Genomic DNA, 56,385 nt, shown 5'->3' with positions numbered 1-56,385 from the left:
GGTTCCGCGGGCGGTGTCGTAGTCGGTGGGGCTGTTGGTGTCGATGCCGATGACGACGAACCCGAAGGAGGCGAGCCAGGGCCCCATCCAGGCGCCTTCGGCGGACCATTTGGCGGTGTAGCCGGGCACGGCGGCGATGGCGCCCCAGGTGCCCTTGCTGGTGTCCGTCGGGTAGTAGATCCTGCCGCCGTTGAAGCCGTTGCCGGACGGGACGGTGACCTCCGCGGTGGCGAACGTGCCCCGCTGGGCCGCGACGCTGCTCACCGTGGGAGCCGGGCCGCGTTCGTACGGGTTGTCCGCGACCACCGCGCGGGGCGACGGCGGTTGGGCCGACGCCGGCTGGATGGAGACGAGTGTGGCGAGCAGTCCGGTGACGGCCGCGGCCAGGACGGCCCTCAGCCCGACCGCCCTGCTTCTGCGCCGGGGTATCTGCATGGTCCTGTTCCTCCTTGCCCTGCCCTCCGCGGGGAGGACGGGCGGTACGCAGCGAGTGGGGGGTGCGCGAACAGGTGCTCTGGGAGCGTTCCCAGGTCGGTGAGCGTAGAGAGGACCTGATGTGCCGTCAAGAATCCTGTGCGAATCCGTTGTTGGGACCTGTTGAGATCTATGCGTGTGCGCTCGCGGCGGCGACGATGCCGGGGATCACACGCAGCGCGGGGCGCCAGCCCGGCCGCAATGCCGCCTCCGCGCCGGTGGTCACCGTGACCAGGCCGAGCTCGGGTACGACGACGACGTGCTGCCCCGCGTAACCGCCCGCGAAGAAGGCCGTGTGCCCGGCCATCTCGGTCACCCACCACAGGTATCCGTAACCCGCGGATTCCGGCGGCCCGCCGGCGGTGTGGGGGCGGGTCGCCTCGGCCGCGTACGCCGCGTCGAACAGCCGCCGCCCGTCCGCGGCGATGCCTCCGGTCGACCACAGACGGCCCAGGGCGACGAGGTCCGGCGCGGACAGCCGCAAGTGGCCGAAGCCGTACGGCAGTCCGTCCGGATCGCGGGGCCAGTGCGCCCGTGTGATGCCCAGCGGCCCGAAGAGGCGGCGCCCGGCGTACTCCTCCAGGTCCTCGACCAGTGCCCGGGCCAGGCAGGCCGCGAGGACGTGACTCGCGCCGTTGTCGTAGCGGAAGCAGGTGCCGGGCGGGGACAGCCGGGGAGCGGTCAGGAGCGTCCGTGTCCAGCCTGCGGAGAGCCGCATGACCGCGTCGATGTCCCAGTCGCCGGAGGGGTCCGTGCCGCCGGTCATGGTCAGCAGGTGGCGCACGGTCGTCCGCCGCGCTCCCTCGGGGACCATCGGAGCGAGCAGCTCCCCTACCGTCGCATCGAGTTCGAGTCGGCCGTCGCTGACCGCGCAGCCGACGAGTGTGGACAGGACGCTCTTGGTGACGGAGAAGACGTCTCCGGGCTCGTCCACCGCCCGCCGGCCGTACGCGTACGCGGCGACCGTGCGGCCGCCGTGTTCCACCACGAGGTGTTCGGTGTGCGCCAGCTCCGGCTCCCGCCGGATCCGTGCGTCCGCCTCGGCCACCGCGTCTTCGATCGTCAACGGCCCCTCCCCCGACATCGGCTTGGCTCAGCCGAATGGGGTCGGTGCGAGCGGATCCGACGTCTCACGGGGTGCGGAACCCGCGGAACGTCACCTGCCTGCGCGTGGTGAAGCCGAGCCGCTCGTAGAGGGCGAGCGCGCTGGTGTTCGCCTCGGCCACATGCAGGAAGGGCCGCTCGCCGCGCGCCACGATGCGGTCGATGTGAGCGCGCAACAGGCGGCCCGCGTGGCCCTGTCCGCGTGCTTCGGGGGCGGTGCAGACGGCGCTGATCTCGGTCCATCCGGGCGGCCTGAGCCGCTCCCCCACCATCGCCACCAGCCTGCCGCCGTCCCGGACGCCGAGATAGGTGCCGAGTTCATGGGTGCGGGGCGCGAAGGGCCCCGGCCGGGTCCGCTCCACGAGGTCGAGCATCTCGGGCACGCTCTCCGCACCGAGTTCGACGACGCCGGAGCCGGGCTCGGCCGACGAGGGGTCGGGGGCGCTGGCGCCGGTCCAGATCATCTGGCGGCCTTCGAGGACGAAGACCGGATCCCAGTCCGGGGGCGGCATGGCCGGGCAGCTGAACAGGTCGGCGAACCCGCCCGGTCCCAGCAGCTTGGCCAGATCCGCCCAGTCCTGCCCGTCCGGCTCGCGGGACACCGCGCAGAAGGTCGCGACTCCGGGGGTGTAGGTGAGAGCGCCGCCGAGGCGGCGGGCGAGATGCGCGTGGTGCCCGCGCAGGGATTCGCCCACCGGGTCGTCTAGTGCGACGGCGTCGCCGAGCCCCGTCATCGTGCTGTGCCTTCCCGCCGTGTGCCGGAGCCGGTCGGCCGGGAGGCCGACACGGCTCTTCGGATGCCGACCGCCATGCTAGTCAGCCCCGCACGGCGGGATTCCGGCGCTACCTGAGGTACGCGGCGAGCGGGAGGTTCTGCCGGCGTACGTCACCGGCGACGAGTCCGGCGATCCGCTGGGCGCCGTACGTCTCGAAGTGGGTGTGGTCGTTGCAGAAGAAGGCGCCGACGGGGCCCGACCCGTAGTCGCCGTTGTGCGGGCAGAAGCGCAGGCTGTTGTAGAGCGAGACGCTGAGCGCGTGCAGGTCGACGACCGGTGCCCTGGTGGCGGAGCCGACGGCGAAGGTCTCGTTCACGAAGCCGCGGTTCTTCGTCGCCGTGCTTCCGGAGCAGGTGATCGCGGCGACCGGCGTGAGCAGCACCGGGTGCGCTCCCCGGGCCAGGGCGGCCTGCACCATCGTGGTCATCAGCTGCCGGTAGCGGACCGGGCCGACGTGGCGGGGGCAGGTCGAGGAGGAGTCGTTGATGCCGAACTGGATGAACAGGTAGTCGCCCGCCTTCATCCCGGTGCTCGCGTTCAGCATCGACTGCCAGCGCGAGGAGTACGCGTTGGAGGTCAGGCGGCACTCGCCGTCCGAGCCCTTGGTGCCGCTGACGTTCCCCTCGTACATCCAGGTCTGGATGCTGCGGCCGCCCACGGCCTGGTTCCGGACGGTGACGTCGGCGTTGAACAGGGCGTCGAACTGGCTTCCCCAGCCGACCGGACAGCGGGCGGAGCCCGGGTTGGCCATGGTCGAGTCGCCGGCCAGCCACACGGTGACGGGCTGGGCGGCCGCCCGGGCGGCAGGGGCGGCGGAGCCGGAGCCGGAGCAGCGCGCCGCGGCGTCGCCGGCCGCCGAGGCGGTGCTGAGCCCGAGGCTCGACAGGGCGAGCAGCAGCACGGCGGTGATCAGGACCCGTGCGTTCCGTACGTTCTTCATCGGTTACCTCCCGGGGGCGGGCGCCCCCATGCGTCGGTCAGCGCAGGTGGGCGGCCAGGGGCAGGTTCTGCTCCCGCACGGCCTGGAGCAGCAGCGCGCCCATCTGGGCAGCGCCGTACTGCGAGAAGTGGGTGTTGTCCGTGACGCCGTCGACGGAGGAGCGGAGGAAGAGCTGCGCGGAGGCGGACGGTCCGAGGGACTCGACCAGCGCCTTGCTCCGGGCGGTCAGGTCGACGACCGGGACGCGCTGTGCCGCGCCGACCGCGCGCATCTCCGCGGGGAGGTTCGCGCCGACGCCGTTGATGTGCAGTGCCGTGCCGGTGAGCCGGTTGCCGTCGAAGAGCCGGCGGACCGGTGGCGTCACCAGGACCGGGACACCGCCCTTGGCGCGGATCCGGGAGATCATGGTGGTGAGGTTGTTCCGGTAGGCGGACGCGCTGGTCTGCTTGTCGTTGTGGCCGAACTGGATGTAGACCGGGTCGTTCGCCTTGACCTTGGCCAGCAGTGCGGGCAGGAGCGCCGCGTTGCTGAGGAAGCTTCCGGAACTCTCCCCCGAGTCGCCGTAGTTGGCGATGACCGCGCCGGAGCGGATCGAGGAGGTGATCATCTGCCCCCAGCCGGTGTAGGGAGCGGCCGGCTGGTCGCAGACGGTCGAGTCACCGGCCAGGTAGGCCACCAGCGGTTGGGCGGCCGGCTTCACCGAGACGGCCGAGACCTGCGGACCGGAGCCCGTGAAGCGGAGGTCCAGGCCGGGGGTTCCGGTGCCGCCCTGGCCCGTCGGCTGCCCTTCGGGCTGACGGACGTTGACGGTGAAGGTGTGGGTGGCGACCGCTCCGGCCGCCGTTCTCGTGGCCGGGAGCATCAGCCGCCGGGCCTCGGCCCACATCTCGGTCTGTCCGGCCAAGGCGCCGCCGATGGAGACCGTCACGTCGTAGTTGCCCGGCGCGACCGCGTAGTGGCAGGTGATCGCCGAGGTGCCGGTACAGCCGGCCGGCAGCGCCCGCGGTGCGGCGGCGGCGTTGTGGACCGCCCCGGTGCCGGCCAGGGCCGCCAGGGTCAGCAGGCCCGCCGTCGCCAGCCGGGCGCCGGGTCCGCCGGCGCGTCGGGGCGGCAGGGTCGTCATGGTCATGGGTCCGTCCTTCGTCAGGGAGAGGTACGGGGTCGGGGAGGCGGCACGCGGGAGCCGCGCGTCGAGTGGGCCGAGGCGCCGCTCAGGCCTGGGTGAAGCCGTTCATGATGGCGGTGGGGCGCTTGCTGGCGGAGTCCCAGGCACCCATGTTGTAGCCGGTGAACGGGGACATGCACTCCGGCTCCCAGTAGAAGATGCCCTGCCCGCCGGCGGACTTGAGCGCCTTGGTGTAGGCGACCAGCGCGGCCTGGGTGGAGGCGGCCCGGTCGACCCGGCCTCCGAACTCGCTCTGCAGGAACGGCTTTCCGTAGGCGGCGGAGATCTTCCGCATGTTCTCCACGATGCCCGGCGCGACGTCGGCGCTGCCGTAGGAGGAGAACACGGACATGTCCCACTTGCCGCCGGCCGCGGCGAAGCGGCTGAAGAACGTCGTCATCACGTCGTACTTCTGCGGCTGGGCCAGGTGGATGCACACCGCCGAGTTCGGTGACACCGCCTTGACCTGGGTGTAGGCCGCGTTGAGCAGCCCGGTCATCTGCGCCGGGCTGGAGACGCTGCCGACGGGGCGGCAGATTCCGCTGTTGATCTCGTTGCCGATCTGCACCCAGGCCGGGAGCACGTCGTTGTTCTTCATGACGGTCATCGACTGGTTCACGTACGTGTTCATCGCGGCGAGCATCTGGCTGTAGCTCATGTTCCGCCAGGCGGCGGGCGGGTTCTGCACACCGACGGAGTTCCAGGTGTCGCCGAACATGTAGTCCAGCATGATCGACATGCCGGCGGCCTTGACCCGCTTGGCGAAGGCGGCGACCTCGTTGATGGAGCAGTGGCCGTTGGCCGGGTCGCCGGACGGGTTGACGAACGTACGGAGCCGGACGGCCGTGATGCCGTACCCCTTCAGGATGGTGAGCAGATCCTGTGTCTGGCCACTGGCGTTCTTCCAGGAGTAGCCGCGTGCCTCCATCTGCGGCACCCAGCTGATGTCGACGCCCTTGACGAAACCGGCGGCGGCGTGGGCCGGCGTCTCGAGTTCGGCGAGTGCGGCGGAGGTGGCGAGGACACCGGCGGTCGCGGTGGTGGCCTTGAGCAGTGTCCGGCGGCTGATCGGAGCGGGAGCAGGGGTCGGTGACATGGTCGCTCCTCCCTGTCCGCCGGCCGCGCGTGAGACGTCGCGGCCGGCGGGCAGCGGGTTGTGGGGGGTGGAGTTTCCGGGACTGGGTTCGATCCGCCCGCATCTGCTGGGAACGTTCACAACCTGTCAGGTGGACACGGGACGCTCCGTCCTCGAAGGAAAAAGAGTGCAGGTGCGGGATCCACGAACTGCCGTGTGCGGCACCAGGGCTGGAAGGCGGGCGACCTGTTCGACTGCCTTCGACCACAGGTGACGGTGAGGCGGCTCACGCAGTGTTCTCGGGCCTCCACCCGGCTGTCAATCCATAGGTCACGAAAACCTCACGGATCCGAACAGGGCCGCACAGCGGACTGGACAGAATCCTTGACGAGGCATCAGAGCATTCCTACGCTCCCTCCTCATGGGAGCGTTCCCATACCCCCCACGCCCCGGAGGCCACTGTGACCGACCCTCACCGGCGTCCCCGCACCGCGCCACGACCGTGGCGATCACCGCACCGGCCGGGCGGCCGGCTCGTCGGCGGCCTCTCCGCCGCCGCGCTGGCCCTGTCCGCGCTCGTCGCACTGCCCCAGACCGCCCAGGCCGCGACCGCACGGCAGGTCGAGAAGCTCGACCGCGGCCTGTCCAGCGTGCACACCGGCAGCGGCAACCTGGTGTCCTGGCGATGGCTGGCGACCGACCCCGACGACGTGTCCTTCAACGTCTACCGCGGCGGCACCAGAGTCACCTCCTCGCCCGTCACCGCCTCGACGAACTACTTCGACGCGGGCGCCGCGGCCTCGGCCGACTACACGGTGCGCGCGGTCGTCAACGGCACCGAGCAGGCCGCTTCGGCGCCCGCGGTGCAGTTCCGCACGGGCTACAAGGACGTGCCGATCTCCCCTCCCGCGGGCGGCACCGCCCCGGGCAACTCGGCCTACACCTACGAGGCCAACGACGCCTCCGTGGGCGATCTCGACGGCGACGGCGCCCTCGATCTGGTGCTGAAATGGCAGCCGACCAACGCCAAGGACAACTCCCAGTCCGGCTACACCGGCAACACCATCGTCGACGGCATCAAACTCGACGGCACCCGGCTGTGGCGTATCGACCTGGGCCGCAACATCCGCTCCGGCGCGCACTACACGCAGTTCCAGGTGTACGACTACGACGGTGACGGCAAGGCCGAGGTCGCCATGAAGACCGCCGACGGCACCCGCGACGGCACCGGCGCGGTCATCGGCAGCTCCTCCGCAGACCACCGCAACTCCAGCGGCTACGTCCTGTCCGGGCCCGAGTACCTGACGATGTTCAACGGCCAGACCGGCAAGGCGATGCAGAGCGTCGACTACGTCCCGGGCCGCGGCACCGTCTCCTCCTGGGGCGACAACTACGGCAACCGCGTCGACCGCTTCCTCGCCGGCACCGCCTACCTCGACGGCGCCCGCCCCTCGCTGATCATGGCGCGCGGCTACTACACCCGATCGGTGATAGCCGCCTGGGACTGGCGCAACGGCGCCTTCACCCGGCGCTGGACCTTCGACACGTCCTCCTCCAGCAACAGCGGCAAGGGCTACGACGGCCAGGGCAACCACAGCCTGTCCATCGCCGACGTCGACGCCGACGGCAAGGACGAGATCGTCTACGGCGCGATGACCGTCGACGACAACGGCAGCGGCCTTTGGACCACCAGGCTCGGGCACGGCGACGCCGGTCACGTCGGCGACCTGAACCCGTCCCGTCCGGGACTTGAGTACTTCAAGGTCTCGGAGGACTCCAGCAAGCCCGGCTCCTGGATGGCCGACGCCCGCACCGGGGCGAGGCTCTGGCAGACCGCGTCCGGCTCCGACAACGGCCGGGGTGTCGCCGCCGACATCTACGCCGGCAGTCCGGGCGCCGAGGCCTGGTCCGCCACCGACACCACCCTGCGCTCCGCCACCGGCACCTCGCTCGGCCGGGAGCCCTCCAGCATCAACTTCCTGTCCTGGTGGGACGGCGACCCCGTCCGCGAGCTCCTCGACGGCACCCGCATCGACAAGTACGGCACGTCCGGCGACACCCGGCTGCTGACCGGCTCGGGTGTGGCCTCCAACAACGGCACCAAGTCCACCCCGGCCCTGTCGGGCGACATCCTCGGCGACTGGCGCGAGGAGGTCGTCTGGCGCACCGGCGACAACAGGGCCCTGAGGATCTACTCGACCCCGCACCAGACCAACACCAAGATCACCACCCTGCTCCACGACACCCAGTACCGCACGGCGCTGGCGTGGCAGAACACCGCCTACAACCAGCCCCCGCATCCGTCCTTCTTCATCGGCAACGCCATGCCGACGGCACCCCGGCCGACGGTCTACACACCCTGACCCGCTCCGACCGGCCCTGACACGCGGACACGTGCCCCTACCGCGATCGCGGTAGGGGCACGTGTCCGCGCTCGGCCGGCGACGAGAGCCCGGCGGACTGCGAGCGTTGCCGTGCGCCGGGATTCCGGCCCGTGTTCTTCCGGAAAGGCTAGTCGTCGTCCCCTCTCACCGGACGGGCCGTCCGCTGGTGCCACCGGCACGCCGGCCCGGGTGGGTCCGTTCGCCCCCTGGGCCCGGCTGACGACCATCGGGGTGGGGCGCATGCCGGGCCGGCGCCCGGCCGAGCCGCGCTGCGTAGAGTGAGGGAGTGCAGGTGGCAGCGGTGAGTCGGCGGTTGATGGCCCGACACGAGCGGATCCGGGACGCGCTTCCGGCGGTGGTGCTCATCCTGATGGGCACGGCGGCGACCGCCGCGGGTGAGGGCGGTTCCGGCTGGCACGCACCCCGGCCGGGCGGGGTGGCCTGGATGGCGCTGGCGTGTGCGCCGCTGGTCTTCCGCAGCCGATGGCCGCTACCGGTCGTGGTCGCCTCGCTGGCCGTCGATCTGGCGCACCTGTCCGTCGCGCCGGGGTTCTCCCTGACTCCGGCGGCGAGCCTGGTGGCGCTCTACACCCTCGCCTCCCGGAGCAGCCGGCGCACCGCCTGGATCACCGGCCTGATCGCGTCGGTCCTGATCACGGCCGTCTACGCGGTCGCCGATTCCGAACCACCTCTCGCGGGCGCGAGTCTGCTCCACTTCGACCTCGCGATCGCCGCCACCGCGCTGGGCGACGTCGTCCGCACCCGCCGCCTGCACCTCGCCGAGGTCGAGGCGCGAGCCGAACGGGCCGAGCGCAGCAGGGAGGAGGAGGCGCGGCGGCGGGTCACCGAGGAGCGGGTGCGCATCGCCCGAGAACTGCACGACGTGGTGGCCCACCACATCACCCTGGTCAACGCGCAGGCCGGCGTGGCCCACCACCTCATGCGCCACGATCCCGACCGTGCGTACGAGGCGCTGGCCCACATCAAGGACAACAGCCGCGCCGCCCTCGACGAACTGCGCGCCACCGTGGGCCTGTTGCGCCAGCCCGACGACGGGCCCGACTCCCGCGCGCCCATCCCCGGTCTGGCCGATCTGGACGCCCTGGTGAGTGGGGTGCGAGCGGGCGGACTGGTCGTGGAGGTGGTGTGCACCGGCACACCCCGGCCCGCGGCGCCCACCACGGAACTGACGGCTTACCGCATCGTCCAGGAAGCGCTCACCAACACCCACAAGCACGCGTCGGCGACACGGGCGGGGGTGGAGCTGCACTACGGACCGGAGCGGCTGCGGGTCACCGTGACGGACGACGGCCGACCCGGCGCCCTGCCGGGCCCCGGCTCCGGTCACGGCCTGATCGGCATGCACGAGCGCGCGACCGCCATCGGCGGCTCGGTCACCACCGGCCCGCTACCCGACGGCGGCTTCCGGGTCGTCGCCGAACTCCCCCTCACCCTCGCCCCCACGTCCGCCTGACCCGCACGAGGTAAGAATCACCATGACGATCCGTGTCCTGCTCGCCGACGACCAGGCCCTGCTGCGGGGTACCTTCCGGCTGCTCATCGAGGCGCAGCCGGACATGGAGGTCGTTGCCGAGGCGTCCGACGGCCGGGAGGCGGTGCGGCTGGCCCGGTCCGCGCGGGCCGATGTGGTGGTGATGGACATCCGCATGCCCGGAGTCGACGGCATCGAGGCCACACGGCTCATCGGCGGGGACGAGGACCTGGCCGGGGTGAAGGTGCTGGTCCTCACCACCTTCGAGGTGGACGAGTTCGTGGTCGAGGCGTTGCGGGCCGGTGCCAGCGGCTTCCTCGGCAAGGGGGTCGAACCGGCCGAACTCCTGCACGCCATCCGGCTGGTCGCGGCCGGTGAGGCGCTGCTCTCACCGGCCGCGACCAAGGGCCTGATCAGCCGGTTCCTCTCCCAGCCCTCCCCCGGCCGCCTGGCCGATCCCGAGCGGCTGGCCATGCTGACGCCCCGGGAGCGTCAGGTCATGCAGTTGGTGGCCACGGGCCTGTCCAACGACGAGATCGCCGAGCGGCTCTTCGTCACCCCGGTGACCGTCAAGACCCACGCCAACCGGGCCATGGCCAAGCTGGGCGCCCGGGACCGGGCCCAACTCGTGGTCATGGCCTACGAGAGCGGGCTGGTCCGCGCGGGGGAGACCCGGAGCTGACGCTCGCCGGTGTCGCTCACGCTCCGGTGAGTACGGTGCGCGGCGCCTCGGCGGGCTCCCGTCGGAACGCCCAGTCCAGCCGGGGTTCCAGGACGAAGCGGAACAGCCGTCACACTTGTGGGGCGCACAGGGCGGTCATGAGTCCCTTTATTTCGCAATCCGGCAAGTGTCGGTGCCCGGGGGTCAGCTGTCGCGCAGTGCCGCCTCGATCTCGCCCAGCGAGCGGGTGAGCCGCCCGTAGTCGGCCCGGGGCACCGGGGCCACGAAGTACCGCTCCACGACCCGCGCGTGGACGACGGCGGCCCGCAGGAGCACCGCACGGCCGTGCTCGGTCGCCTCGACCAGGACGCTTCTGCGGTCGCCGGGGGCGGGCACCCGCCGCACTAGACCGGCCGTCTCCATCCGGTCGATCAGCCGGGTGACACCGCCACTGGTGAGGGTCAGGTCGTCGGCGAGCCGGCGCTGGGAGATCTCCTCGTCCGGATGTCGGCAGAGCCGGATGAGGACCTCGAACATCGTGTGACCGACCTGACACTCCTCGCGCAGCGCCGCGTCGATCCGCTGTTCCAGGCGGGTGGCGGCTTTGAGCAGCAGCCCGAAGTCGTGCACGAGGGGGCTGTCGGCGGCACGGGCGGCCGCGTCGTCGTCTCGCTTGGCAGGGCTCATACCGCCGACTTTACTGCTTCTTCACCTACTGCCGTCTCAATTACTGAGCAATCAATTGCTGAGCCGTCAACGAAATCCTATGGTGTGACCCACCACCCCGCTACCACGGAGGAGAGGGAGATCAGTGGACCTTCAGCACTGGCTCGGCCGGGCCGACGACGCGATACAGCAGTGGGCTGACAGCTTCGGCCCCTACGAGCAGCACCCGTCCCTCCTCGTCGACGACGATCGTTTCGCCGCGGCCTTCGAGGAGCTCACCGGAAGACTGAAGGAGAACTATCCCTTCTTCCACCCGCGCTACGCGGGGCAGATGCTCAAGCCCCCGCACCCGGCGGCGATCGTCGGCCACCTCACCACCATGCTGATCAACCCCAACAACCACGCGCTGGACGGCGGCCCCGCCACCGCCCGCATGGAGCGCGAGGCCGTGGCGCAACTGGCCGCGATGTTCGGCTACGACACCCACCTCGGCCACCTCACCACCAGCGGCACCATCGCCAACCTCGAAGCCCTCTTCGTCGCCCGCGAACTCCACCCCGGCCGCGGTGTCGCCTACAGCGCCGACGCCCACTACACCCACGGCCGCATGTGCCACGTCCTGGGCATGAAGGGCCATCCCGTCCCGACCGACGACCGCGGACGCATCAGCCTCGACGCGCTGGAGGACGTCCTGCGGACGGGAGAGGTGGGCACGGTCGTCCTCACCGCCGGCACCACCGGCCTCGGTGCCGTCGACCCGATCCACCACGCCCTCGCCCTCAGGGACCGCTACGGTGTCCGGCTCCATGTCGACGCGGCCTACGGCGGCTTCTTCACGCTGCTCGCCGGCGCCGACGGACCGGAAGGCCAGCCCGCACAACCCTGGCGGGCGATCGCCCGGTGCGACTCGGTCGTCGTCGATCCGCACAAGCACGGACTCCAGCCCTACGGCTGCGGTGCCGTCCTCTTCCGCGACCCCGAGGTGGGCCGCTTCTACCTGCACGACTCGCCCTACACCTATTTCACCTCCAGCGAGCTCCACCTCGGCGAGATCAGCCTGGAGTGCTCGCGCGCCGGCGCCTCGGCCGCCGCCCTGTGGCTCACCTTCCAGGTCCTCCCGCCCACCCCCGCCGGACTCGGCCGCGTCCTGGGGGCCGGCCGCCGGGCCGCCCTGCGCTGGGCCGAGTTGATCTCCGCCTCCGACGCCCTGGAGCTGTACCAGCAGCCGGAGCTGGACATCGTGAGCTACTTCCCGGTGACGGAACCCGCTTCCCTCACCGCCATCGACGCGGCGTCCGCCCGAGTGCTGGCCGACGGCATGGCGGACGCCGACCCCGTGTTCCTGAGCACCCTCAAGGCCGACCGCGACGCGTTCACCGCACGCCATCCGAAGGTCACCGCCGACGCCGAGGGCGCCCGCATCCTGCGCAGCGTCCTGATGAAGCCGGAGTCCGAGGACCACGTGCGGCACCTCCACGACCGGGTCACGCGTCTCGCCGGGTCGTGAGCACCGCCTCCCGTTCACGTCAGGTCATGGTCACCTCGCAGCGCGTACGCCTCCGCGAGGATGAGGTAGCCGGCGGCGGTCCAGGTGTAGGCGCGGTCGCGCAGGCCCCTTCCCGTGAGGGCGTCGAAGTTCTCGGCGAAGCCGTGGGTTTCACACAGGGCGCGGAAGCGGGCGCTGATGTCGTCCGCCAGGCGGTGGTGGCCGGCGCGGCGCAGGCCGTCCTCGATCAGGACGGTCGCGGGGGCCCAGATGGGGCCGCGCCAGTAACCGTCGTCGAGGTAGTGGGGTGAGGTGGGCAGCTCGGTGGCGAGACCGTAGGGGGTCAGATGGGCCTTGATGTGGTCGGCCAGAGCGGCGCTGACCTCGCCCGGCAGGTGCTCGCCGAGCACGATGGGCATCAGGTCGAGGAGCGAGGCACTGTCCCAGGTGTCGCCCGTGCCGACGCCCCGGGCCACGAACCGGTCCCCGCTCCAGAGCTGGTCCAGCATCGCCGCCTGCGTCTCCTCGGCGGCCCGCTTCCACCGGCCCGCCTCGTCCGTCCGGTCCAGCTCCAGGGCGAGGTCGGCGAGTTCGCGGAGCTGGAGGACGAGGAAGGCGCAGAGGTCGGCGGTCTCCACCACCCGCTCGGGGTCGAAGGTGGTGGCGTTGTCCCAGCCGCTGTCGTTGCCGTGCTGGTAGTGCGGGAAGGCGGCGCCGGGAGCGCGCCGGACGGTGAGCCAGAAGTTCGTCCAGCGCTCCAGACGGTGGTACACCTCGGCCAGCTCGTCCGGGCCGGGCGGCGTCGGCAGACGGCGGCGCAGGTGCCCGAAGGCCCAGCCGTGAATGGGCGGTTTGACGAAGTTGTACAGGACCTCGGAGTGGGTCACCGAGTCCGGCAGGGCACCGCCGGCGTCCTGATGGTCGAAGGGCAGGGCGAACTGGTCCCGGGCCAGTTCGGGACAACCGGGCGCCAGGGCCAGTGCGTTGAAGCAGTGGTCCCAGCTCCACACCTTGTCCATCCAGTGCTTGGACATCAGCACCGCGGGCCGGGTGACCAGGCCCGTCGGGCGGACGGTGGCCGACCACAGGACGTAGGCGGCCAGTTCGGCCGCCGGGGTGGCGGACGAGCGCCAGGGAGCGACGGCGTCAGCGAACGCGGCGAACGAGCCTCGCGCGGATGCCGCGATCTTGTCGAAGGCCGCCTCGGACGTGTACGGCGGGCGGGCGGTGTCGAGTTCCTCGATCGCGATATCCCAGGTTCCGCCCGTCTCCGCGGCCATCTTGAGACCGCGCTCGGCGCTGCCCAGCGCCTGGGCACCGGTCACGTCGGCGGTGCCGGACAGGACGGTGACGCGATAGCGGCGTCCGGTCTCGTACGACGTGAACACATGGGCACCGGCGGCGGGGTCGTGGAAGAAGTAGGTTCCGCTGAACGGCGTCAGGACCTCGGCGGCCGCCCGGACGGCGATCCCCATCCCGCTCCCGCGCAGGCGCACGGTGTCCGGGGACTCGTAGGCGAGGTCGACTCGGCCGCCCGCGCCGGTCCAGCTGAGCAGGCCCGGTCTCGCCTCCACGCGGGTCTCCACCCGGTCGCCCGTCACGGGATCCAGGGGCGTCAGGCGCAGGACGGCGTGCAGGCCGTTCTGGTGGGAGACGAGATGGAGGTCCTCGGCGTACGTCTTCTCCGCCACCACGGGCGAGATGCCGAACCAGGAGCCGTAGGTGCTGAACGGGATGTCGTGGACGGAGAAGGCCGGGCCGGAGCGGTCGGCGGTCATGAAGGGGCACTCGTTTCTCGCGCAGGGGGAAGGGGTCAGTCCTTGACCGCGCCGGCCGTCACACCGGCGGCGACGTAGCGCTGGGCCAGGACGAGGATGACCGCGGCGGGCAGCGAGGCCACGACGGCGGTGGCCATGATGGCGTTCCACTCCTGGTTGTTGTTGCCGATGTAGTGGTAGATGCCGAGGGTGATGGGCTCGTGGGCCCCGCCGTTGACGAGGGTGCCGGCGAAGACGAAGTCGGACCACGACCACAGGAACGCGAAGAGCGACACCGTGACGACGGCGTTGCGGCTCATCGGCAGGACGACCGACGAGAAGGTGCGCACCGGACCGGCACCGTCGGTGCGTGCCGCCTGGAGCAGTTCCCCGGGGATGCCGGACATGAACGCGGTGAAGATGAGCACCGCGAACGGCACCGCCAGGGTGGAGTCGGCGACGATCAGGCCGGGCACGGACTGGAGCAGGCCGAGCTGGAGGTAGATGGCGTAGAAGCCCATCGCCATGATGATGCCGGGAATCATCTGCGCCGCGAGCAGGAGGAAGCTGAGCACTCCCCCGCCGCGCGGGCGCAGTTTGGCCAGGGCGTAACCGGCCGGGGCGGACAGGGCCACGGTGAGGGCCACGGTGCCCAGGCCGATGACCAGGCTGGTACCGAGGTAGGGCAACTGGTCGTCGAGGACGGTGCGGTAGCCGGCCAGGGTGCCGTGCACGGGGAACAGGCCGGGTGGGGACTTGCGCATGTCCTGGTCGCGGGTGAGGGAGACGTTCAGCATCCAGTAGACCGGGAAGAGCATGATCGCGGTCAGCAGGACGCCGACCATCGTCTTTCCCCAGGAGCGTCGGCTTCTCATGCGTACGCCTGCTTTCGCTGGACCCTCATGTAGACCCCGCCGAACACCAGGGCGGCCACGACCAGCAGGTTGCCGACGGCCGCTCCGGGGCCGAAGGCGGGCAGCAGGTTGCCGAAGCCGAGCCGGTAGGACCAGGTGGCGAAGGTGGTGGACGCGTCCGCCGGACCGCCCTTGGTCATGATCCAGATGATGTCGAAGACCTTGAGTGTGTAGACCAGGCCGAGGAGCAGGGTGATCGCGGAGACGGGGCGCAGCAGCGGGAAGGTGATGCTCCAGAAGCGCCGCCAGGCTCCCGCTCCGTCGAGGGCGGCCGCCTCGTACAGTCCGGCGGGGATGGATTGCAGGCCGCTGTAGAGCACGACCAGGTTGAACGGGACGCCGATCCAGATGTTGGCGATGATCACCGAGGTGAGCGACCAGGAGGGCGAGGTCAGCCAGTTGACGGGGCCGAGGCCGAGCGCGTGCAGGGCGGCGTTGACGATGCCGGAGTCGCTGTTGAGCATCCACGACCAGGTCGAGGCCGACACGATCAGCGGCAGCAGCCAGGGGACGAGGAACAGGGCGCGCAGGGTCGCCGAGAGCCGGAAGTGCTGGTTGAAGAAGACCGCGAGGGCCAGCCCGATGGCGTACTGGAAGGCCAGGCACACGGCGGTGAACACCACGGTGTGCAGCAGGGCCGGGGCGAAGGTCGGGTCGTCGAAGACCTTCTGGTAGTTCGCGAGGCCGGTGAACGGCGCATCGCCCTGCACGAAGGAGCGGACGGTGTAGTCGCGCAGGCTCAGGTCGAGGTTGCGGTAGAGCGGATAGGCGTAGAAGAGGACGAGGTAGAGGGTCACCGGGGTGAGGAAGGCCCAGGCGGCCCACTGCGTCGAGGCGGGCCGGCGGCGTCGCGCGGTGTAGTCCGGTCCCGGGGCGGCATGGGCCGCCCCCGGAACGGTCCGTGCGGGCCGGTGGTCCGGCGGATGGACGGTCGGCTTCATCGGACCCATGTCACTTGATCGCGTCCTGCGCGGACGTCAGGGCGTCCTCGGGCGACTTGGATCCGCTGAGCGCGGACTGCACGGCCTTCCACAACTGCTCGGAGATCTTGGGGTACTTGGTGCCCAGGTCGTCGCTGGTGCGGCCCTTGGCCGCCTTGACCGCGTCGACCCACGGGGTGAGCGCGGGGTCGGCGGCCACCTGCTTCTTCCGCACCTCCTCGGTGGGGGCGACGTAGGAGAGGGTGGTGTCGGTGTCGTACAGGTGGGCGGTGCTGGTCAGGCAGGTCGTGAGCTTGCTCGTGGTGGCGTAGCGGGCGGTGTCGCCCTGGACGGGCACGGTGACGAACTCGCCGCCCGTCGGGGCCGCGGCGTTGCCTCCGCCGGTGGCCGGGACGGGCAGGACGCCGTAGTCGAAGCCGGCCTTCTTGGCGGCCGCGAGCTGCCAGGTGCCGTTCTCGGCGAAGGCGTAGTCGCCGCCGGCGAACTCCTGCCAGCTGGTGGTCTGGGTGTTGTTGATGACGGAGTTGGGGGCGTAGCCCTTGTCCAGCCAGTTCTTCCACAGGGACAGCGCGGAGACGGCCTGGTCGGAGTCGAGCTCCGTCAGCTTCGCGCCGGAACCCCAGAACCACGGCAGGAACTGGAAGCTGCCTTCCTCGGTGCCGATCGCGGAGAAGGTGATGCCCTTCTTTCCGGCCTTCTTGACCTTCCCCAGGGCTGCGGTCAGCGACTGCCAGTCCTTGACGGAGGCGATGTCGACACCGGCCTGCTTCAGGACCTTCTTGTTGTAGTAGAGCGCGAGGGTGTTGGCGCCGATGGGGGTGCCGTAGGTCTTGCCGCCCGACTGCCCGGCCGCGAGGAGGTTGGGGTCCACGGCGGAGGTGTCGAGTTTGTTGTCGTCGGTCGTGGTGAGCACGCCCGCCTCCGCGAGGGTGGAGACCACCGGGTTGTCGACGATGAGGACGTCCGGGGAGTTGCCCTGCTGGGCCGCCAGCAGCGTCTTGTTGGCGAGGTCGCTGGTGTCGAACCCGGTCCGCTTGACCTTCACACCGGCCTTGGCACCGCAGGCGTCCAGCAGCTTCACCCATGCCGAGACCTTGGTGAACTGCGGGTACGGGTCCCAGATCGTGTAGGTGCCGCTGTCCGCGCCCTCGGTGTCGGTGCTGCCCGAGCCGGAGGAGCATGCGGTGCCGGCGGCGGCGAGGACGGTCGACAGGGCCACGGCGGCGAGGTGCCGTCTGGAGGTGCTGTGCATCGCGGGTTCCTTCGTTCTTGGCACAGGGGTGCCGTGACAGGGGGCGGCGTGGGGGCAGCGGGCACACCGGGGCGAGGCGGTGAGGGGGGTGGGCCCGGAAAGGGAGAGCAGAGGCGGGGAGAAAGGAGAGGAAAGGAGAGGCAGGGAGGGGAGGGGTCAGGGCCGTGCAGAGCCGGAGGCTGGCCCGGTGCTGGCCCGCAGCGAGATGGGGGGTGTCAGCAGGTGGTGGCGGGCGGGCGCACCGGGCTGGTCGAGCCGCTCCACCAGCAGTTCGACGGCGCGCCGTCCCATCTCCTCCGCCGGTACGTCCGCCGCGGTGAGCTGCGGGGTCACCGTCTGCGCCCACCGGCTCGCCACCACTCCGGTGACGGAGAAGTCGCGCGGCACATGGCGGCCGGCCCCAGCCAGGCCCCGGTACAGGCCGCCCAGTGCGGCCTCGTTCAGCGTGACCAGGGCGGTCGTCTCCGGCTCGTCGCGCAGGATCCGCTCCACGCAGGCCTGGCCCGAGGCGGCGTCGTCCCCGCAGCAGTACGTGCGGACGGTCAGCCCGCGCTCGGCCGCGGCCTTGGTGAAGCCCTCCAGACCGCGGTGCGCCGACTCGTAACCGGCCTTCAGCAGCTGCTCCGGCCGGTTGACGAAGGCGATCCTGCGGTGGCCCAGGTCCGCGAGGTGGTGGACGCACGCCGCCGCCAGCGCCGTGTGGTCGAGCCCCACCCACCAGCCGTGCTCCGGGTGGGCGGTGCGGCCGATGGCGACGGCCGGGAAATCCAGCGAGTCCAGGTGCTCGGCCCGGTCGTCCTCCAGCCTGATCTCCATCAGGATGGCGCCGTCGACCCGCCGCTCCCCCAACAGCCGCTGGAACGAGCGGTCGCTGTCCACGCCGCTCGGGGACAGCAGCACGTCGTAGTCATGGGCCGCGGCGGCCTCCACGACACTGCCGATGAAGTCCAACTGCATGCCGGTGTAGTGGTTTCCGGCCGGCGGGAAGACGAGACCGATCGTACTGGTCCGCCCGTTGGCCAGGGCACGGGCGCTGGCGCTGGGCCGGTAGCCCAGTTCGTCGACGACCTGCTGGATCTTCCGGCGGGTGTCCTCCGAGACCGGGCGCTTGCCGCTCAGCGCGTAGGACACGGTGCTCCGCGAGACACCGGCACGCTTGGCGATCTCACCGATGTTCACGGCAACTCCTAGCTCGTCGAACCGGTTCGCTTTGCAGGAAGGTAGGAACTGCCCGGACTCCTGTCAACACCCCGAACACACCTCCCTGTTGGATCGAACGTCCCGACGAGATCCTCATGTCACAGGGATTGCTGGCCGTGAGTCCCGGTGCTAGCTTCGCGAACCGGTTCGACACAGCGAGCCGTTCAGGCAGCGGTGGAGCGGAAACCCCCACGCCCCAGCCGCGAGGCCGCCGTACCCGCCGCACCCCAGGTGTTCCCCGCCCCTGCCGCGCGCCATGGATCGAACCGTTCGACGGGCACGCCGGCCAAAACCGCTGCTCGGCGAAGCGACGCAGCCACGACACGACGACATGCCGCCACGACGACACGACGACACGACGACACGACGACTGAGGACGCCATCCATGCCATCCGCTGACAGATTCACGCGGCGCCGGGCCCCGGCCGCCGTGGCGCTGACCCTCGGAGCGGGCCTGCTGGCCGCACCGGCCACCCCCGCGCAGGCCGCCGACGCGCCCCGGCCCGCCGCCCGCTACTCCTTCGACCAGGACGACCTCGCCTCCGGGAAGATCACGGACAGCTCGGGCAACGGCCTGACGGCGACCCTGGTGAACGGCTCCACCGCCGGCTCGGTCGACGGCACGGCCGGAGGCAGGGCGCTGTCCCTGCCCGGCGGTGCGCCGGCCTCCGGCGGCGCGTACGTCCGCCTACCCCGCCAGGTGCTCGCCGGGACGACCGACCTGACCGTGTCCGCCCGCGTGAAGTGGAGCGGCGACACCTCGCCCTGGCAGCGGCTCTTCGATCTGGGCACGGACACCACCAAGTACCTCTTCGCCACGCCGTACAACGGCAGCGGGCTGTTCCAGACGTCCGTGACCACCGGTGGCGGGGGCGCGGAAGCCCAGGTCCGCGGCTACGCGAGTCTGCCCGCGAACGAGTGGCGGACGATCACCGTCACCCTCGACACCGCCGCGGGCCGGCTGACCACCTACCTCGACGGCGTGGCGGTGTCCTCCGCGGCGACCGGCATCAAGGCGGGGGATCTGCTGGACGGTTCGGCCACCGCCGCCGGGTACATAGGCAAGTCCCTCTACCCGGACCCACTGCTCAAGGGGGCCATCGACGACTTCACCGTGTGGCACGCGGCGCTGAGCCCCGAGCAGGTGGCCGGGACGGTCGGTGCCGTGCCGACCGTCCAGGAGCTCTCGCGGACGTCCTTCGACGTCCGCACCACCACCGGAACCGCCCCGTCCCTGCCCGCCGCCGTCCGTGCCTCCTCCTCCGACGGCTACGACCGCGACACCCCTGTCGCCTGGGACGCCGTGCCCTCCGACAAGTACGCCGCACCGGGCACCTTCACGGTCGCCGGAACCGCGGCCGGGCGCGCGGTGAAGGCCACCGTCACCGTGGTCCGCGAGGGGCAGCTCACCGTCGACCTCGGTTCGAACACCGGCGCGTTCCACGGCGGCGCCTCCGGCACCCTGTACGGCGTGTACGGGCCGGACGTCCCGACCAACAATCTCATCGAGGGCATGGGCCTGCGCACGGTCTCCACCAAGGCGCAGGACGGTCCGCAACACCCCGGTGCCGACGCCCTGGAGGTGGTGAAGCCGCTGGCCGACTCCACCGACGGTGACGTGTACATCTACATGACCGACATCCACCGGGGCTTCCCCTACCAGTGGCCGGGCGACACCCCCGCGGAGAAGCTGAAGCTCTACAAGGAGAAGATCGCCGAGCAGGTCGGCCAGGTCCTGAAGCTGCCGGAGCAGTACCAGGACAACATCGTCTTCGTGCCGTTCAACGAGCCCGAGGGCAACATGTTCGGCACCGGCGAGTGGAGCTACGACAAGGTCAGCTGGCTGAACGACCCCGACGCCTTCTTCGCCGCCTGGGACGACGCGTACAAGCTGATCAAGGGCAAGATGCCCGCTGCCCGCATCGCCGGGCCCAACACCAGCGTTCTGTACGACCAGGTGAAGGGCTTCCTCACCCACACCCTGGCCGCCGGAACGCTGCCGGACGTCGTGACCTGGCACGAGCTGAGCCACCCGGAGGCGGTCCGCCAGAGCGTCGCCAAGTACCGGGCGTGGGAGAAGGACCTGTTCAAGGGCACCGACCGGGAAGGCACACAACTCCCGATCAACATCAACGAGTACGCGTTCAACTACCACACCTCGGTGCCGGGCCAGATGATCCAGTGGGTGTCCGCGATCGAGGAGTCCAAGGTCGACGCCGACATCGCGTACTGGAACATCGATGGCAACCTGTCGGACTCCGCGGTGCAGTCGAACCGCGGCAACGGGCAGTGGTGGCTGCTGAACTCGTACGCCTCGATGAGCGGCCACACGGTGAAGGTGACCCCGCCGTTCCCGGGGGAGAACTACACCATGCAGGGCGTCGCCACCCTCGACGAGAAGAAGAAGCAGTCCCGGCTGATCTTCGGCGGGTCCACCGGAAAGGGTCACATCACCTTCGCGGGTGTCCCGAAGAAGGTCTTCGGCAAGCGCGTGCACGCCTGGGTGCGGGAGATCGAGTGGAGCGGGCAGGTCGGTGACTCGTCCGGTCCCAAGCTCCTCGCCGAGTCGAATCTGAAGATCGGTGACGACGGCACGGTCGCCCTCGACTTCGGCGACGGCACCCTGCCGAAGCTGAAGGAGTCCTCGGCCTACGAGATCGTGCTCAGCCCGGCCGGTAAGGCCAAGGGTACGCAGGCGCCGCCCGTGCGCTGGCAGTCGTCGTACGAGGCGGAGGACGCCGCGCACACCGGCTCCGGCTGGTCGAAGAACGGCCCGGAGGGGTCACCGCGTGACGTGTCGAAGTTCTACACCTCCGGCGGCTACGACGTGGGCGGCCTGCGCACCGGGTCGGACGTCGCGCTCGACTTCACCGTGGACGTGCCCGAGGACGGCACCTACGACCTGAGCGTCTTCGCCAACTCCCTCAACACGTTCGACAAGGTCAAGGAGCAGGGCCCCACCAACGTCTTCCTGCGCGTGGACGGCAAGGCGGGCAGTGAGCGGGAACTGCACCTGCCGCTCGGCTACAAGTGGGTCGTCTGGGACCACACCGACACCACGGTCGAACTGACCAAGGGCAAGCACACCTTGACGCTCGCCGCCAAGAGCGCCGACGGCAAGCGCGCCACCAAGGGCGACGCCATCGTCGACCGCCTCACCCTCTCCCTCCCGCACGCCTCGGCGGACACGCGGGTGTACGAAGGTGAACTGGCCTGGCCGTCCGGCGGAGCGCGCCCGGTCTACGACCTCCCGAGGCCGGCGGCCACCGGCTCGGGCGCGATGCGCCTCGCCAAGGGCCAGAGCGCGACCTTCTGGGTCTACTCGCCGGCCGACCGCGAGGCCACCCTCCGGGTCGACACCCTCGGCGGAACGGGCGCCCGGCTCTCCGTCAACGGCCATGACGTCCTGCGCCTGGCCAAGGACCGGAGCAGTGCGGCGGTCTCCCTCTCCGGCGGCGTCAACAAGGTGACCCTGACCGGTACTTCGGCCGCGACCCTCGTCGACCGCCTCACGGTCACGCCGACCGAGGGCACACTGCCGGTGCGCACCTACGAGGCGGGCGAGGCCCGGCTCGCCGGTTCGGCCACGCTCGCCCCGCTCTCCCTGGCCACCGACGGCACTGCGATCACGGGCATCGGCGGAGCTCCCGGCAACGGCAACACGGCGACGTTCACCGTCTCAGCGGACCGGGCCGGCCTGTACGCGCTGCGCATCCGCTACTCCAACCCGGAGCAGTCCGAGGCCACCCACTACAACCCCGACCCGCTAGCCCGCCACGCCGACCTCAGCGTCAACGGCGGCCCGGCCCATCGCGTCGGCTTCCCGCACAGCTTCCACCAGAACAACTTCTGGGAGCTGACCGTCCCGGTCCAGCTGAAGAAGGGCGAGAACACGATCGGCTTCCGCTCCGAGGAACTGCCGAACTTCGACGGCACCACCTACGCCTCGGACACCTTCCCGGGCGTACTGCTCCGCTCCCGGTACGCGCCCCTGATCGACCGGATCAGCGTCGCGCCCTACGCGCGCGAGGTGCGGTGACCCGCTGACGCCCGGCGCCCGGGGCCGTTTCCAGACGGCCCCGGGCGCCCGCGTCACCGGCCTCTCCGGACAGCACACCTAGGGTCGGGCCACACCCGTCAGCGACAAAAACTCGGCGCGCGAGCGCGCGTCGGAGCGCAGCAGGCCGAGCAGGGTCGAGGTCAGGGTGTCCGAGCCGGTGGCCTGGACGCCGCGCAGCGTCATGCAGGAGTGCTCGGCCTCGATGACCACGCCGACGCCCTTGGGTTCCAGCTGGGTCTGCAACCAGTCGGCGACCTGCTTGGTCAGCCGTTCCTGGACCTGGGGGCGGCAGGCGAAGTGTTCGACGACCCGCGCCAGTTTGGACAGGCCCAGGATGCGCGCGCCGGGCAGGTAGCCGACGTGCGCGACGCCGACCACCGGGAGCAGATGGTGCTCGCAGACGGTGCGGACCGGGATGCGCCGGGCGAGGACGAGTTCGTCGTACCCCTCGTCGTTGGGGAACGTGGTCAGGTCGAAGGGGCGCGGGCTGAAGAGTTCGGCGTAGGCGCGGGCCATCCGGCCGGGGGTGCCGCGCAGGCTCTCCGAGGCCGTGGAGATGCCGAGGGCCTCGAGGAACCGGCCTGCCGCGACCTCCGCGGCGGCCAGGTCGACCCCGTCGGATTCGTGGACCACCCGCAGGGCCGGCCGTGCGGGTGCCCCCGGCGCGTCGTCGAGCAGGTCGCTGCGCGGGGAGGTCTGCACCGGGTAGTCGGTCATGTCAGCTGCCTCCGATGCCCAGCGCGGTGAGCAGAACGAGGACGAGGGTGACCACGGCGAAGAGGCCGTGGGCGATGACCACCGGGAGCGGGAAGTGCCGTTCGGCGGGGACGGTCCCGGACTCCGCGGGGGCGGTCCCGGACTCCGCGGGGACGGTCCCGGACTCCGCGGGGGCGGCGGAGACCGCCGGGTGGGCGCGGCGAACGGGGATCCAGCGGGCCAGCATTACGAAGCCCAGCAGGGCCACCGGCAGCAGCAGGCCGAACGCCGTCCAGGCCAGGGCGCGTGTGTCGGTGACGACGTAGACGATCCACACCACCAGCCCCAGCGCGGCCAGGGCGAAGTGGGCGAAGACGACGGGCACGGGCAGGTGGGTCGCGCCCGTTCCCCGGCGGTGGATCCCGCCGCGCCGGATCCAGGTGCCGAGCATGAGGAACCCGCCGAGGGCGGTGACCACCCAGGCGGTCAGTGCGGCGATGTCCATGAAGAGCTCCGAGGGTGAGGACGATGTCGGGGGCGGCCGGAAGGCACCGGTCGCCGGGTGGGCCCGGCCGGGCCGGTCATACGGAGGAGCGGGACCGGCCCGGGCCGCGGTCGGTGGTGTATCCCTCGGCCTGGGTGTTCTCGTCGGTGACACGCACGCCGTAGCGATAGGCGAGCTTGCCGCCCAGGAATCCCGAGACGCCCAGGACCGCCACGCTGACGGCGGACAGGACGAGCGGGCCGGTGCCGACGCTTCCGCCGTCGGCGTGATCGCCGTGACGCCACAGGAAGTTCACGACGTAGGCGGCTGTGACCAGCAGGTTCAGCGTCATGTGCACCAAGGCGGTGCGAAAGGCGGGGGTGGCGCCGGGAAGGGCGAACAGGTCGAGGAACCCGACCATGGCCGCCAGCAGGGCACCGATCACCCCGATCGCGATCAGCCACTCGGAGGCCTGGGTCAGGAAGCCCGGGCGGCTGACGACGTGGGACGCGATGTCGAACACCAGGCTGGTGACCCAGGCGCCGATCGGCACGGTCACCAGGATCGGGTGGAACGGATGGCCGTACGGCCCGGCGAGCGAGGCGCTGACCGGGCGTTTCGCCTGAAGCTGTGACTCTGCGACCATGGCGACCTCCAGGGTTTTCACCAACAAGTCTTGGTGTTATTCCGCGCCGCCGTCAAGTCGTGCAGCACAGAGCGGCGAGAGAACCGCTGTTCCCATGCCTGTGGGAGTTACCGTGGTCCCGTGGCTTCCGACACGTCCGCGCAGGCCGACCAGGCCGACAGCGCCATCGACTCCGTCAGCGTCCTGAGCGAGGACTCACGCCGACGCATGTTCGCCTTCATCCGGCGCGCCCGGCGTGCCGTCACCCGTGACGAGGCGGCCGCCAGCGTCGGCATCTCCCGCAAGCTCGCCGCCTTCCACCTCGACAAGCTGGTCGACGCCGGGCTGCTGCGCGCCCGCTACGAGGCGCCGGGCGGAACCCGCAAGGTGGGCAGGCAGCCGAAGGTGTACGAGCCCACCGACGCCCAGATCACCGTGAACATCCCCGACCGGCGCCACGAACTGCTGGCGGACCTGCTCCTGGACGCCGTCCTGACCGAGCGGGCCGACGAGAACGCCTGCCAGGCGGCGATGCGCGCCGCGCGGGAGCGCGGCCGGCAGGTGGGCGAGGCGGCACGCACCGAGACCCGTCCGGGCCGGCTCGGCGCCGAGCGCGGCCTGACCGCCTGCGAACGCCTGCTGGACCGGTACGGCTACGAGCCCGTCCGGGAGACCCCGACCCGGCTCCGGCTGCGCAACTGCCCCTTCCACCCGCTGGCCGCGAAGGCCCCCGACCTGGTGTGCGGCATGAACCACGCCTTCCTCAGCGGCTACCTCGACGGCCTGGAGGTCAACGGCGTCCGCGCGGTCCTGGCCCCCGAACCCGGGGAGTGCTGCGTCCGGCTCGGCTCCGGCGAGAGCGACCCCGCCGACGGGGCGTCCCGGAGCGACTGAGCCACTGCGCCACCGAGCCATGTGGGGGTCTCCTGCGGTTGCCGCGCCCGTCGCCCCGGGTTACGACGTGATGACCGCGCGTCAGCCCGGACCGCGGCGAACCCAGGGAGTAATCACATGGCAGTGGAGATCAAGCCTCTGGTGAAACCCTCCAGGCTCAGACGCCGTGCAGGCCTGGCGGGCGAGTGCCTGGCCGAGTTCCTCGGGACGTTCGTCCTCATCTCCTTCGGATGCGGCGTGGTGGCCATGACCGTGGCGGCCCTGCCCGGCTCGGGGCGCACCGAGGGACCCACCGTCTTCTTCCTCGGCGCCGGTGACTGGCTCCTGATCACCTGGGGCTGGGCCATGGCCGTGATCCTCGGCATCTACGTGGCCGGCGGCGTCAGCGGCGCGCACCTCAACCCGGCGGTGACGCTCGCCTTCGCCGTCCGCCGCAGGTTCCCCTGGGTCAAGGTCGTGCCGTACTGGGCGTCCCAGGTGCTCGGCGCCCTGGCGGGGGCCGCTCTCGTCTACGCCGTGTACCACGACGCCATCAACGCCTTCGACGACGCCATGAAGGGGCCCAAGACGAACGGGAAGACCCTCGCGTCGTTCTCGATCTTCGCCACGTTCCCCGCGCCGTACTTCAACGGCGGGATCTGGGGCCCGCTGATCGACCAGATCGTCGGCACCGCCTTCCTGGTCATGCTGGTGGTCGCCCTCATCGACCTGCGCAACACGGCCGTGAAGGCGAATCTGGGCCCGTTGATCATCGGTTTCGTAGTGGCCGCCATCGGCATGTCCTTCGGCGCGAACGCGGGGTACGCCATCAACCCGGCCCGTGACTTCGGCCCCCGGCTGTTCACCTGGATGGCGGGATGGGAGGAACTGGCGTTTCCGGGCAGTCTGGCCGGGGCGTTCAGCGACTACTGGTGGATCCCGATCGTCGGGCCGCTCATCGGCGGCGTGATCGGCGTCCTGGTGTACGACCTGTTCATCGGCGACGTGCTCCACGCCCGCGCGCAGCAGGGCGAGGTACCGGAGGTGGGGCGGACCCGCCCCACCACGTCCGACGAGGAGTGACGACCCGCAGGCAACGGGCCTGCGAGCGCGGGCCCGGCTCGCCCCGGCCACGGCACGGACAGGACGTACGCGCCGCGGCCGGGGACGGCCGGGCCCGGCGCACGGGGCATGATCATCGCGCCCGGGGCCGATGCTAGATTCCTGCGTGCATCCGCCCCTGAGCGGTGCGGCTCGCCTGCCGGCCAGGTGAACCGCGCCGGGGCAGGCCCGCAACGGAGGTGGCACGCTCCATGACCGACCCTGAGGCGCCCCTCGGCCCGGCCGACGCTCCCGTTCCGCGGGTCCTGTGCAACACCGCGTCGCTCACCGCCGCCGAACCGGCGTCGACCGGCGCCCTGTGGCGCCTGACCGAACCCGGGCGGCAACTGGACGCCAACCTGATCCGCATCCCGCCCCACGGGTCGGTCGACGCGCACGCGGAACCCGACCTCGACGTCCTGCTGCTCGTCGTCTCCGGCGACGGCACGCTCGGCTCCGCGGCCGGGCCGAGCCCCCTGGAGCCCGGCAGCCTGGTCTGGCTGCCGCACGGCGGCGTGCGCGGACTGACCGCGGGCGAGAGCGGCCTGTCGTACGTGACGGTGCACCGCCGCCGCCCGGGTATGCAGATCCGGACCCGGCCCGACGCGTGACGGCGGGGCCCGACGCGTGACGGCGGGGCCGGATGAACAGCCACAGCTCCCGGGGCTGCACGCGTCCCGTGCTAGGTGAACGGCGTCGAGGCGGACCGACTCGTCCTCCGAGCGCCGGGTGCGCCGGCGGTGATGAGGGATCACAGGTGCTCCGGGTCGGCCACGGCGGGCAGGGCCGGTACACACACGTCGCACCGCTGAGGTGAGGCGGCCCCGGCCGGCAACTTGCTCAACGCACCGCTGAATCAAGCCGGTTGGGACGACCGCTGCCCTGCGGATGGTCCACCGGCATGGGAGCGCGTGAGCCGGGAGCGGCAGTCACGGCATCACGGTTGCCCTCCTCGGCCGTCAGCCCCCGGCAGGCGGCAGCGGCCATGAACACCCGCCCGGCGCGGGGGTCTTGAGGGTGAGGGCGGCACGAGTATTGACGGTGACACCACGGGCCCCCTACGGTCCCATCCGGCAACACGAACGATGTTCGATATACCGATCATGTGTGACGGCGTACTCCTCGCCCGGCCCCGGCACGGAAACGGTGCCGTCCGTCACCGCCGAGGTTCCGGCGCGCGGGTCGCCCCGCCCCCGCGCTCCCCTGACCGGTCGCGAACTCCGCCTGAACCGGCGGAGGTTCGGCGTCCCCCCGCACCCCCCTGGAGAAGCACATGAGCCCGAACCCCCACCTCTCCCGCCGCGGTCTCCTCGGCATGACCGCGGCCGTGCCGCTCGCCCTGGCCCTCGGCGGCGGCACCGCGCACGCCGCCGACTCCGCGTACGCGATGGTCTACTTCACCGAGTCGACCAAACTGGGCGACGGCACGGACTACGGACTGCACCTCGCCGTCAGCCCCGACGGGCTCAACTGGACGCCGCTCAACCAGAACAACCCCGTGGCCACTCCGACCGCGGGAGCGCTCGGACTGCGCGACCCGTTCCTGATGCGCAAGCAGGACGGCACCTTCGTCGTGCTCGCCACCGACCTCAAGGGCACCGACTGGAACTACAACAGCCAGTACATCCACGTCTGGGACTCGGCCGACCTGCGCACCTTCACCGGCTACCGGCGCCTGAAACTGCACGACATGGCCACCCACAGCTGGGCGCCGGAGGCGTTCTGGGACGCGGGCCGGCGGCAGTACGCGGTGATCTACTCCTCGGTCAACTCCAGCGGCCACAACGTGATCATGGTCAACTACACGACCGACTTCGTGACCGCCTCCGCCCCGCAGGTCTTCTTCGACCCCGGCTACGACGTCATCGACGGCGACATGGCCGTGGGTGTGAACGGCTACAACTACCTGTACTTCAAGAAGAACCAGACCCTGGTGGGCGCCAGATCCACCTCCCTGGACCCGGGCAGCTTCACCGAGTTCAGCACCGGCGTGGCGCACGGCGGCACCGAGGCACCGACCCTGGTGAAGTCCCTGACGTCCGGCACCTGGTGGCTGTGGGGCGACACCTACACGCCCAACGGCGTCTTCTACGCCTGGCAGTCCGGCGATCTCGCCTCCGGCACCTGGACCGCCCTGGACCAGAAGAGCTACACGCAGCCGGTCAACTCCAAGCACTGCGGCATCACTACGATCACCTCGGCGGAGTACGGCAACCTGCTCGCGAAGTGGGGAGCTCCGGCCTGGAACCGGCTCAAGTCCTACAACTACCCGTCGCGTTACGTCCGCCACGCGGACTATCTGGGCCGGATCGACGAGTACCCGATCGAGCCGTACAAGGACTCCCTGTGGACTCTGGTTCCGGGACTCGCCGACAGCTCCGCGGTCTCCTTCCGGTCCGTCAACTACCCGACCCGCTACCTGCGGCACTACAACTACGCGCTCCGCCTCGACACCAACGACGGCACGTCGACGTTCGCCGCGGACGCGACGTTCCACCGCACGGCGGGCCTGGCCGACGCGAGCTGGACCTCGTTCCGCTCGTACAACAACCCGACCCGCTACATCCGGCACTCCGACAACGCCCTGCGGATCGACCCGGTCTCCACGACGACCGACCGGCAGGACGCCACCTTCCGCGTCGGCTACTGAGCCCGGAGGCGGAGCCGCCGGACACCGCTCAGCATTCGCCGCCCCACACCGCGCTGTGCAGGGTGACCGGGCCCAGGAAGATGTCCACGTTGGGGTCGTTCGGGTAGTGCAGGCACCCCCGGAAGTTTCCGCCGGCCTGGGCGGTGAGGTTGAAGTGGATGTGGTCCGCGCCCGGGAAGCGCACCCCGTTGTTGAGGATGTACATCCCGTGCTCGGAGTACAGGTTGTACAGGTTCCCCGTGGACTTCCACGTCGGCGGGCCGTAGGCCACGCTGTTGTTCCACACGCAGACGTACTCCCGGGGGCAGTCCTCCGGCGCGGCGGCCGCCGGTGGCGCCGCGACCACACCGGCGGCCGCCGCCATCAGCAAGGCCGCTACGCCCACACCAGCCTTCTCGCGCAACCGTGCCTTCACAGTGCCCTCCCTCTCGGTCGACCTCCGGGTGGCCAAGCATCGCGCCCCGGCCGGGGTTGCGGTCCCTGACAGATGTCAGGGACGAAAAGCCCCGGCCGGGGCTTTCGTAGAGTGCGCAACGATGGGTACCGCCACGGCATCGACTCGGTGCGAGAAGGAGGCAGTTTCATGGGAGGAGCGGTGAGCCGGATCCTGGTGACCGGTTCCGCGGACGGGCTGGGGCGGGCCGCGGCGGAGGCGTTGCTGGCCGCGGGTCACGATGTGGTGGTGCACGCCCGGAACGACGAACGTGCGGCGGATCTGAGCGAGCTGTCCGGCCGCGGGGCACAGGTGGTGGTCGGTGACTTCACCGACCGTGACGCCGTGCGCGAGGTCGCCGACGAGCTGAACGCGTCGCGGCCGCTCGACGCGGTGATCCACAACGCCGGGGTGTGGAGCGGACCGGCCGTCATGCCGGTCAACATCGTCGCGCCGTATCTGCTGACCGCTTTGCTGCGCGGGCCGCGCCGGCTGGTGTACCTCAGCAGCAACGCGCATCTCAGTGGCCGTCCGTCGCTGGAGGGGGTCGACTGGCGGGGCGGGAGCGCGGGGTCGTACGCCGACAGCAAGCTCTTCGTCACGACGCTCGCCGCGGTCGTGGCCCGGCTGCGCCCCGGGGTGCTGAGCAACGCCGTGGACCCCGGGTGGGTGCCGACGAGGATGGGCGGGCCGAGCGCGCCGGACAGCCTGGAACTCGGTCATCAGACGCAGCAGTGGCTGGCGTCGAGCGAGGACCCCGAGGCCCTGACCACCGGCGGGTACTGGTACCACGGCCGGCGGTTGCAGCCGCATCGCGCCGTCCACGACGAGGCGTTCCAGGACCGTCTCCTGCGGGCACTGGCCGAGGAGACCGGCACCGCGCTCTGAAGGGAAGGCTCCCCCCTCTCAGGGCCGGTTCAGGCGTCGAGCGGCTCGTGGTCGAACCCGTCGAAGTGGACGGTGCCCGCCTCGGCGTACATGCCGATGACACGGCCGGTGAAGCCGCCGGCGACCTCGGTCGACAGGTACCGGCGGTCCAGCGAGGTGAGTTCGGTGACCTTCCGGGTGGCGGCCGTCTCCACCCTCAGCACCACCGGGCCGCCGTCCGTCGGACGGGACGCCACCTCCGTGCGGAACGGGCCGACGCGGGTGAGGACCCGCACCTCGTCCGGTGTCGCCTCGATCTCCTAGTGGTGTTGTTCGTCGAGACGCACGGCCGGTCCGCCACGTCCTGCGGACGGATCGGCCGGCCGCCCCGGAATTCGCACACCCGGCCGTTTGCCCACATGGGAGGGGCCGGGCGGGGCACCCGAGTGTTCGTCCAGCAGCCCGGGGAGCCGATCATGCCCACCGTCGTCGTCGGCACCGACTGCGGTGTGCCGCGACGGTGCGCGCACCCGCCCTCCCGCGGCCGCGTGACCTTCCGACCGAACCGTACGAGCCGAGCGGGGAGCCTCGTGATGAACGCCGAAGACGCCGACAAGCTGCTGGACGGACTGACCGTCGACGACAGCCGCAGAGAGCAGCCGATCGTGCTCGACGGGGAGGGACGGCCCATCCGGACGTGGCGGGAGAACTACCCGTACGACCGCAAGGTGAGCCGCAAGGAGTACGAGCGGGCCAAGCGCATCCTCCAGATAGAACTGCTGAAGCTCCAGCGGTGGGTCAAGGACACCGGCGCACGCCTGGTCGTGGTGTGCGAGGGGCGTGACGCGGCGGGCAAGGGCGGCACGATCCAGCGGCTCACGGAGCGGCTCAACCCGCGTGGCGCACGCGTCGTGGCCCTGGACAAGCCCACCGAGCGCGAGATGGGCCAGTGGTACTTCCAGCGGTACATCGCTCATCTGCCGACGGCCGGGGAGATCGTCTTCTTCGACCGCTCCTGGTACAACCGCGCCGGTGTGGAGCGCGTGATGGGCTACTGCTCCAAGGATCAGTACGAGCTGTTCCTCGACCAGTGCCCGGCCTTCGAGCGGATGCTGGTGGAGGACGGCGTCCTGCTGATGAAGTTCTGGTTCTCGGTGTCCCGCTCCGAGCAGCGCACGCGCTTCGCGATACGGCAGGTCGACCCGGTGCGCCAGTGGAAGCTCTCCCCGACCGACGTGGCCTCGCTGGACCTCTGGGACGACTACACCGAGGCTAAGGTCGACATGTTCCGCGCCACCGACACCGCCCACGCCCCCTGGACCGTCGTCAAGAGCAACGACAAGCGGCGCGCACGCCTGGAGACCATGCGCAGCCTGCTGTCGCGCGTCGACTACGCCAGCAAGGACCGTGAGGCGGTCGGCAGGCCCGACCCGCTCATCGTGGGCGCGGCCGACACCCTGCTGGAGCCGGGCGAGGAGGACACCACGCTGTCCCCCACCCCGCTGTCCCCCGGCGCCGGCGGACCCGGCAACCACCCCGGCACCGCCTGACACGGTCCCGGGCCCCCGGCGCGGCGCGAGGGGGCCCGGGTGTGCTCAGCGTCGGGCGGCGGCGCGCGTTTCCGTGCGGTGGTCGTAGTACGCCCAGACGGCCACCGCCAGCACGGCGGTCAGCCCCACCGTCAGGACCCGCACGGTGCCGCTGGTCAGGTAGGCGACGAGCCCGGTGAGCCCGGCCCCGCCCAGCATGACCAGACGGCTGAAGAACCGGTTCTCGGGCGGCTGGGGGTCCTCCCGGTCCTTGAGGTCGTGCAGGGCCTCATGAGCCGGATGCGCGGAGCCACGCCGGGCTCGGGCGCGGTACGCCAGTGCGTAGCTGATCAGCGCGTACAACGCGACAGCTCCCAGGACCCAGAGCCAGACATGGGGGTCGTCACTCGATCCGCGTGCCAGGTACACGACACTTCTCCTCGGAAGCGGTCCTCACAGGTGAGCGGGAATCAGCGGATCCCGCGGTCCTACCGGTCGTCCCCGGCGTCGGCGGCGTCACCGGCGGCCTCGGGGTCGGGGTCGGCGGGGCGGAAGCACGCCGTCACCGTCTTGCCGTGCCGCCGGCACGAGATCCCCCACTCGTCGGCGAGCTTGCGCACGATCGCCACTCCCCTGCCGGAGGCCTCTCCCGGCTCGGGATCGCGCTGGCGGGGCAGGGACGGATCCTCGTCGTGGACGCTCACATGCAGGCAGTCGCCGTCCCATGTGAGGACCAGCTGCGCGTCACTGTGCGCATGGATGTGCGCGTTGGTGATCAGCTCCGAGACGGCCAGCACGACGGAGTCCACCGTATCCGGCTCGGCAGCGGCCCAGGGCAGGGATTCGAGCCGCCTGCGCGTCCACTCCCGCCCGGCGCGCACGCCTTCGGACATCCGGAACGAGTGCGCCCACCCCATCGCCTTCACTGCCACGACCCCCGGTCCCCTCTCCTTCGCCCACGCACGGTTCGTGCGGGAACCGTGTACCCGGTACGCGCACGGCCAGGCATGAGTACACGCACGGCCAGCCATGAGAGCGTCGCCAGTGTCGCCGGGAACGGGCGGGGCCGGGGGCGCCCGGGGTCGCCGTGGGGCGGGCCCGTACGAGCGCGAGGGTGAACGGGGCGTACCGGCGGCCGCTCGACCCGCTCAGCGGGAGCCGTCGTCCGGCCCGGGATGCGCAGCGGGTCCCGCAGTCGCGGAGGCCCCCGTTACGCGAGCAGGGCCCGCCCCGATGCGGATGGTGAGCGGGCCCTGCTCGCGCACCATTGTCGGGACCGCCCGGCACGCGGACCACGCGTGAGATCCACCGATGTGCGCGCGACACGCACACCCCGTGCGCAGGGCGCGCCTCCCGCGCGCGTGGCGCACATCCCGCGCATCCGGAACCACTCCAGGGCGCCTACGGAAGCCGTCTCACCCGGTCCGGTACCGCTTCACCCCGCCCGCCGCCCCAACGCGCCGCCGTCGTGTCACATGGCACGGCCCGCTTCGGGTAGGCGAGGCGCATGACCGACGGTGAGACCGAAGAAGAGCGCGACCGGGCCCGGCCCTTCGACCGCGAGCGGCGCCATGCGGACAGCCCGGCCGGCGTCCCGGACGTCCCCGGCACGCCGAGCGACGGCCCTGCGCGCGACCGGAGCGCGTTCCGTGCCGCCCGGCGGGGTGAACGGTCATAGATATGGAGGTCACCGGCGCACCCAGCAGGGTGCGACCCCGGGTAGCACCCGTCGGCCCGCGCCGACGATACTGGCAGGCGCACGTTCCCCCGCTCACAGATGGACTCATGCAGACCTCCCTCACCGTCCGCTCCACGACTCCCTCCACGGTGTGGCTGGCGCGCGGCCGCCACACCCCGGACTCCGCGGAAGACGTTCTCCGGCGCTCCCTCCAGCAGCGCAAGGACAGCCAGACCATCGACGACTTCATGGAGCTGCCCGCCGACGGGACCGCCCCGGCGGAGCGGGTGTTCCAGGCGCGCTGGCGGGCCGGCGCCGGCGTGACCGTACGGGCCCGGCTGAGCGTGCGGCCCGACGCCGGTGACGGGACCGGCCAGGAGTGGATGCTGGTCGCCGAGGCCGAGGAGCCCTGGGACGACGCGTGGCCCTCACCCACCGCCCTGTTCTGGCCGGAGGAGCCGGACACCGCCTGGGAGCAGGACCCCGGCTCGGGGCTGGCCCTGGGGGCGATCAATCGGCTGCCCCAGGACGACAGGGAGATCCGCCGCCTGCTGAGGAACGCGGTGCGCGGCGGATGGCACCTCCACGTCGTCGTCCACGAGGCGATGACCACCGACGACCGGGGTCGCACGCCGGTGGCGCGCTGGCTGCCTCCGGGGTTGCGTCCCCGCGTGGTGGAGCACCGCGCCGCCCCGCAGCAGCTGCGCGGCCTGAACTGGGCGCTGCGGGACTCCGGTGTCGAGGTCCCGCGCGGCGGAGCGGTGGTGCTGCCCGGCGTCCCGGCGCCGGAGGGGTACCAGGCCCAGGACTTCTCCGTGCGCGCGGTCTTCCTCGACGGCTCCGAGCCGGCCGATCTCGTCGACGCCGTGAAGCGGTTCGCCGCGCTCCCCCGGCCCCTGCCCGACGGCGCGCAGGAGGCCCTCACGGCGCTGCGGGAGGACTGGCACCTGCTGACGGTCCACGAGGAGCTGGACCGTCAGCGCGCCCTGGTCGCCATGTACGCCGAGGCGCTGGAGGCCATGACGAAGTCCCGTGACCTGTACCGGGAGGCGGCCGAGAGCGCCCACGAGGCCCTGGCCGCCTATCAGCAGACCGCGGACATCGCTCCCGTCGTACCGCAGCCCTCCGGCCCGCCCGCCGCGTCCCCGCTCCAGCAGCTCACACGGACGCTCGAACGCTTCAAAGTCAAGCGGTCCGGGACGTCGGCCGGGGACGAGACAAGCACCGCCGTCGAGCCGGTGACGTCGGAGCGTTAGCGCCTTCCCCGTGGGACGCACGTGTCAGTCGTGCCCTCCTGGATACGCGGTCCCCACGGCATCACGGCCCGCCCGGGAAGGTCCTCCACGACATGGGCAACCACCAGCACCACTCGCAGAGCACACTCCGCGTCAACGGCAAACCCCACACGCTCACCCTCGACCACCGGCGGGTCCTGCTGGACCTCCTGCGCGAGGACCTCGGTCTGACAGGTGCCAAGAAGGGCTGCGACCACGGCCAGTGTGGCGCCTGCACGGTCCTGGTGGACGGGCGGCGCGTCAACAGCTGTCTGCTGTTCGCCGTCGCCCTGGACGGTTGCGAGGTCACCACCGTCGAGGGTCTTGCCGCCGGCGGGGAGGGACCGCATCCGCTGCAACGGGCCTTCATGGAGCGCGACGCCTTCCAGTGCGGCTACTGCACCCCGGGCCAGATCTGCTCCGCGGCCGGGATGCTCGCCGAGGCCGCGGCAGGTCACCCTTCGCACGTCACCGACCCGGCGACACCTTCGGGTGAGCCGGTGCCGCTGGACCGGGCGGAGATCCGGGAGCGACTGAGCGGCAATCTGTGCCGCTGCGGCGCGTATCCGCGCATCGCCGAAGCCGTGGAGGACGTGATCCCGTGAAGGAGTTCGCCTACGTCCGCGCCGGCAGCGTCGAGGAGGCGACCTCCGCGTACGCCTCCCACCCCGGCGCCCGCTACCTCGGCGGCGGCACCAACCTCGTGGACCTGATGAAACTCGGCGTCGAGACGCCCGCCGCCCTCATCGACGTCACCCGGCTGCCCCTGGACACCGTCGACGAACTGCCCGACGGCGCCCTGCGGATCGGGGCGATGGTCCGCAACAGCGACCTCGCCGCCCACCCCCTGGTCCGTGACCGCTACCCGGCGCTCTCGCAGGCGGTCCTCGCGGGCGCCTCCGGGCAGCTGCGCAACGCGGCGACGACCGGCGGGAACCTGCTCCAGCGCACCCGGTGCCCGTACTTCCAGGACCTGTCGAAGCCCTGCAACAAGCGCGAGCCGGGCAGCGGCTGCGGCGCGCGGGACGGTGTCCACCGTGATCACGCGGTGCTGGGGCACTCCGCGCACTGTGTCGCCACCCACCCGTCGGACATGGCGGTGGCACTCGCCGCCCTCGACGGGCGGGTCGAGCTGGACGGGCCGGAGGGCGCCCGGAGCGTGCCCGCGGCCGACTTCCACCGGCTGCCCGGGGAACGGCCCGAACAGGACACCGAGATCCGCCCCGGCGAACTGGTCACCGGCGTCGTGCTCCCGGCCGCCACCGCCGGGCTGCCGTCGGCCTACCGCAAGGCCCGCGACCGGGCCTCGTACGCCTTCGCGCTCGCGTCCGTCGCGGTCGTGCTGCGCCTGGAAGACCGGGTGGTCCGCCATGCGGGGCTCGCCTTCGGGGCCCTGGCACACCGGCCCTGGCGCGCCCGGCGCGCGGAGGAGGCGCTGCTGGGCGCCGCTCCGACCCGCGCGGCGTTCGAGCACGCCGTCGACCTGGAACTGTCGGCCGCGCAGCCGCTGCGCGACAACGCCTACAAAGTTCCGCTCGCCCGCAATCTCGCCGTGGACGTGCTGTCCCGGCTCACGGACACCGCACTCACCGGGAGGGCGTCATGACCGGCAGTGTGGGTGCTCCCGCCGAGCGCCGCGAGGGACACGAGAAGGTCACCGGCACCGCCCGCTACGCCGCCGAGTTCCACTCCCCCGGCCGGGCCCAGGCCTGGCCGGTTCCGGCGCGGGTGGCCCGGGGCCGGGTGAGCGGCGTCGACACGGCGGCCGCCCTGGCCGTGCCCGGTGTGATCGCCGTCCTCACCCACGAGAACGCGCCGCGGCTGGCCGAGCCGGACGATCCCACGCTCGCCGTGCTGCAGAACGCGCGGGTGCCGCACCGCGGTTGGTTCGTGGCCCTGGTGGTGGCCGAGACCCTGGAGGCGGCGCGGGCCGGTGCCTCGGCCGTCCGCGTCGGCTATGAGACCGAGGACCACGACGTGGCCCTCACGGCGTCGCACCCGGGTGTGTACGTGCCCGAAGAGGCCAACGGCGGCCATCCGGCCGTGCGTGAACAGGGCGACCCGGACCGGGCGTTCGGTTCCTCGGCGAGGCGGGTGGACGTCGCCTACCGGGTGCCGCCGCTGCACAACCACCCCATGGAGCCGCACACCAGCACCGCCCGCTGGGAGGACGGCCGGCTCACCGTGCACACGTCCAGCCAGGGCACCGGTGCCGTGCGCGCCGTGCTCGCCGAGCTGTTCGGCCTGCCGAAGGAGCGCATCGTCGTCACCGCCGAGCACGTCGGCGGCGGCTTCGGGTCCAAGGGAACGCCACGGCCCGACGTGGTCCTCGCCGCCATGGCGGCCCGCGCGACCGGGCGGCCGGTGACGGTGGCCCTGCCACGCCGCTTCCTGCCCACCGTCGTGGGGCACCGGGCGCCGACCCTCCACCGGCTGCGGCTCGGCTCCGAAGCGGACGGCCGCCTGACGTCGCTCGTACACGAGGTCACCACGCACACCTCCCGCATCAAGGAGTTCGTGGAGCAGGCGGCGGTGCCCGCACGGGTGATGTACGCCGCGCCCCACAGCCGCACCCTGCACCGGGTCGCGGCACTCGACGTGCCGTCGCCGTCGTGGATGCGGGCGCCGGGCGAGGCGCCGGGCATGTACGCGCTGGAGTCCGCCATGGACGAGCTCGCCACCGAACTGGGCATGGACCCGATCGAGTTGCGCGTCCGCAACGAACCGGACGTCGAACCCGACAGCGGAAAGCCGTTCAGCAGCAGGCATCTGGTCGAGTGCCTGCGTGAAGGCGCCCGGCGCTTCGGGTGGGACGGGCGCGACCCCCGCCCGGGCACCCGCCGGGACGGGTCGGTGCTGCTGGGGACGGGCGTGGCGGCGGCGACCTACCCCGTCATGGTCGGCCCCTCCACGGCGGCGGCCCGCGCGCTGCCCGACGGGACGTTCCTGGTGCGGATCAACGCCACCGACATCGGGACCGGCGCCCGGACCGTGCTGGCCCAGATCGGCGCCGATGCCCTCGGGGTGCCGCTGGACCGGGTGCGGATCGAGGTCGGCAGCACGGAACTCCCCTCGGCACCGCTGGCCGGGGGCTCGTCCGGCACCGCCTCCTGGGGCTGGGCGGTCCACGACGCCTGCGCCGGACTCGCCCGGCGGCTCGCCGAGCACACCGGGGCGGTGCCCGAGCAGGGCCTCGACGTCCGTGCCGACACCAGGGGCGCGGCGGACGCCGAGAGCGACTTCGCACGGCACGCCTTCGGGGCGCACTTCGCCGAGGTCGGCGTGGACACGGTCAGCGGTGAGGTCCGGGTCGCCAGGCTCCTCGGGGTGTACGCGGTGGGCCGCGTCCTCAACGCCCGCACCGCGCGCTCCCAGTTCGTCGGCGGCATGACGATGGGCCTGGGCATGGCGCTGACCGAGGGCAGCACCATGGACGCCGCCTTCGGTGACTTCACCGAGTCGGATCTGGCGTCGTACCACGTGCCCGTGCACGCCGACGTCACCGGGATCGAGGCGCACTGGCTCGACGAGGAGGACTCCCGTCTCAACCCCATGGGCAGCAAGGGGATCGGGGAGATCGGCATCGTCGGGACGGCCGCGGCGATCGGCAACGCGGTCCACCACGCCACCGGCGTCCGCTTCCGCGAACTCCCGCTCACCCCCGACCGGGTGCTGACCGGGTTGCTCGACGGGCGGGCGCGCAAGGCGGTGTGAGGCGAAGCGACGGGCGTGCGCGCAAGGCGGGTGAGGCGGACACGAGTGGACCGGACCGGCCGACGTCAGCGGCTCGGTCCGGTCCGGTCCTGCCCGGTCTTGTCTTGTCCTGCCCGGTCGTGGTTTGTCCTGTCCTGCCGGTCGGAGAGAACGCTCCCCCGCCTCACTCCGCCGTGCCGCGTGCCTCCGGCGCCGGCGCCGGCGCGGCCCGCCACTGCCTGGCGGCGATGGGCGCCAGCACACGGAACACCAGCGCGACCAACGCCAGCAGCGCCGCGCACACGGCGACCGAGGCGGCCAGCCACGGCGGGGCGAGCGCGAGGTCGACGGCCCGGGACAGGGAAGCCGAAGGGAAGGAGTTCCCGTAGGCCTGGGCCCCGGCCAGCACCGTGGGCACCAGTACCGCACCGGCCAGCACGAGGGCGACCGGACGCAGGGCCAGCAGCAGCGCCAGCACCGTGCACAGCACCGACATGCCGAGCGCGAAGGCGTGCAGCCGCAGGGACGCGTCGCCGCGATCCAGCGGGAAGTGGACCGCCGCGCACACGGCGAGGGCGAGGGCGGCGATCCAGCCCGACCAGGAGACGGACCGGGCGAACCGGTCCTCCGCACGCTCCTGCTCCGCGGGCGGGGCGTCGAGGGCCGGCTGCGGCTCACGAGCCGAGGCGGCCCGCACCGCGCGGCGTCTGCCCTGGCGGCGTGGCGCCTCGGGCTGCCGGGCCGCGCTCTCGGGGCGGGCGGGGCTGTTCGGCCGACGGCCGTTGCGGTCAAGGCGTTCCAGGCCGAGGCGGTCGATGAGCTCGACCAGCTCTCCGACGGAGCGCCCGGTGGCGGCGGCGCGCAGGGCCTCCTCCCGGACGTGGGGCTCCTGCGGCTCCTTGTGCAGCAGGGTCACCAGCCGGGTCACTTCCTCCACCGGCCGGTGGGCGGCCGCGGCCCGGATCGCCTCGTCCGCGCACTCGGCGTCGCGCGGGGGCTTCGTCAGCAGGGCAATCAGGCGGGACACGTCCTCCACGGACCGGCTCACCCCGGCCGTGCGGAGCGCGTCGACCCTGGCCTGCGTGTGGTCGGGCGACTCCTCCAGCGAGGTGATGAGGTCGACGACCTCCTCCAGCGGCCGGTCGGCGACGGCTGCGTGCACCAGGTCGCTCACGGCGTCGCCGTAGGGCGCGCCGGAGGCGGGGCCGGTGCCGGGCCTGAGTTCCACCGGGTTGTCGTCGAGCGACCGGATGACGAACGGCCGCGGGCCCGGCTGGTCGGGATGGTCCGGGGCGCCCTCGCCGGGGCCGCGCGCGGCGGACGGGGCCGGCTCGTCCGGGGCTGCGGCGGGCCGGGAGGCGTCGTCCGGGGCGAACTCGGCGGCCGGAGCGGACTCCGGTGCCGGAGGCGTCCGGTCCGGATCGCCGGCTGCAGGCCGCGCCTCCGCGGGATCCAGCCAATCCTGGACCGGCGGAGGCGGTGGCGCGGGGGTCCGCTCCGGGGTGGGTTCGACGGGCCGCTCGGTCGCCGTGTCCGCGCCGGGGGCCGAGGGCCATGCGGGCGCCTGCTCCGCCGGGTGCGGGCCGGGAGCGACGGGCCGGCCGGTGTCGGCGGCAGCGGGGCGCGCCGCCGGTTCCGGGTCGGGGGCGGTCGGCTGTGTTCCCGCCCCGGCCGCCGGGTGGGAGCCGAGGGCGACGGGCTCGGCGGCCACCCGGCCGGCCTGGTGGGAGCCGGCCGCGGCGGGCTCGGCATACCCCGTCCGGTAGGTGTCGTACGGGCCGGGGGCGGACTGCGCGCTCGTCCGCCCCACCTGGTGCGTGCCGGTGGCGACGGTGGTCTCGGCGGACGGCTGGGCGGGCCCGTTCGGCTCGTGCGGTATGGCGGGTTCGTTCGAGCGGGGTGATGAAGAGCAGGTGGTCATACTCGCCTCCGTGGAAGAGTGCGGCCGCTCCTGCGCCCCCCGTCGTGGGACGAGCGACGTTACGCTGACCATTACTAGGCGCCCCCGTCACCCCGTGCCACTCGTGTGAGCCACCGGGATGACCACCGCACGGGGGAAATCCGCCGACTCGCCGACATGTCGGGCCCCGGCCGCAATACAGCCGCCGGAAACGGGAATCCAGCTAAAGGACACGCCGTGTCGCGGCACGTCATGAGGAGGGCAACCCGTGGATACGACCACCCAGGTGATCATCCTGGCCGCGGTTCTCGCGGCCGTCGTCCTCGCCGTCGCCGTGGGCGTCCTCGTGCGGCTGGTCCGGACCCGGCGGGATCTGCGGCGCGCCGGACTGCCCACGGGCCCGCGCTGGGTCTTCTGGGGGGCCGTGCTCTATCTGGTGCTGCCCACCGACCTGGTGCCCGACCCGGTGTACCTGGACGACATCGGCGTCCTGCTGCTCGCTCTGCGCTCTGTTCGCGGCTCCCTCGGCGAACGGGAGCGCAGTACGGCACACCGGCCGGACCGGCAACTGGCCGATGACTACGGAAAGTAAGGAAACCAACCACCCGTTCGATTCGTATAAGTCTCTGGAAGCCGAAACGAGTCGGCGGACCGGATGGCCGCGCCTCCGGGCCGGCGCCGGTTCGGCGCAGTACCGACGAGGGAGAGACGATGCAACCGTTCGCGCTCAACTACGCGCGCCCGGCAGTGGAGTTGGAAGCTGCCATTCCGTACGTGTACGACGCCGGACAGCAGTTGAACGTGCTCCGCGACGGCCGTGTCGCGGCCTGTGACTTCGCCCTGTTGAGGGAGTTCGGCACCACGACGTCCACCGCCGGCTCCAAGACGCACTTCGACGACTGACCGCGGGCCGTCGAAGATGACCGTGCTGATCCTCACCTGTGAGGAGGACGTGACCGCGGACATGGTGGTCGTGCACCTGAACGCCACGGGGGTTCCGGTGGTCCGCGTCGACCCCGCCGATCTGACCGGTGGTGTCGCGCTGTCGGGGGAGTACGTGCACGGCCGCTTCCGCGGACATCTGTCCGCCGGGGGGCGGCTGGTGAGCATCGGGGGGCTCCGGTCCGTGTGGGTGCGCCGGCCCGGCGTCCCGGCCGCGCGGGCGGCCCAGCCGTCCGCATGGCTGACCGAGGAGGCCGCGCAGGCGCTCTACGGCATGCTGCGGGGCTCGGACGCGCGCTGGATGAACCAGCCCGACGCGGCGCGCCGGGCGCGGCACAAGCCGTGGCAGCTGCGGCTCGCCCAGAGATGCGGCCTGCCCGTGCCCGCGACGCTGATCACGACCTTCCCGCGGGCCGCCCGCGAGTTCGCCGAGCGCTACCCGGACCTGGTGGTCAAGCCGGTGTCGGGTGCGCATCCGCAGGACCCGCCGCGGGCCGTGCCGACCAGCCGGGTCGCACCGGACACGGACTTCTCCGCCGTCGCGTTCGGGCCGACGCTGCTGCAACGGCGCATCACCAAGCGGGCCGACATCCGGCTCACCGTCGTGGGCGAGCGGATGCTGGCCGCCCGCAAGGCGACCGCTCCGGACGCGGACCCGGACGACGTCGACGTGCGGTTCGCCGCGCCCGGCTCGCCGTGGCACCCCGTCGACGTGCCGTCCTCCCTCGCGCCCGGCGTCCTGTCCTACCTGCGTGAGGCGGAACTGGCGTACGGGGCCTTCGACTTCGTGGAGGACTCCGACGGGACGTGGTGGTTCCTGGAGTGCAACCAGTCGGGACAGTTCGGGTTCGTCGAGGTGGAGACGGGTCAGCCGATCGCCCGCAGCATCGCCGAGTGGCTGTCCCGGCCCGTGCCGGAACAACCGTCCCCTGTCAACGGCCGCAACGCGAAGGTCCGTTGAAAGGCGGGCCCGGTGCGGGCCGGGCCCGGGCCCTTCGCACGGTTCACTGGGGGCGCGGGCCGGGGAGCATGCCCGTGCGCTGCCAGCCGGCGCCCGGGGAGTGCGGACGGTCATAGCCGAGGGACTGTGAGGGCCGCATGACCAGCTCCAGTTCCCTGCTCACACGTTCGGCCTCGCGGCGCACCTGTGCGGGTACATCGCCGCGCTCCGCGATGAGTCGGTCGTAGATGGGGGAATCCTGGAACACCCGTCAACGTGCCTTTCTGCTCGTCGGCCCCGTTTGGGGGCGAGACTGCGAGTGTAGGCGGCAGGGTGTCCCGGAGTGTGAATTCCCTGGGATGACTTGACGCAGACCGGACATCCGTGACACAGGCGTGACCGTTGCTCAGGCTCCGGTCGTGGAACCCGGCCGGACGATCATCAGCACGGTGACCGTCGCCCACAGCAGATTGAAGATTCCGGTGAACATGGCCAGTTGGGCGGTGCTCCCCCGGTCGACGGTCTGCTCGCCCCTCAACTGGCCGAGCAGTTCCTCCTGGCGGGGCAGGACGAAGGCGGCCAGGACGCCGGCGGCCGCGGCGGTCAGGGCGATGGAGGTGACCAGCCATCCGCTGCCGAGGACGCCCATGGCGGCCGCGGTGGCGAACCCGAGGACCGGGACGCTCAGCCCGACCCCGGCGTAGACACGGCAGATGCGGTGCAGCAGCGCGACCGTGCCCACCCCCGCCGCGTCCGGAGCGGCGCGGCGCGCGGCGGGCGGGAACATGCTGGCCGCGACGGTCACCGGGCCGATGGCGACGATGGCGGCCAGCACATGGAGGGACAGCAGGATCTTGGTCACCGGGGCTCTTTCCAGGAGGGGAGGGGCGGCGCCCACGCTAGGACGCCCCGGGTGATCGCCCCAGAGGCCGAAACGACAGCTTCCAACGGATTCTCGCCAACGTCCCTGACCTGCGTCCGCGTCCCCCGGATCGCCCTGACCCCGCCGTACGCGACCGGCGGGAATGCTCCTAGGGTGGCGCTCATGCACTCCGTGGCCATCCTGGTCCTCGATCACGTGGTGCCGTTCGACATGGCGGCACCCCAGCAGACGTTCGCCTGGACCCATCTGCCGGACGGGCGGCCCGCCTACCGGGTGCGGCTGTGCGCCGAGACGCCCGAGGTGCGCGCCGACGGTGGTTTCACCCTGCGCATCGAGCGGGGGCTCGAGGCGCTGGCGGAGGCGGACACCGTCATCGTGCCGGGCTGCTCCCCCGACGCCGCGCCGCCGTCCGCCCGTGTGCTGGAGGCCCTGCGGGCGGCCGCCGGGGCCGGTACCCGGATCGCGTCGGTGTGTGTCGGCGCCTTCGTGCTGGCGGAGGCCGGGCTGCTGGACGGGCTGCGCGCCACCACGCACTGGGTGGCCGCCGGTGAGCTGGCCCGCCGCTTCCCGCGGGTGGAGGTCGAGCCGGACGTGCTGTACGTGGACAACGGCCAGATCCTCACCTCGGCCGGGGCGGCCGCGGCGCTGGATCTGTGCCTGCACATGATCCGGCGGGACCTGGGGTCGGCCGTCGCCGCGAACATCGCCCGCATGTCGGTCATGCCGCTGGAACGGGAGGGCGGCCAGGCTCAGTTCATCGTCCACGAACATCCGCCCGTGCCCCGCGGCTCGGCGCTGGAACCACTGCTGGAGTGGATCGAGGACAACCTGGCGCACGAGGTGACGCTGGGCGCGCTGGCGGCGCGGGCCGGGATGAGCGAACGGACCTTCAGCCGGCGCTTTCGCGAGCAGACCGGTACCACGCCGTTGCAGTGGCTGCTGCGGGCACGGGTGCGGCGCGCCCAGTACCTGCTGGAGAACTCCGACCACTCCGTCGAGCGGATCGCCCGCCAGGCGGGATTCGGCTCGCCGACCGCGTTCCGGGAGCGGTTCCGCAAGGTGGTGGGCACCACCCCCTACGCGTACCGCACGGCGTTCCACGGGCGCGGGAACGCCTCGGCGGCCCCTTCCTAGGGGCCGCCGAGGCAAGGCACCCGGTCCGTGCCGGGCCTCTCGGACTGTCAGCCGACCAGCTTCAGGCCGTTCTCCCCGTCCGCGTCGGCGGTGTCGGGCCGCCCCTCGGTGAGCAGCAGGACGTCGGCCTTGGCGATGGCGTCGCTTATGTCGGACGTCCCCATCATCACGCACAGCGTGTAGCTGACGTCCTCCAGCTCGCGTGCCGCCGTCGGCACGTGCCTCTCCGCCTGAGCGATCCTCAGCGACGCGTACCGCGTCAGCAGCTCCCTGACGATCTTCCGGTCCGGTACAAGCACGTAAGCGCCCCTCTCTCTTTTCGCTGCGTATGCCCGGACCGCACGCAAACATTCACACCTTTTTCTCACGTGCTGCGGATTTGACGAGAAGTGATCGGGTCGGGAGATTCAGGCGAGCTGTCCGCTGTGCGGAGCCGTGGACGCCCCGCCCCTGTCCAGGAGCTCCTCGTGCGTGCCGACCTCCTCGATCCGGCCGTCGCCCATCACCACGATCCGGTCGGCGTCCTGGACGGTGGACAGCCGGCGGCGCGCGGCCGTCCCCGGGTCTCGTGGCCCGCTCAGGCGGCGTCCAGCTCCGCCAGCTCCGCGGCGCTCAGGGTGAGGTCGGTGGCGGCGAGCGAGTCGCGGATGGTCTCGGGCCTGCTCGCGCCCGGGATGGGGACGACCACGGGCGACTTGGCGAGCATCCAGGCCAGGCACACCCGCTGCGGGCTCACGCCGTGCGCGTCGGCGATCCGGGCGAAGGCGGCGTGGCCCGAGCCCAGTTCACCGGCCTTCGAGATGCCGCCGAGGGGGCTCCAGGGCAGGAAGGCGATGCCGAGTTCGTCGCACAGGCGCAGTTCCGGCTCGCTGGAGCGGAAGGCCGGGGAGAACTGGTTCTGCACGGAGACCAGACGCCCGCCGAGGATCTCGTTCGCCTGCCGGATCTGCTCGGGGTTCGCGTTGGAGATGCCGGCCATGCGGATCTTGCCCTCGTCCAGCAGGTCACGGATCGCGCCGACGGACTCGGCGTAGGGCACGCGGGGGTCGGGGCGGTGGAACTGGTAGAGGCCGATGGCCTCGACGCCGAGGCGGCGCAGGGACTCCTCGCAGGCCGCCTTGAGGTGGCGGGGGCTGCCGTCGAGCGTCCAGCTGCCGTCGCCGGGGCGGAGGTGGCCGCCCTTGGTGGCGACCAGGACGTCCCCGCCGCGGTCGTGGGAGGCGAGGGCCTTGGCGATCAGGGTTTCGTTGTGTCCGACCTCGTCGGCGTCGCGGTGGTAGGCGTCCGCGGTGTCGATCAGGGTCGCACCGGCGTCGAGGGCGGCGTGGACAGTGGCGAGGGAGCGTGCCTCGTCCGGTCGGCCCTCGATGGACATGGGCATCGCGCCCAGGCCGATCGCGCTGACCTGGACGTCACCGATGCGGCGGGTGTGCATGGGTCGTGACCTCTTCCGGCTGTCGGGCGATGGTGCGCTCCAGCCTGGACGCCGGGCGGCCGGGGGTCCAATAGAAGAAGGAGAACGCATTCAGCACCCGGACCGCTGAATCGCGCCGGACCCCGCCGGGCCACCCTTGTCACCCGGGGATGAAAGGCCGCACCGGAGGACTCAACTCCCGCACACAGTACGGAGATCCGTAGGGCGACCCTCCGCCTCGCTGCCATATTCGAGAACCACTTCGGAGGTGGTTGTGAGCACAGAGGTGACAGCATCCGGTCCGGGGGAGACGGCGACGCGCACGCCCGGAGGCACCGCGGAGCGCGTCGCCTGCCTGGAGCACCGCCGGGCGCGGGCGGCGGCGCCCGGCGGCCCGCGCAGACGCGGGGAGTTCTCGGCCCGGGAGCGGATCGAACGGCTCGTGGACAAGGACTCCTTCACCGAGACCGGCCTGTTCGTACGGGCCCGGCCCACCGGCCCCGACGCCCGCCGCCCCTACGGTGACGGGGTGGTCACCGGGTACGGCACGGTCGACGGCCGCCCGGTGTGCGTCTTCGCCCAGGACTCCACGGTGTTCGGCGGCAGCATGGGTGAGGCCTTCGGCGAGAAGACCGTCGCGCTGATGGAGCTGGCCCTGAAGACCGGCTGCCCGGTGATCGGTCTGAACGACTCCGGTGGCGCCCGCATCCAGGAGGGCGTCGCCTCACTGGCCCTCTACGCCGAACTGGTCCGGCGCAACGTCAAGGCGTCCGGGGTGATCCCGCAGCTGTCGGTGATCCTCGGCCCGTGCGCGGGCGGCGCGGCGTACTCGCCAGCGATCACCGACTTCACGGTGATGGTGGACGGCGCCTCGCACATGTTCGTGACCGGTCCCGACGTCATCGAGACGGTCACGGGTGAGCGCACCACCGCCGAGGAGCTGGGCGGCGCCCGCACCAGCAACACCGTCAACGGCAACGCCCACTTCCTGGCCGCCGACGAGGAGGACGCCCTCGACACGGTGCGCGACCTGCTGTCGTACCTGCCGGCCAACAACCTGGAGCGGCCCCCGGAGTACGCCCCCGGCCAGGCGCCGCCCGGGGCCGAACTCGACGAGGTCGTCCCGGACCGGCTCGGCGAGGCCTACGACATGCGGCGGATCCTGCGCGCGGTCGTCGACGACGGTGAACTGCTGCCGGTGCAGGAGATGTTCGCGCCGAACATCATCTGCGCCCTGGCCCGGGTCGAGGGCCGCTCGGTGGGCGTCGTCGCCAACCAGCCGCTGCACTCCGCCGGCGTCCTCGACATCGACGCGTCCGAGAAGGCCGCACGCTTCGTCCGGTTCTGCGACGCGTTCGGCATTCCCCTGCTGACCTTCGCCGACGTGCCCGGCTATCTGTCCGGGGTGCGGCAGGAGCAGGCCGGGATCATCCGGCGCGGCGCGAAACTGCTGTACGCCTACGCCGAGGCCACCGTCCCGAAGGTCACGGTCGTGGTGCGCAAGGCGTACGGCGGCGGCTACGCGGTGATGGGCTCCAAGCACCTGGGGGCCGACGTCAACCTCGCCTGGCCCACCGCCCGGATCGCCGTCATGGGAGCCGAGGGTGCCGTGGGCGTCCTGCACCGGCGCGAACTGGCCGCCTCCGACGAGCCGGAAGCGCTGCGCTCCCGCCTTCTCGCCGCGTACGAACACACCCACGGCACGCCGTACCTCGCCGCCGAGCGCGGCTATGTCGACGCCGTCATCGCGCCGCGCGAGACCCGTGAGCAGGTCTGCCGCGCCCTGCGCGCGCTGCGCGGCAAACGCGCCCCCATGCCGGAACGCCGGCACGGCAACATCCCCCTCTAGGCCGTGTCCGCGACCTCCCCCTTCCCCCAGCGACCCGTAGGCCGATCGCGCCGTGAGGAGCCCCGCCCGATGGACAGCCGCCGCCCCCCGCTCGCGCCCGAGTGCCCCACCCTGCCGGAGTACGTACGGCACTGGGCCGAGACCACCCCCGAGCGCCGGGCCTTCACCTTCGTCGAGCACCCGGCACCGCACTCGCGCGGTGTGCACCGCACCCTGACCTGGCGGCGCCTGGACGTGCGGGTGCGAGCGCTGGCCGCGCGCCTGGCCGACGAGGCGGATCCCGGGGACCGGGTCGCTCTGCTGTGCCCCCAGGGCACGGAGTACGTGACCGCCTTCCTCGCGGCCCTGGCCGCCGGGCTGGTCGCCGTGCCCCTGTACACGCCGGGGCTGCCCGGCCACGCGGACCGGCTCGCGGGCGTCCTGGCCGACGCGCGGCCCTCGGTCGTGGTGACCACGAGCCGGGTCCGCGAGGAGGTGCGCGCCTTCCTCGGGCCCGGCGGGCCGGGGATCGTCGTCGCGGACGAGGTGCCCGACGACGCGGGCCGGCAGTGGCAGCCGGTCGCCCCGGACCCCGAGGCGCCCGCCTACCTCCAGTACACCTCGGGTTCGACCCGTGCCCCGGCCGGCGTGGACATCGGTCACGGCAACGTCGTCGCCAACGCCCGTCAGGCACTGGCCGCCTACGGCCTGGACACCCGCCCGATGACCAGCGTGGGCTGGCTGCCGCTGTACCACGACATGGGGCTGGTGCTCAGCGTCGCGGCCCCGGTGGTGCGCGGGGAGCCGTCGGTGCTGATGGACCCGGCTGCCTTCCTGCACGAGCCGGTGCGCTGGCTGCGGCTGCTCGCCGCGCACCCGAACGCCGTGAGTGCCGCGCCCAACTTCGCCTACGACTACTGCGTCGCGACCGTCACCGCCGACCAGAAGGAAGGGCTGCGGCTGGACAAGGTGACCGCGCTGATCAACGGCAGCGAACCGGTCCGCCCGGGCACGGCCGACCGTTTCCACGCGGCCTTCGCGGGCCAGGGCCTGGCGCCCGGGACGCACTGCCCGTCGTACGGGCTGGCCGAGGCCACGGTGTTCGTGTGCGCGGCCCGGCCGGGTGAGCCGCTGAGCAGGTTCGCGCTCGACCGTGACGCCCTCGCGGCCGGGAAGGCCCTGCCGGCCCGGCCCGACGATCCCCGGGCGGTGCTGCTGGCGGGCTGCGGCACCCCGGCGGGCCAGCGGGTGCGGATCGCGGACCCGCTGGCGCGGGTGCCGCTGCCGGAGGGCGTGGTCGGGGAGATCTGGGTGCAGGGCCCGAACGTGGGCCGCGGCTACTGGAACCGCGACGCGCGGGAGGTCTTCGGCGCGGAGTTCGCGGACGCCGCGGCCGGACCGGGCCGCTGGCTGCGCACGGGCGATCTGGGGACGGTGCTGGAGGGTCAGCTGGTCGTCACGGGGCGGCTGAAGGACCTGATCATCGTCGACGGGCGCAACCACTATCCGCAGGACGTCGAGGCGACCGCGCAGGAGGCACACGAGGCGGTGCGCCGGGACCGGCTCGCCGCTTTCGCCGTGCCGGGGGGCGCCGGTGGTGAGCGTGCGGTCGTGGTGGCGGAGCACGCGCGGACCGTGCGGCTCGCCGAGCTGGACGTGGCGGCCGTGGTGCGTGCCGTGCGCGGTGCGGTGTCCGCCCGGCACGGGCTGCGGCTGGCCGACGTCGTCGTCATGCCGCCGGGCACGGTCCCACGGACCTCCAGCGGCAAGGTGTCGCGGGCGCTGACCCGCACCCGGTACCTGGAGGGCGCCTACGGCGGGCAGGACCGGGCGGGTGCCGCGGGATGAGGCCCGCCGACGAGACCGGGCTGCGCCGGCTGATCGCCGAGCGAGTGGCCGTCTGGACCGGCACGTCCCCGCGGGACGTGCCGATGGACCGGCCGCTCGCGGACCTCGGCATGGCCTCGCGCGACGCCGTCGCCCTGGCCGGTGAGCTGTCCCGCGCCACGGGTCGCGAGCTGCCGGCGACGCTGCTGTGGGAGGCGCCCACCGGGCAGGCCCTGGTGGAGCGGCTGTGCGACCCGGGGGTGCGGGGAGAAGCGGAGGCACCGGCGCCGAGTGGCGCGGCGCCGAGTGGCGCGGCGCCGGGCGGCGCGGCGGCGGGCGAGCCGGTCGCGGTCATCGGGGTCGGCTGCCGTCTTCCCGGCGCGGTGCACGGCCCGGAGGACTACTGGCGGCTGCTCAGCGACGGCGTCGACGCGATCCGGCGCGTCCCGGAGGACCGCTGGCGCGACTTCACCGCGTTCCCGCCCGCCGACGCGCATCCCTACGGCGGTTACCTCGACGACATCGCCGGGTTCGACGCGGAGTTCTTCCGCGTCACCCCGCGCGAGGCCGCGGTGATGGACCCCCAGCAGCGGATCCTGCTGGAGGTCGTCCACGAGGCGCTCGACCACGCCGCCGTGCCGGCCGGGTCCCTGGCGGGCACGGCCACCGGCGTCTTCGTGGGCATCTCGGCCCCGGAGTACGGGCAGCTCACGGGCGCCGACCCGGCCGCCGTCGACCCCTGGGCGCCGGCCGGGGGCGCGCTCGCCGTGGCCGCCGGGCGGCTCTCCTATGTCATGGACACCCGGGGGCCGAGCCTGGCCGTCGACACGGCCTGCTCGTCCTCGCTGGTCGCCGTGCACCACGCCTGCGTCAGCCTGCGCTCGGGCGAGAGCGACACGGCGATCGCCGCCGGCGTCAACCTGCTGCTGTCGCCGGCCGTCACGGTCGCCTTCCGCCGGGCGGGCGCCCTCGCCCCGGACGGGCGCTGCAAGCCGTTCTCGGCGCGGGCGGACGGCATCGGGCGCGGTGAGGGCTGCGCCGCCGTGATCCTGAAGCGGCTGTCCGACGCGGAGCGGGACGGCGACCGGGTGCTGGCGGTCGTCCGGGCCACCGCCGTCAACTCCGACGGCCGCTCGAACGGTCTGATGGCACCCAACCCGGCCGCCCAGCGGGCGCTGCTGGAGCGGGCGTACGCGCAGGCCGGGGTGGCCGCGGAGCAGGTCGACTACGTGGAGGCCCACGGCACCGGCACTCCGCTCGGCGACCCGATCGAGGCGGGTGCGCTCGGCGCGGTGCTCGGCGCCGGCCGGGACCCCGACCAGCCGCTGCTGCTGGGCTCCGCAAAGGGCAACCTCGGCCATCTGGAGTCCGCGGCGGGCGTCGCCGGCCTGGTGAAGACCGTGCTGGCCCTGCACCACGACGGCATCCCCGCGTCCCTGCACTGCGAGGGGGGCAGTTCCCTCACCGACGCCCGGCTGCGGGTGGTGACCGAGCCGGAGCCCTGGCCCCGCTACGGCGGCACGGCCGTCGCGGGCGTCTCCGGGTTCGGGTTCGGTGGCACCAACGCCCATGTGGTGCTGGAGGAAGGGCCGCCCGGCCTTGTTCCGGCACGGCCGGCGGAGGATCCGGCGGCGCGGGTCCATCTGCTCAGCGACCTCGGCACCGAGCGTCTGCGCGACACGGCGGGCAGGCTCGCCGCCCGACTGCGGGACAGCGCGGCGCACCCCGCCGACGTGGCCCGGACCCTGGCCGGACGCACGGGCCGGGGTCCGGTGCGTGCCGCCGTGGTCGCCCGCGATCGCGCCGAACTGGCCGACGCGCTGGACGCCTTTGCGGCGGGGCGCGCCGACGCCCGGGTGACGACGGGGGACCGTGATCGTGTGGGGCCCGGCCCGGTGTGGGTCTTCTCGGGCTACGGCAGCCAGTGGCCCGGCATGGGGCGCCGGCTGCTGGCCGAGGAACCCGCGTTCGCCGCAGCCGTCGAGAAACTGGACCCGCGGCTCGCCCCGGAGTGCGGCCTGTCGCTCTACGACCGGCTGTCCTCGGGTGAGGGCCTGGACCGTCTGGAGGTCGCCCAACCGGTGCTGTTCGGCCTTCAGTTGGCGCTCGCCGAGCTCTGGCGGTCGCACGGGGTGGAGCCCGCCGCCGTGATCGGCCACTCCATGGGCGAGGTGGCGGCGGCGGTGTGCGCGGGCGCGCTGGAGGTCGAGGAGGGAGCGCGGGTCATCGCGGTGCGGGCCCGGCTGCTGAGTGGCCTGCGCGGTGGCGCGATGGCCGTGGTGGACCTGGACGACACCGAACTGGACACGCTGGAGCGGGACTTCCCGGACGTCCATGTCGCCGTGCACTCCTCCCCGCGCCAGAAGGTCGTCACCGGTGAGGAGGCGGCGGTGGCGCGGCTCGTGCGCCTGCTGGAGGGACGGGGCCGGGCGGCCAGGGTCATGCGGGTCGTGGGAGCCGGGCATTCGCCGCAGGTGGACGGGCTGTTGCCGGAGCTGGTGGAGGGGCTGTCGGGCGTCCGGGGGCGGCGGCCGCGCGTCCCGGTGCACTCCACGGTCCTGGACGACCCGCGCGGCGACTGTCTCTTCGACGCCGCGCACTGGGCCGCCAACCTGCGGCGGCCCGTGCGGCTGGACCGGGCGCTGGCCTCGGCCGCGTCCGCCGGCCACACGGCCTTCGTCGAGATCTCGCCTCATCCGGTGCTGACCGGGGCCGTCGCCGACACCGTCCCCGGCGCCCTCGCGCTGGCCACCCTGCGCCGGGACGCCGACGGCTCGGAGGCCTTCGCCGGGCAGCTGGCGGCCCTCTACGCGGCCGGACAGCGGCTGCCCGTGCCGCCGGGACGGGTCGTCGACCTGCCGCTGCCCCGGTGGCGGCACGTGCGGCACTGGTGGACGGACGGCCCGGCGCACCACACCGAGCCGGTGCGGGACGAACCGTCCGGCCACCTGCCGGAGGCCTCCTCGGTCCTGGCCCGCCTGATCCACCACACGGCCGCCGTCACCGGCCACTCCCCCGCCCGTGTCACCCCGGGCACCGCGTGGGCCGACCTGGGGCTCGACTCGCTGATGGCCGTGCGGATCCGCACGGCGGTGGAGCGTGAGTTCGGCGTCGAAGTGCCCCTGCGCGAGCTGTTCGCCGCCGTCACGGTCGAGGACGCCGCCGCCCGCGTCGAGCGCGCCCTCCCTCGCGACGACACCCCGGTGCGGCCCCTGCGCCCCGGCGGTGCGCGGCCCCCGCTGTTCCTCGTCCACGCCGCCGGAGGCACGGTCGACGTCTACCGGAGGCTCGCCGAACGCCTCGGCGACGACCAGCCGGTGTACGGACTGGAGCGGATCGAGGAAGCCCGGACCGTGCCCGAGAAGGCGCGGCGCTACGCCGAGGCGATCGGCGCCGCCCACCCCGACGGGCCCTGTGTGCTGGGTGGCTGGTCCTTCGGGGGCTTCGTCGCCCAGGAGACCGCGCGGCGACTGACCGCCGCCGGGCGGGAGGTGCGGCTGGTCGTGCTCATCGACTCCGTGCGGCCCCTCCCCCAGCCGGGTTCGACCCGTGCCGACCGGACCCGGGCGCACTTCGAGGGCTTCGCCCGTCACGTCGCCGACACCTACGGCGTGCGCCTGGAGCTGCCGTACGACGAGCTCGTGGCGGTCGACGACGACGCGGCCCGGATCGACACCGTGCTGCGGGCGCTGCGGGAGGCCGCCGACGTTCCGGCCGCCGCGCTGGAGCACCAGCGGGCCTCCTACCTGGACATGGGCATCGGCGAGGCGCACCGGCCCGGGCGCTACGACGGACCGGCCGTGCTCTACCGGGCCACCGACCCCGCGCCGCACACCGTGCGCGACCCGGCGTACGAGCGGGACGACGCGGCGCTGGGCTGGGACGAGGTGTGCCCCGGCCTGGAGGTGGTGCCGGTGGCCGGTCACCACCTCTCCCTGCTCGACCCGCCGCACGTCGACGCGATCGCCGCCCATCTGAGCCGCCTGCTCGCCGAGCCGGCCCCCTGACCAGGAACCCGAGGAGCCGTCATGCCCCACCTGCTGCACAAGCCCGCTGCCGGAGTGTCCCGCCGTACCGTCGCCAGAGCGACGGCCGCCGCCGGGCTCGCCGCCCTCTTCGGGGCAACGGCCGGCACGGCCCCCGCGCGGGCGGCCGGCCGAACGGGGGCGCGCACGCTGGACGTGTCCGTGCCCTCCGCCGCGCTCGGCAGGAGCGCGCCGGTCCGCCTGATCCTGCCGTCGGACTTCGGTACGCGCCCGGAGAAGAGGTACCCCGTGCTGTACCTGCTGCACGGCGCCCACGACGACTACACGTCCTGGACCCGCGAGACGGACATCGAGGCGTTCACCGCGGGCCGGGACCTGATCGTGGCGATGCCGGACGCGGGCCCCACCGGCATACCGAGCGTCTGGCGCGGCGGCCCCGACTACGAGACGTTCCAGGTGAAGGAGGTGCCGGCGCTGCTCGCCCGGGACTACCGTGCCTCCGGTGTACGGGCGGTCGCGGGGGTGTCCACCGGCGGTTACGGGGCCATGGCCCACGCGGCCCGCCACCCCGGGGCGTTCAGGGCGGCGGCCTCCTACAGCGGCGTTCTGGACACCACGGCCCCCGGTGTTCCCGCCATCATGGACGCGATCGTGGCGCGCGAGAACCTGCCGGCCGCGTCCCTGTGGGGAAACCCGCTGCTCAACCTGCTGACCTGGCGGGAGTTCAATCCGCGCGCCCGCGCCGGCGGGTTGCGCGGGACCGCGCTGTACGTGTCGCAGGGCAGCGGGGTGGGCGGTGGCGGCGATCCGCTGCCCGGGATCCTGGAGAGCGCCCTGTGGCCCTCGGCCCAGGGTTTCGCCCGCACGCTGGCTCTCATGGGCATCCCCGCCACCACGCACTTCTACGGGGGTGGCGGGCACGACTGGACGCACTGGAAGCCGGAGTTCACCGCCTCGTGGCCTGTCCTCGCCCGTGCGCTGGGCGTGCCCGAGTGACGGAGGGGTCGTCGGGGCACGGAACGGAGCGGAGGGGTCGTCCGTCCCACACAGGACTACCCACTCGTCCCACAGGCATCAGCCCGCGGGTGAGCCGCTTCCGGTCGAAAGGAGTGTCCGTGATGGCTGTGCCCACTCCGCGCGGCGTGCCGGACCACCCCGTAGCACCCCAACCTCCGCCCGAGTTGGCGGAGTTGTTGCGCGCCAATCTGGCCGGCGTCGCCGACGAGGTGGAGGAGGAGGTCCGCCGGCAGGTCCCCGAGTACGCGCGGCCCGCCGACGGGACCTACCGCCAGAACCTGCGGTCGGGGGTGGTGCAGGCGCTCACCCTGTTCGTCGACCACATCGCCGATCCGCGCGACGACGGGGGCGCGATCGCGGCGACGTACTACGAACTCGGGCGGGGCGAGGCGCTGGAGGGCCGCAGCCTGGACGCCCTGCAGTCCGCCCTGCGGGTCGGCGGGCTGTGCGCCTGGCGGCAGATGGGCCGTACGGCCGAGGAGCTCGGGCTGGACTCCACCGTCGTGGCCGCGCTGGGAGAGCTGGCGTTCCGGACCGTCCACGAGGTGGCACAGGCGGCCGCTTCCGGGTACGCGGAGGCACAGCTGCGCAGCTCCGACGAGTTGGAGCGCCGCCGCAAACGCCTGCTCGACCTGCTCCTCGAGGACGGTCCGGTGGCGCCGGAGGCCGTGCAGGACCTGGCGCACGGCGCACGCTGGCCGGTGCCCCGGACGGTCGCGGTCGTGGCACTCGCCGCGGCGCCGGACCGGCGGGAGGAGGACCGGCCGCTTGCGGCGGCGGGCGCGCTGGTGGACATGGGGTCCCGTCCCCCGCGCATGCTGGTGCCGGATCCGGACGGCCCCGGGGGCATCGGCGGCCGGGCGTTCACGCTCGCGCTGCGCGGCCGGCCCGCCGCGATCGGCCCGACGGTCGCGGTCACCGAAGCGGCGCAGTCGTTGCGCCTGGCCAGCCGGGCGCTGGGGCTGATGGGCCGTGGGGTGCTCCCCCGCCAGGGCGTGGTGCGCTGCTCCGAGCATCTGTCGACGCTGCTGCTGTACGGCGACGAACCACTGCTGGAACGGCTTCAGGCACGGGTCCTCGCGCCCCTCGACACGGTCTCGGCCGGGCAGCGCGACCGGCTCGCCGAGACCCTGCTGGCGTGGTTGCTCAGCGGCAGCAACGTGCCGGACGTCGCCGTACGCCTGCACATCCACCCGCAGACGGTCCGCTACCGCCTGCGGCAACTGGAGAAGCTCTTCGGTGACGGCCTGCACGACCCGGCGACGCGCCTGGACCTCATTCTGGCGTTGCGCGCGGAATCCTTGCGCCCACCGCGGAACTGACGTCCTGCATTCAGGCCGGCCACTCAATCGGCGACAAAAACCCGTGACGTTTCCATAATCCCGTCCATAACAGCGGGCCGGAGAAAGCGAATACGTTCGGGGCGTCCTTTTCCGAAGGCGCTCGATGCGCCTGTCACGCGGAGGATCCCCCATGCGTATCCGTATGTGCCTCGCGGCGCTCTCGCTGGCCGGCGGCGCCGGGCTCGCCACCGTCTCGGCTGCCCCGGCCTCGGCCGCGGCCTGCTCGGACGTCGAGGTCGTCGCCGCCCGCGGCACCTTCGAGCCGGGCACGCTCGGCTTCATCGTCGGCGATCCGGTGTTTTCCGCGCTGCAGAAGAAAGCAGCGGGAAAGAACCTGTCCAGCTACAAGGTGAACTACCCCGCCGACCTCTCCCCCACATCCGCGGCGCAGGGCAATCTCGACCTGGTGAATCATGTGAAGAGCCAGGCCGCCGCCTGTCCGAATCAGAAGTTCGTCCTCGTCGGCTATTCGCAGGGCGCGAACGTCGTCGACAACTCGATCGGCATCAGCAGCGCGGGCGCGGTGGTCGGCAGCCCCATCGTCGCCACGCTGCCCGCGGCGGTCGAGCCGAAGGTCGCCGCGGTGCTGCTGTTCGGCAACCCGATCCGGGCGCTCGGCAAGAGCGTCACCGGCACGTACCAGGGCCGCACCCTCGACCTGTGCGCCAAGGGCGACCCCGTCTGCGAGAACGGCGGAGGCGACGTCGGGGCGCACCTGGGCTACCGGGACGACGCCGAGGAGGCGGCCGCGTTCGCCGCGGGCAGACTCTGAGCTCCGCGGTACACGAGAAGGGGCACGGGAGGAGTTCCTCCCGGGCCCCTTCTCGTGCGTAGGGGCAGGGACTAGCGCGGTGCGCGTGCGAAACCGGCGAGGCTGGTGGAGACGGGCTCGGGCCGGCCGTCGTTCTGCGCGATCGCGGC

Annotated in this window: 49 protein-coding genes and 3 pseudogenes (2 of these 52 running past the window's edge); 26 read left to right on the top strand and 26 right to left on the bottom strand. The window is 72.4% G+C overall.

Annotated elements, in window-relative coordinates:
* The 6 genes and pseudogenes from AC0665_RS36390 to AC0665_RS36365 all read right to left on the bottom strand — a co-directional run.
* Positions 1–435, bottom strand: a pseudogene (locus AC0665_RS36390) (dienelactone hydrolase family protein) (its annotated part extends 459 nt beyond the left edge of the window); the annotation flags it as partial.
* Positions 436–604: 169 nt separating this feature from the next.
* Positions 605–1,540 (bottom strand): serine hydrolase domain-containing protein, encoded by a 936-nt coding sequence (locus AC0665_RS36385; RefSeq protein ID WP_478706684.1) that lies wholly within the window; start codon positions 1,538–1,540, stop codon positions 605–607.
* A gap of 64 nt (positions 1,541–1,604) precedes the next feature.
* Positions 1,605–2,312 (bottom strand): GNAT family N-acetyltransferase, encoded by a 708-nt coding sequence (locus AC0665_RS36380; RefSeq protein ID WP_478611009.1) that lies wholly within the window; start codon positions 2,310–2,312, stop codon positions 1,605–1,607.
* 109 nt (positions 2,313–2,421) lie between these two features.
* Entirely contained in the window at positions 2,422–3,294 is an 873-nt protein-coding gene (locus AC0665_RS36375) for a GDSL-type esterase/lipase family protein (protein WP_478706683.1), read from the bottom strand.
* Positions 3,295–3,331: 37 nt separating this feature from the next.
* A complete protein-coding gene (locus AC0665_RS36370) occupies positions 3,332–4,423 on the bottom strand; it encodes a rhamnogalacturonan acetylesterase (RefSeq protein WP_478611012.1) in 1,092 nt (363 codons plus the stop codon).
* A gap of 82 nt (positions 4,424–4,505) precedes the next feature.
* Positions 4,506–5,555 (bottom strand): glycosyl hydrolase 53 family protein, encoded by a 1,050-nt coding sequence (locus AC0665_RS36365; RefSeq protein WP_478706682.1) that lies wholly within the window; start codon positions 5,553–5,555, stop codon positions 4,506–4,508.
* A 440-nt stretch (positions 5,556–5,995) separates the two neighbouring features.
* On the opposite strand from AC0665_RS36365, the gene AC0665_RS36360 reads away from it, so the two are divergent.
* The 3 genes from AC0665_RS36360 to AC0665_RS36350 all read left to right on the top strand — a co-directional run bounded on the left by AC0665_RS36360 (position 5,996) and on the right by AC0665_RS36350 (position 10,092).
* Positions 5,996–7,897 carry a rhamnogalacturonan lyase gene (locus AC0665_RS36360; RefSeq protein ID WP_478706681.1) on the top strand — a complete coding sequence of 634 codons (1,902 nt, stop codon included), beginning with the start codon at positions 5,996–5,998 and terminating at the stop codon, positions 7,895–7,897.
* Between the two features lie 313 nt (positions 7,898–8,210).
* Entirely contained in the window at positions 8,211–9,392 is a 1,182-nt protein-coding gene (locus tag AC0665_RS36355) for a sensor histidine kinase (protein ID WP_478706680.1), read from the top strand.
* A 22-nt stretch (positions 9,393–9,414) separates the two neighbouring features.
* Positions 9,415–10,092 (top strand): response regulator, encoded by a 678-nt coding sequence (locus tag AC0665_RS36350; RefSeq protein WP_478706679.1) that lies wholly within the window; start codon positions 9,415–9,417, stop codon positions 10,090–10,092.
* 183 nt (positions 10,093–10,275) lie between these two features.
* Here the strand turns inward: AC0665_RS36350 and AC0665_RS36345 are convergent, their stop codons facing one another.
* A complete protein-coding gene (locus AC0665_RS36345) occupies positions 10,276–10,758 on the bottom strand; it encodes a MarR family winged helix-turn-helix transcriptional regulator (RefSeq protein ID WP_478706678.1) in 483 nt (160 codons plus the stop codon).
* 124 nt (positions 10,759–10,882) lie between these two features.
* On the opposite strand from AC0665_RS36345, the gene AC0665_RS36340 reads away from it, so the two are divergent.
* Positions 10,883–12,244: a pyridoxal phosphate-dependent decarboxylase family protein gene (locus tag AC0665_RS36340; protein WP_478706677.1), complete on the top strand. Its 1,362-nt coding sequence runs from the start codon at positions 10,883–10,885 to the stop codon at positions 12,242–12,244.
* Positions 12,245–12,258: 14 nt separating this feature from the next.
* Here AC0665_RS36340 and AC0665_RS36335 read toward each other — a convergent pair whose 3' ends face one another.
* The 5 genes from AC0665_RS36335 to AC0665_RS36315 all read right to left on the bottom strand — a co-directional run bounded on the left by AC0665_RS36335 (position 12,259) and on the right by AC0665_RS36315 (position 18,266).
* Positions 12,259–14,001, bottom strand: coding sequence for an amylo-alpha-1,6-glucosidase (locus tag AC0665_RS36335; protein WP_478706676.1), 1,743 nt, complete (start codon positions 13,999–14,001; stop codon positions 12,259–12,261).
* Positions 14,002–14,036: 35 nt separating this feature from the next.
* Positions 14,037–14,855 carry a carbohydrate ABC transporter permease gene (locus AC0665_RS36330; protein WP_478706675.1) on the bottom strand — a complete coding sequence of 273 codons (819 nt, stop codon included), beginning with the start codon at positions 14,853–14,855 and terminating at the stop codon, positions 14,037–14,039.
* Positions 14,852–15,835, bottom strand: a complete 984-nt coding sequence (locus AC0665_RS36325) for a carbohydrate ABC transporter permease (protein WP_478706674.1) — start codon at positions 15,833–15,835, stop codon at positions 14,852–14,854. Before AC0665_RS36325 ends, AC0665_RS36330 begins: the two co-directional genes overlap by 4 nt.
* Positions 15,836–15,845: 10 nt before the next feature.
* Positions 15,846–17,087, bottom strand: a complete 1,242-nt coding sequence (locus AC0665_RS36320) for a sugar ABC transporter substrate-binding protein (RefSeq protein ID WP_478706673.1) — start codon at positions 17,085–17,087, stop codon at positions 15,846–15,848.
* Between the two features lie 156 nt (positions 17,088–17,243).
* Positions 17,244–18,266, bottom strand: coding sequence for a LacI family DNA-binding transcriptional regulator (locus AC0665_RS36315; RefSeq protein ID WP_468639533.1), 1,023 nt, complete (start codon positions 18,264–18,266; stop codon positions 17,244–17,246).
* 406 nt (positions 18,267–18,672) lie between these two features.
* On the opposite strand from AC0665_RS36315, the gene AC0665_RS36310 reads away from it, so the two are divergent.
* Positions 18,673–22,326: a LamG-like jellyroll fold domain-containing protein gene (locus AC0665_RS36310; protein WP_478706672.1), complete on the top strand. Its 3,654-nt coding sequence runs from the start codon at positions 18,673–18,675 to the stop codon at positions 22,324–22,326.
* 78 nt (positions 22,327–22,404) lie between these two features.
* Here the strand turns inward: AC0665_RS36310 and folE are convergent, their stop codons facing one another.
* The 3 genes from folE to AC0665_RS36295 form a co-directional block, all read right to left on the bottom strand.
* Positions 22,405–23,064, bottom strand: coding sequence for a GTP cyclohydrolase I FolE (folE, locus tag AC0665_RS36305; RefSeq protein ID WP_478611046.1), 660 nt, complete (start codon positions 23,062–23,064; stop codon positions 22,405–22,407).
* Position 23,065: 1 nt separating this feature from the next.
* On the bottom strand, positions 23,066–23,548 hold the full coding sequence (locus tag AC0665_RS36300) for a hypothetical protein (RefSeq protein WP_478706671.1): 483 nt from the start codon (positions 23,546–23,548) through the stop codon (positions 23,066–23,068).
* Between the two features lie 76 nt (positions 23,549–23,624).
* On the bottom strand, positions 23,625–24,173 hold the full coding sequence (locus AC0665_RS36295; protein WP_478706670.1) for a DUF2231 domain-containing protein: 549 nt from the start codon (positions 24,171–24,173) through the stop codon (positions 23,625–23,627).
* Between the two features lie 120 nt (positions 24,174–24,293).
* Between AC0665_RS36295 and AC0665_RS36290 the strand changes: the two genes are divergently transcribed.
* From AC0665_RS36290 to AC0665_RS36275, 4 genes are all read left to right on the top strand, one after another.
* Entirely contained in the window at positions 24,294–25,046 is a 753-nt protein-coding gene (locus AC0665_RS36290) for a helix-turn-helix transcriptional regulator (protein ID WP_478611052.1), read from the top strand.
* 117 nt (positions 25,047–25,163) lie between these two features.
* A complete protein-coding gene (locus AC0665_RS36285; RefSeq protein WP_478611055.1) occupies positions 25,164–26,108 on the top strand; it encodes an MIP/aquaporin family protein in 945 nt (314 codons plus the stop codon).
* A gap of 230 nt (positions 26,109–26,338) precedes the next feature.
* Positions 26,339–26,737, top strand: coding sequence for a cupin domain-containing protein (locus tag AC0665_RS36280; protein ID WP_478611058.1), 399 nt, complete (start codon positions 26,339–26,341; stop codon positions 26,735–26,737).
* A gap of 662 nt (positions 26,738–27,399) precedes the next feature.
* Complete coding sequence (locus AC0665_RS36275; protein WP_478706669.1) at positions 27,400–28,776, top strand: glycoside hydrolase family 43 protein; 1,377 nt, start codon at positions 27,400–27,402, stop codon at positions 28,774–28,776.
* A gap of 28 nt (positions 28,777–28,804) precedes the next feature.
* On the opposite strand, the gene AC0665_RS36270 is transcribed toward AC0665_RS36275, so the two are convergent.
* Positions 28,805–29,161, bottom strand: a complete 357-nt coding sequence (locus tag AC0665_RS36270) for a peptidase inhibitor family I36 protein (protein WP_478611064.1) — start codon at positions 29,159–29,161, stop codon at positions 28,805–28,807.
* A 210-nt stretch (positions 29,162–29,371) separates the two neighbouring features.
* Between AC0665_RS36270 and AC0665_RS36265 the strand changes: the two genes are divergently transcribed.
* Entirely contained in the window at positions 29,372–30,097 is a 726-nt protein-coding gene (locus tag AC0665_RS36265; protein WP_478611181.1) for an SDR family NAD(P)-dependent oxidoreductase, read from the top strand.
* 29 nt (positions 30,098–30,126) lie between these two features.
* Here the strand turns inward: AC0665_RS36265 and AC0665_RS36260 are convergent.
* Positions 30,127–30,453, bottom strand: a pseudogene (locus AC0665_RS36260) (beta-xylosidase family glycoside hydrolase); the annotation flags it as partial.
* A 216-nt stretch (positions 30,454–30,669) separates the two neighbouring features.
* Here AC0665_RS36260 and ppk2 point away from each other — a divergent pair.
* Positions 30,670–31,626, top strand: coding sequence for a polyphosphate kinase 2 (ppk2, locus tag AC0665_RS36255; protein ID WP_468412691.1), 957 nt, complete (start codon positions 30,670–30,672; stop codon positions 31,624–31,626).
* Positions 31,627–31,671: 45 nt separating this feature from the next.
* Here the strand turns inward: ppk2 and AC0665_RS36250 are convergent, their stop codons facing one another.
* Both AC0665_RS36250 and AC0665_RS36245 read right to left on the bottom strand, forming a co-directional pair.
* A complete protein-coding gene (locus AC0665_RS36250; protein WP_468412693.1) occupies positions 31,672–32,034 on the bottom strand; it encodes a hypothetical protein in 363 nt (120 codons plus the stop codon).
* 59 nt (positions 32,035–32,093) lie between these two features.
* Positions 32,094–32,537: an ATP-binding protein gene (locus AC0665_RS36245; RefSeq protein ID WP_468412695.1), complete on the bottom strand. Its 444-nt coding sequence runs from the start codon at positions 32,535–32,537 to the stop codon at positions 32,094–32,096.
* A 575-nt stretch (positions 32,538–33,112) separates the two neighbouring features.
* Here AC0665_RS36245 and AC0665_RS36240 point away from each other — a divergent pair.
* The 5 genes from AC0665_RS36240 (at position 33,113) to AC0665_RS36220 (ending at position 38,271) form a co-directional block, all read left to right on the top strand.
* Complete coding sequence (locus AC0665_RS36240; RefSeq protein ID WP_478706668.1) at positions 33,113–33,283, top strand: hypothetical protein; 171 nt, start codon at positions 33,113–33,115, stop codon at positions 33,281–33,283.
* A gap of 107 nt (positions 33,284–33,390) precedes the next feature.
* Positions 33,391–34,539: a hypothetical protein gene (locus AC0665_RS36235; protein WP_478706667.1), complete on the top strand. Its 1,149-nt coding sequence runs from the start codon at positions 33,391–33,393 to the stop codon at positions 34,537–34,539.
* A 92-nt stretch (positions 34,540–34,631) separates the two neighbouring features.
* The gene (locus tag AC0665_RS36230) at positions 34,632–35,162 is read left to right on the top strand and encodes a (2Fe-2S)-binding protein (RefSeq protein WP_478706666.1); all 531 of its coding nucleotides are present in this window, start codon (positions 34,632–34,634) and stop codon (positions 35,160–35,162) included.
* Positions 35,159–36,163, top strand: a complete 1,005-nt coding sequence (locus tag AC0665_RS36225) for an FAD binding domain-containing protein (protein ID WP_478706665.1) — start codon at positions 35,159–35,161, stop codon at positions 36,161–36,163. The genes AC0665_RS36230 and AC0665_RS36225 overlap by 4 nt, the downstream gene beginning before the upstream one ends.
* On the top strand, positions 36,160–38,271 hold the full coding sequence (locus AC0665_RS36220; RefSeq protein ID WP_478706664.1) for a xanthine dehydrogenase family protein molybdopterin-binding subunit: 2,112 nt from the start codon (positions 36,160–36,162) through the stop codon (positions 38,269–38,271). Before AC0665_RS36225 ends, AC0665_RS36220 begins: the two co-directional genes overlap by 4 nt.
* A gap of 163 nt (positions 38,272–38,434) precedes the next feature.
* Here the strand turns inward: AC0665_RS36220 and AC0665_RS36215 are convergent, their stop codons facing one another.
* Positions 38,435–40,171 carry a hypothetical protein gene (locus AC0665_RS36215; protein WP_478706663.1) on the bottom strand — a complete coding sequence of 579 codons (1,737 nt, stop codon included), beginning with the start codon at positions 40,169–40,171 and terminating at the stop codon, positions 38,435–38,437.
* 247 nt (positions 40,172–40,418) lie between these two features.
* On the opposite strand from AC0665_RS36215, the gene AC0665_RS36210 reads away from it, so the two are divergent.
* From AC0665_RS36210 to tgmB, 3 genes are all read left to right on the top strand, one after another.
* Positions 40,419–40,742 (top strand): YkvA family protein, encoded by a 324-nt coding sequence (locus tag AC0665_RS36210; RefSeq protein WP_468412705.1) that lies wholly within the window; start codon positions 40,419–40,421, stop codon positions 40,740–40,742.
* Positions 40,743–40,861: 119 nt separating this feature from the next.
* Positions 40,862–41,053 carry a putative ATP-grasp-modified RiPP gene (gene tgmA / locus AC0665_RS36205; protein WP_030847392.1) on the top strand — a complete coding sequence of 64 codons (192 nt, stop codon included), beginning with the start codon at positions 40,862–40,864 and terminating at the stop codon, positions 41,051–41,053.
* Between the two features lie 16 nt (positions 41,054–41,069).
* Positions 41,070–42,053, top strand: a complete 984-nt coding sequence (gene tgmB / locus AC0665_RS36200; RefSeq protein WP_468639560.1) for an ATP-grasp ribosomal peptide maturase — start codon at positions 41,070–41,072, stop codon at positions 42,051–42,053.
* Positions 42,054–42,096: 43 nt separating this feature from the next.
* Here the strand turns inward: tgmB and AC0665_RS36195 are convergent, their stop codons facing one another.
* Together AC0665_RS36195 and AC0665_RS36190 are read right to left on the bottom strand one after the other, a co-directional pair.
* Entirely contained in the window at positions 42,097–42,300 is a 204-nt protein-coding gene (locus tag AC0665_RS36195; RefSeq protein WP_102913449.1) for a hypothetical protein, read from the bottom strand.
* Between the two features lie 138 nt (positions 42,301–42,438).
* Complete coding sequence (locus AC0665_RS36190; protein ID WP_468412709.1) at positions 42,439–42,894, bottom strand: hypothetical protein; 456 nt, start codon at positions 42,892–42,894, stop codon at positions 42,439–42,441.
* A 183-nt stretch (positions 42,895–43,077) separates the two neighbouring features.
* Here AC0665_RS36190 and AC0665_RS36185 point away from each other — a divergent pair, with 183 nt between their 5' ends.
* A complete protein-coding gene (locus AC0665_RS36185; protein ID WP_478706662.1) occupies positions 43,078–44,049 on the top strand; it encodes a GlxA family transcriptional regulator in 972 nt (323 codons plus the stop codon).
* Between the two features lie 47 nt (positions 44,050–44,096).
* Here AC0665_RS36185 and AC0665_RS36180 read toward each other — a convergent pair whose 3' ends face one another.
* The 3 genes and pseudogenes from AC0665_RS36180 to AC0665_RS36170 all read right to left on the bottom strand — a co-directional run bounded on the left by AC0665_RS36180 (position 44,097) and on the right by AC0665_RS36170 (position 45,484).
* The gene (locus AC0665_RS36180) at positions 44,097–44,348 is read right to left on the bottom strand and encodes a DUF5133 domain-containing protein (RefSeq protein ID WP_363122364.1); all 252 of its coding nucleotides are present in this window, start codon (positions 44,346–44,348) and stop codon (positions 44,097–44,099) included.
* A gap of 108 nt (positions 44,349–44,456) precedes the next feature.
* Positions 44,457–44,591, bottom strand: a pseudogene (locus tag AC0665_RS36175) (ABC transporter ATP-binding protein); the annotation flags it as partial.
* Positions 44,592–44,626: 35 nt separating this feature from the next.
* Positions 44,627–45,484, bottom strand: coding sequence for an aldo/keto reductase (locus AC0665_RS36170; RefSeq protein WP_478611083.1), 858 nt, complete (start codon positions 45,482–45,484; stop codon positions 44,627–44,629).
* 247 nt (positions 45,485–45,731) lie between these two features.
* Here AC0665_RS36170 and AC0665_RS36165 point away from each other — a divergent pair, with 247 nt between their 5' ends.
* The 6 genes from AC0665_RS36165 to AC0665_RS36140 all read left to right on the top strand — a co-directional run bounded on the left by AC0665_RS36165 (position 45,732) and on the right by AC0665_RS36140 (position 56,236).
* The gene (locus tag AC0665_RS36165; RefSeq protein WP_478706661.1) at positions 45,732–47,312 is read left to right on the top strand and encodes an acyl-CoA carboxylase subunit beta; all 1,581 of its coding nucleotides are present in this window, start codon (positions 45,732–45,734) and stop codon (positions 47,310–47,312) included.
* Positions 47,313–47,381: 69 nt separating this feature from the next.
* On the top strand, positions 47,382–49,139 hold the full coding sequence (locus AC0665_RS36160; protein ID WP_478706660.1) for a fatty acyl-AMP ligase: 1,758 nt from the start codon (positions 47,382–47,384) through the stop codon (positions 49,137–49,139).
* Positions 49,136–53,125 (top strand): beta-ketoacyl synthase N-terminal-like domain-containing protein, encoded by a 3,990-nt coding sequence (locus AC0665_RS36155; protein ID WP_478706659.1) that lies wholly within the window; start codon positions 49,136–49,138, stop codon positions 53,123–53,125. The genes AC0665_RS36160 and AC0665_RS36155 overlap by 4 nt, the downstream gene beginning before the upstream one ends.
* Positions 53,126–53,146: 21 nt before the next feature.
* On the top strand, positions 53,147–54,100 hold the full coding sequence (locus AC0665_RS36150; protein WP_478706658.1) for an alpha/beta hydrolase: 954 nt from the start codon (positions 53,147–53,149) through the stop codon (positions 54,098–54,100).
* Positions 54,101–54,222: 122 nt separating this feature from the next.
* Positions 54,223–55,443 carry a PucR family transcriptional regulator gene (locus AC0665_RS36145; protein ID WP_478706657.1) on the top strand — a complete coding sequence of 407 codons (1,221 nt, stop codon included), beginning with the start codon at positions 54,223–54,225 and terminating at the stop codon, positions 55,441–55,443.
* A 151-nt stretch (positions 55,444–55,594) separates the two neighbouring features.
* A complete protein-coding gene (locus AC0665_RS36140) occupies positions 55,595–56,236 on the top strand; it encodes a cutinase family protein (RefSeq protein WP_468412725.1) in 642 nt (213 codons plus the stop codon).
* 71 nt (positions 56,237–56,307) lie between these two features.
* Here AC0665_RS36140 and AC0665_RS36135 read toward each other — a convergent pair whose 3' ends face one another.
* Positions 56,308–56,385 carry the final stretch of a hypothetical protein gene (locus AC0665_RS36135; protein ID WP_478706656.1) on the bottom strand. It continues 1,644 nt past the right edge of the window, so the window shows 78 of its 1,722 coding nt (coding positions 1,645–1,722); its start codon lies off the right edge, out of view; it ends in the stop codon at positions 56,308–56,310.

It is taken from the genome of Streptomyces sp. NPDC043685 (assembly GCF_056436585.1).
The sequence above is the reverse complement of the archived record's forward strand: the minus strand, read 5'-3'. Positions and strand labels throughout refer to the sequence as shown.

What these genes read in the sequence shown, in the direction of transcription:
- AC0665_RS36380 (WP_478611009.1), bottom strand. Translation starts at nt 2,312, where the DNA reads ATGACGGGGCTCGGCGACGCCGTCGCACTAGACGACCCGGTGGGCGAA.
- AC0665_RS36375 (WP_478706683.1), bottom strand. Translation starts at nt 3,294, where the DNA reads ATGAAGAACGTACGGAACGCACGGGTCCTGATCACCGCCGTGCTGCTG.
- AC0665_RS36370 (WP_478611012.1), bottom strand. Translation starts at nt 4,423, where the DNA reads ATGACCATGACGACCCTGCCGCCCCGACGCGCCGGCGGACCCGGCGCC.
- AC0665_RS36365 (WP_478706682.1), bottom strand. Translation starts at nt 5,555, where the DNA reads ATGTCACCGACCCCTGCTCCCGCTCCGATCAGCCGCCGGACACTGCTC.
- AC0665_RS36350 (WP_478706679.1), top strand. Translation starts at nt 9,415, where the DNA reads ATGACGATCCGTGTCCTGCTCGCCGACGACCAGGCCCTGCTGCGGGGT.
- AC0665_RS36345 (WP_478706678.1), bottom strand. Translation starts at nt 10,758, where the DNA reads ATGAGCCCTGCCAAGCGAGACGACGACGCGGCCGCCCGTGCCGCCGAC.
- AC0665_RS36335 (WP_478706676.1), bottom strand. Translation starts at nt 14,001, where the DNA reads ATGACCGCCGACCGCTCCGGCCCGGCCTTCTCCGTCCACGACATCCCG.
- AC0665_RS36330 (WP_478706675.1), bottom strand. Translation starts at nt 14,855, where the DNA reads ATGAGAAGCCGACGCTCCTGGGGAAAGACGATGGTCGGCGTCCTGCTG.
- AC0665_RS36325 (WP_478706674.1), bottom strand. Translation starts at nt 15,835, where the DNA reads ATGAAGCCGACCGTCCATCCGCCGGACCACCGGCCCGCACGGACCGTT.
- AC0665_RS36320 (WP_478706673.1), bottom strand. Translation starts at nt 17,087, where the DNA reads ATGCACAGCACCTCCAGACGGCACCTCGCCGCCGTGGCCCTGTCGACC.
- AC0665_RS36310 (WP_478706672.1), top strand. Translation starts at nt 18,673, where the DNA reads ATGCCATCCGCTGACAGATTCACGCGGCGCCGGGCCCCGGCCGCCGTG.
- folE (WP_478611046.1), bottom strand. Translation starts at nt 23,064, where the DNA reads ATGACCGACTACCCGGTGCAGACCTCCCCGCGCAGCGACCTGCTCGAC.
- AC0665_RS36300 (WP_478706671.1), bottom strand. Translation starts at nt 23,548, where the DNA reads ATGGACATCGCCGCACTGACCGCCTGGGTGGTCACCGCCCTCGGCGGG.
- AC0665_RS36295 (WP_478706670.1), bottom strand. Translation starts at nt 24,173, where the DNA reads ATGGTCGCAGAGTCACAGCTTCAGGCGAAACGCCCGGTCAGCGCCTCG.
- AC0665_RS36285 (WP_478611055.1), top strand. Translation starts at nt 25,164, where the DNA reads ATGGCAGTGGAGATCAAGCCTCTGGTGAAACCCTCCAGGCTCAGACGC.
- AC0665_RS36280 (WP_478611058.1), top strand. Translation starts at nt 26,339, where the DNA reads ATGACCGACCCTGAGGCGCCCCTCGGCCCGGCCGACGCTCCCGTTCCG.
- AC0665_RS36275 (WP_478706669.1), top strand. Translation starts at nt 27,400, where the DNA reads ATGAGCCCGAACCCCCACCTCTCCCGCCGCGGTCTCCTCGGCATGACC.
- ppk2 (WP_468412691.1), top strand. Translation starts at nt 30,670, where the DNA reads ATGAACGCCGAAGACGCCGACAAGCTGCTGGACGGACTGACCGTCGAC.
- AC0665_RS36240 (WP_478706668.1), top strand. Translation starts at nt 33,113, where the DNA reads ATGACCGACGGTGAGACCGAAGAAGAGCGCGACCGGGCCCGGCCCTTC.
- AC0665_RS36235 (WP_478706667.1), top strand. Translation starts at nt 33,391, where the DNA reads ATGCAGACCTCCCTCACCGTCCGCTCCACGACTCCCTCCACGGTGTGG.
- AC0665_RS36230 (WP_478706666.1), top strand. Translation starts at nt 34,632, where the DNA reads ATGGGCAACCACCAGCACCACTCGCAGAGCACACTCCGCGTCAACGGC.
- AC0665_RS36220 (WP_478706664.1), top strand. Translation starts at nt 36,160, where the DNA reads ATGACCGGCAGTGTGGGTGCTCCCGCCGAGCGCCGCGAGGGACACGAG.
- AC0665_RS36215 (WP_478706663.1), bottom strand. Translation starts at nt 40,171, where the DNA reads ATGACCACCTGCTCTTCATCACCCCGCTCGAACGAACCCGCCATACCG.
- tgmA (WP_030847392.1), top strand. Translation starts at nt 40,862, where the DNA reads ATGCAACCGTTCGCGCTCAACTACGCGCGCCCGGCAGTGGAGTTGGAA.
- tgmB (WP_468639560.1), top strand. Translation starts at nt 41,070, where the DNA reads ATGACCGTGCTGATCCTCACCTGTGAGGAGGACGTGACCGCGGACATG.
- AC0665_RS36185 (WP_478706662.1), top strand. Translation starts at nt 43,078, where the DNA reads ATGCACTCCGTGGCCATCCTGGTCCTCGATCACGTGGTGCCGTTCGAC.
- AC0665_RS36170 (WP_478611083.1), bottom strand. Translation starts at nt 45,484, where the DNA reads ATGCACACCCGCCGCATCGGTGACGTCCAGGTCAGCGCGATCGGCCTG.
- AC0665_RS36160 (WP_478706660.1), top strand. Translation starts at nt 47,382, where the DNA reads ATGGACAGCCGCCGCCCCCCGCTCGCGCCCGAGTGCCCCACCCTGCCG.
- AC0665_RS36155 (WP_478706659.1), top strand. Translation starts at nt 49,136, where the DNA reads ATGAGGCCCGCCGACGAGACCGGGCTGCGCCGGCTGATCGCCGAGCGA.
- AC0665_RS36150 (WP_478706658.1), top strand. Translation starts at nt 53,147, where the DNA reads ATGCCCCACCTGCTGCACAAGCCCGCTGCCGGAGTGTCCCGCCGTACC.
- AC0665_RS36145 (WP_478706657.1), top strand. Translation starts at nt 54,223, where the DNA reads ATGGCTGTGCCCACTCCGCGCGGCGTGCCGGACCACCCCGTAGCACCC.
- AC0665_RS36140 (WP_468412725.1), top strand. Translation starts at nt 55,595, where the DNA reads ATGCGTATCCGTATGTGCCTCGCGGCGCTCTCGCTGGCCGGCGGCGCC.